Raw genomic sequence first — 57,671 nt, forward strand, 5'->3', positions numbered from 1 at the left:
CTCAGGGTCCTGGGAAAGTAAGTCGTTGCCAGGTAAGTAGAGTGAAGAGACCGTCTGTAGTAGATGGTCTTTTTGCTTTGGTTCAAATGGTGCACCGGTGCACCATTTGGATTCTCATGGGTGGGGGAGTTAGCTTTTTTCCTTGCGGAAAAACAAGGTGTGTGTAAGAGGCTTTGGGGTCGAGATTTCTACATGAGATGTATTGGAGATGAAAGGCATGACAGCTGGAGCCGGTTCGAATTCCTTAGTGAAAAGAGTTTTATGGATTGATATTCTGAAAGGGTTAGGTATTATTGCCGTAGTGCTTGGTCACTCAGGTTATCAAAATGGCTATTTTATGTTTTTCTTTCACATGCCTTTGTTTGTTTTTGCAAGTGGCTATTTGTACAAAAAGAATTCCAATATGTCATGGTGGGAAGCTTCAAAAAGAAAATTTAAGCATCTGATGGTTCCCTATATTGCTTATATGTTGCTTATAACGCTGATTATGTGCAGCTATAATCTAGTCGCTGGTGCGCCTCTTCTTAAGGCATTAAGTCTGGATTGGAAGAGCCTGATCCTGGGTGGCAGCTTGCTCAATGGTGCTTATGGTGTGTTTTGGTTTGTGACATTTTTATTTACCGTCCAAATTCTATATGACTTTTTACAGCGCAAAGTGAAATCTTCCTGGTTCTTAGGGTTAATTATTATAGCCTTCTATGGAATAGCTCATTGGGAATCGACAAATTACCAACACATCTTTGTACCAGGGAATGTGGACGTTGCTCTATTTGGAATCATCTTCTACGCTTTGGGGCATTTATTTCATGAAAAGGATTGGCTCAATAAAGAAGGGGTAGGCCGATTATTGTTGCTCGGAGCGATAGCCTATCTGGCAGTCTTTTTCTATTTGTATGCTGAAGGTATGATTCGCTTTGGCTTAGATTTAAAGCATCGCCAGTATTACTTTTTGGGCACGGTTATCCTAACCCCTTTAACCTGTACAATAATCGTTGCATTTTTAAGCAAGCTGCTTAGCCGCATTAAGGTGATCCGCACAATGTTGGAGTTTTTAGGGAAGGCCACCATGGAGATAATGTATCTCCATATTATGACCGGAATCATCATCAGTAAGTTTATCCCCTTGCCATGGTATTTATTTTTATTGGCGGGGCTGATCTTTCCCAGTGTCTGGTATTATAGTTTACTGAAGCTCAAGGAGTTGAAAAATATCCGCAGCCACACTCGTTACCTTGCAAAAGAAAAAATCTAAAATATAATTAGAGGTGCTATAATAAACTAGAAGTGGTGTAATAATGAACGAGCGGATCATTCGAAAAATTCATGGTTTGGTTTTTCCTGCCTTACTGATTATACTATGGCAAGGCGTTAGTTATTTTGGCTGGGTTAACCCCTACCTTTTGCCTTCACCGGGTGATATTATAGGGGCATTTACGGAACTTTTATTCACAGGGGAGATTTTTACCCATATCAAATCTAGCCTTTTCAGACTGGGAGTGGGGATGGCAATTACCATAGGGCTTGCCGTTCCCCTCGGTTTGTTCATTGGACTTTTTAGCCGGGCGCAGAAGTTTATCACTCCCACCTTAGCATTCTTGCAGCAAATCCCCACGATTGCCTGGATTCCTGTCTTTATTCTTTGGCTGGGCATTGGCGAGGCAATGAAGATTGCGCTGATGGTCTACGCAGCGTTTTTTCCTGTCTTTATTAACACATTATTTGGCATTCAATCCGTAGATCAGAAATTAAAAGAGGTGGCCCAGGCTTTCAGTTTAGGTTACCAGGCAAGGATTACTCATGTTTATCTCCCTTCGGCAGCGCCCCATTTTTTTGTGGGCATACGCTTAGGCTTCAGCAACTGTTGGCGGGCCCTGGTAGCTGCCGAAATTATTGCTTCTTCAAAGGGATTAGGCTATCTGTTGATGGAGGGTAGAAATCTAGCCCAGGCGGAGTTAATTTTTGTTTCGATTTTTATCATCGGCAGCCTTGGTGCATTGATTGACTACGGGATTAAGTACCTTGAACAAAGAGCATTACCTTGGCATAAGGCATGACAAAGGAGAAAGAATGAGGCCGCTTTTAGAGATTGACGGGGTAAGGAAAGAGTTTATCACCCCCAGAACGAATACAACTGCCTTAGCAAAAGTATATATGACTGTAGCAGGGGGGGAGTTTATATGTCTGGTTGGGCCCAGCGGTTGTGGAAAAACAACCTTGCTGCGCCTTATAGCAGGCTTAGAGCTGCCCACAGCCGGCACAGTGTCCATCCTGGGAAAGAAAGTGCTGGGGCCTAGCCGCCAATGTGGAATGGTTTTTCAAGAACCGCGACTTTTCCCTTGGCTCACAGTGGCAGATAATATTGGGGTGGGGGTAAAGGGAAGACTTTCAGTTTCCGATTTGCAACAGGCAGTGGATTATCAGCTTGAGCTCATCGGCTTAACTGACTTTGCCCAGGTTTATCCCCATGAATTATCCGGTGGTATGGCCCAAAGGGTAGCTATCGCACGGGCCTTGGCCATTGATCCGGAGCTCCTCCTTTTGGATGAACCCTTTTCAGCATTGGATGCTCTTACCCGTAGACGCATGCAGGATGAGATTTTGCAGCTTTGGCGAGCTACCGGCAAAACCATGATCATGGTGACTCATGACATCGATGAAGCCATTAATCTCGGACAGCGGGTCTTAGTGTTTTCCCCTTCCCCCGGTCGAATCACTCACGTCTTTGATGTGGAAAAAGAGAAGCGGGTGGAGATTAAACGAGAGATCATGAGTTGCTTAACACTATAATAAAAGGCAAAGAAAGAAGGACTACCATTGCTAAAAAGAAAAACCCCATTCATTTATCTACTATGCCTGTTTCTGCTTTTGCTGGGAACACAGGGCTGCAGCACAGTAAAGCAGGGTCAACCGGAAGAAAAGAAGCCTCAGGCATTGACTCAGCTTAACGCATCCTACTCCACACGGCCCATTAACGTTCCTGCTATCGTTGCCCTCGACCAACATAATTTTGAAAAAGATTTTCAAGGGGAGGGTATCGATTTTAAATGGACTGAGATTGCAGCGGGGCCGGCACAGCTTGAAGCCCTGGCTTCCAAGAGTATCGATATAAGCACCTCTATGAATTATGTGTCCGCTTTGCTGGCCAAAGCCAATGGTAACGATATCAAGGTCGTTGCCGGGTATTCACAATTTCCTAAAGGGATCGCTATCGTTGCTCAAACTGAGCTTAATGTCAAAACATTAGCTGATCTGAAGGGTAAGAAAATCGCCCTGCAAAAGGGAACCATGCTCCATGAGTTCTTAATTAAGGCCCTGAAAAAAGAGAACTTAAGTCCCGGGGATGTGGAAATGGTAGCGATGGAATCTGTAGATGCAGCTCCTGCCTTGATGGGCGGACAAATTGATGCGGCTATTTTACCTGACCCCCTTCTGACGAAAGTGGTCAGTTCCGGAAAAGGGACTTTAGTTCTGAATGCGGAAGGGCTGATAACCGGTCAAACCTTTATCGTAGCGAGAGCAGACTTTGCCCTGGAGCATCCCGAAGCCGTCAAACGCTTTATTCAACTCCATGAGGAAAGTATTCACTGGGCCGAGCAGAACAAAGAGCAGTTTTACAGTGTTGCCGGTGAACAACTGAAGCTGGAGCCTAAAGCAGTGGCGGCACTTTACCCGAAATTTATGTTTTCCACGGAAATTAATTCGGAAATGATTCATGAGCTTAAACTATCGGCACAGTTTCTGCAAGAGAATGGGTTTATCAAGTCTACAATAAACACGGATCAATTGGTGGATGATCTGGTGGGGACGAGCCATTGAGAGATATTAATCAACCGCTGACCCCCGATTTTGAACAGGATACGGTCTATATTGTGCCATTTGCAGAAATATTCTTATTATTTAAAAAGATTTGGTGTACAATATAACCAAGAAGAGAGAGAAAAAGGGGAGTGACACACTGATGAAGGTTTATGTTGTGAAATGTATGGATACCAACTTTGTCAGCTCAATAGATAAGATTTTTCTTAATAAGCAGGAAGCAGAAAGATATGCTGCCCTCCAAACGAAGAAATACGACTTTGTGACCTTCATGGTCACTGAATACCAGGTATTCAGTGATGGGAGTCAATGCAGCTTGGCAGTTTAACTCCATAGGGGTGTAAAGCATCATTTAGGATGAAAATGGTACAGGATAAGCAGGTTGCCTGGTATTTAACAGGTCGCCTGCTTTATTTGCGTTTAATATAAATAGATAGTTATTAGAGACTAAGAGAGCGGTTTAAAGCTCTCTTTACTTTTTATGAAAACGTGTTTATTCGTTAGGAAAAATGAACAAACTAAGCAATGTCAAGCACAATCTGTGAATGCAAAAGGGAAAAGGTTAAAAAAAAGGAGGAAGGTATCTTGAAATCCAGGAAAAAAATATTACTCGGATTACTGGTGCTCGCACTGGCTGTTACAGTGCTTATAGGCTGTAATAACCAAAAACCTGGCCCAGGGACAGCTGTTACACCGCCGCCAACGGATCAACAGCCTGTCGCCCAATATGTGGGCAGCGATAGCTGCAAAACCTGCCACGCTGAATATCATACTAATTTTGAGAAATCCCACCATGCCGTGGCCTTTAAGCCCCTATCGGATTATCCCTTAAGCCAGCCAGCAGGTGAAATCAAGCTTTTTGATGCTAAGGCTACGGATAAGACAGGGAACCTTGACTTGGCCAATAAGGACCAAGTTTATGGAGTAATGATGGATCACTACGTTGTTGCTAAGGCGCCTGAGGGTTTCACAGATAAGGTATATCGTGTCGCAGCCCTTGAAAAGTCGGGAGATAAATATGTGGTCAAACCTGCGAAAGAAGCAGATATTGATAAAGACGGCAAACCCGACTATACAGCAGAGAGCTATACATGCGGCAGTTGTCATTCACCAGGCATCGAACACAATTCAAAAGACTATGGCGTATCTTGTGAATCCTGTCATGGCCCGGGAGGAAACCATGTTACTGCTGCCAATAAAGCAGGGACAATGGATCCTAAAACGGCGGTTAACGCCTGTAATTCCTGTCACGAAAGCAACCCGAGCAAGAACGACAAAGGAGTATGGACAGCCAATACTCACTACGGAACACGGAACTATTTTGCCAGCAAGCATGGACAAAGCGCTTCCATGAACTGTCTGACATGTCATGATTCTCATAAACCCAATGCCAGCGGTTTACTTTTAAAAGCAGACAAAGCGCAGGATATCTGTGCCAAGTGTCATGAGGGGAAATCCTTTGATCTTGAGAAGATGATGTGGAAGAACCCAACCGATGCACGAGGGCACTTTACTAAAGATCATAGCTTTGGCGCTCTTCCCTACGATAAATTAGGGGATGATAAAAAGACACCTGAGATTGAGATTACCAATCAGGAAGCCATCGATTTGATCACCAAACTACTTCCAGAGGCCGCTAAAAAATAAATAAACGTTAAACTATTTGGCAATCCAGACTCCCTTGAAGTAGCAAGAGGATTTCTTACTACGATCAGGGGAGTTTTTCTTTAACCGTTCGCAAGTTGAATATGACATTTTAACAGAGATTCAAAGCAGCTGAGGGATAATTCATTGTTTAGTTTGAAAATTCATAATATTATGATAAGACATAGGTTGACATACTTGGGAGTTCTGGCGGAGTGAGAATAATCGAAGGAGTGGGGATTATGAACGATCCGGTCTGGTATAATTGTTATGAAGAAGGGGTGCCTAAACGTATCGAGATCGAGAACATATCGCTATACGAAATGTTCGAGCGCAGCGCCAAAAACTTTGGCCAGCGGCCGGCTATAGTTTTTGGCGGCAAGACCTGGACTTATACGGACATGGAGCGGGATATCGATCGTTTGGCTAAGGCGTTAATCAGACTTGGTGTCAAGCCTAAGGACCGAATTTCTATCAATATGCCCAACTCTGCGACGTGGATGATTAGTTTCTTTGCCATCATGAAAGTTGGTGCTATTGTAGTTCAGACCAACCCACTCTATGTCGAAGGCGAGCTAAAAGCACTTATGAATGACTCCGGTGCGATAGGTATGATTACTGTTGCACCTCTCTACCCGAGAGTTCAGGGAATCCGTCAAGAAACATCGCTTAAGTGGGTTCTTGTAGAAGGCCTAAAGGCCATGGGCCTGGATGAAGGAGAAGGAACTTGTGACTTCCACGGTTGCCTCAATGATGACTCCGAGGTTGAGTGGTCCAAGCCGGTTATCGATCCCCAGACAGATATTGCCGTGTTGCAATATACCGGAGGAACCACTGGCACCTCAAAGGGCGCCATGCTTTCCCACGGCAATCTTTATGCTAACGCTTACCAGATTTGGGAGTGGATTAAAGGCTCACCAGGACAAGAGAAATCCTTATGCGTCATTCCCCTGTTTCATATCTACGCCTTATCCGTCTGTATGAATACCTCAATTTTTGGGGGAAGTGCCGTGATTCCCGTTCCCAAATTCGATGCGGATCTTATCCTAAAACTTATTAATGATGAGAAGCCCACCCTTTATCCAGGAACTCCAACCATGTATGTGGCGTTGATTAACCATCCCAAGCTTAAAGAGCATGATGTTTCCTCCATCAGGGCATGTGTCAGTGGCTCGGCTCCTTTGCCTGTGGAAGTCGCACTGCGCTTTGGAGAGTTGACCGGTGGGAAGCTTGTGGAGGGCTATGGGTTATCTGAGGCCTCGCCTGTGACTCATATTAATCCTTTCCCCAGTGCCCGCGTAGGTTCCATCGGCACACCTGTCTCCAATACCCAAGCCAAGATTGTGGATATAGAGCTGGGAGATAAAGAGCTTCCTGTAGGGGAAGTCGGAGAACTGGCTGTTAAAGGTCCCCAGGTCATGCTGGGGTACTGGCAAAGAGAAAATGAGACCAGAGCGGTGCTGCGGGGCGGATGGTTGTATACCGGTGATCTGGCCCGCATGGATGAAGATGGGTACTTTTATGTTGTCGATAGAAAAAAAGATATGATTATTACCGGTGGCTATAATGTTTATCCCCGTGAAATTGAAGAAGCATTATATGCTCATCCTGCCGTCAGAGAAGCGATATGTGCAGGAGTTCCGGATTCATACTGGGGAGAGAAAGTAAAGGCTTATGTAGTGCTGAGAGAAGAGCAGCAAGTCACAGAGGAGGAGCTTCTTAGTTTCTTGAAGAAAGAATTAGCCTCCTATAAAGTGCCGAAGCAAATTGAAATCAGGGATAATCTGCCTAAGACAGCCGTTGGTAAGGTACTGAGGAGATTTTTAGTTGAGGAAGAAAAACAAAAACTGGAAGAACATGCACAGGAAGCTTAAAGCGCCCTGTGGAATTTTGACAGGTTAAGGAAAAGAAGCGAGTGACAACTCGCTTCTTTTCCTTGTAAGTGCTCTCCTAAAGAGTCACTTCATTTGCAAGGGGAACATGATGGCCGTCATGCTCTCCTTCCAATATTTAATTCGTCATTAATCCTTAATGTCGGCCCCTTTACCCATTTGCTCTTCGGCAAATGCCACCATTTTTTTGACCATATTGCCGCCGATTTGTCCGACTTCCCGGGTGGTCATGTTTTCAAAACCTCTTTCCTGGATGTCGTCGTCTAAATGGAGTTCCTCAGCAACTTCCCATTTAAGTTGATCCAACTTGTTTTCGGATTCAGGAACCATTGGCGTTTTATTGCTCATGTGACCTGCCTCCTTTTTTATAGAACATTGGGAAATTCTCAAGGGTCATTATTAAAGTAACCAAATTGAAGAATTCTATACATAACAAAAAAAGAGCCCAACGCGTTGCTGGGCATAGAGCAGAGGGGTTAGATTGAGGAGGAGTGAAATGAGAAGGTAACTAATGTACCACACAAAATTAGATTGATGTGCATTTCACAATTAGATTGTAACCCATTTCGCAAGCCTTGGCTAGCCCTTTTTAAAATTTCCGAATATTAAAATTATTTACTTAATACCTCATTCGAGTGTAGAATGTATTTACATGATTAGGCCGGGCAGAAAGCGGGTAAATTTATGACGACAGCTTATTTTATACATCTCAATGGCATCGTTCAAGGTGTAGGCTTTAGACCCTATGTCTACCGTTTAGCTCATGAAATGGGAATTAAAGGGTGGGTGAACAATTCCAGCCATGGAGTTTATATTCATGCTGAAGGTTTACAGGTTCCGGTTTTCTATAGGCGTTTGCTTCAAGAGGTGCCCCCGTTAGCCAAGATTACTCATGAAGAATACCGAGAAGTAGCATTTGGCAATTATGCAGATTTTGCAATTCTGCAAAGTCGGGAGGAAGGGCAAGCCGATGTGCTCATTTCTCCGGATATAGCTACCTGTGGAGATTGTCTGGCTGAGCTCAGGGATGTGCAGGATTTGCGTTATCGATATCCTTTTATCAACTGCACCAATTGCGGGCCCCGTTACACGATTATTCAAGATGTACCCTATGACCGGGCCCAGACGACGATGCAGTCCTTCCCCATGTGCCCTGTCTGCGCTCAGGAGTATGCAGATCCCCTGAACCGGCGCTTTCATGCTCAGCCTGTAGCTTGCTCTCAATGTGGTCCTGCGGTTCAGCTTTTGAATGCTCAAGGTGATTTCTGCGCAGGTCTGGGCATTGAACAGATAGCCCGGGGAGAAATTATAGCTATCAAAGGGTTAGGCGGATTTCATTTAGTTTGTGATGGAGGAAATCCGACAGCTGTTCAACGCTTACGCCGGCGCAAAGAAAGAGGAGCTAAGCCTTTTGCTTTAATGGCCCGCAATCTTGAGGTCATTCGCAGATATCTTAAAGTCTCTTTAAAAGAGGAAGAGCTATTAAAGAGTTCAGCAGCTCCTATCGTCATCTTAGAAAGAAAAAAGGAAAGCGGGAATGTTCTTCCTGACGAACTGGCCCCAGGGCTTCACACCCTGGGAGTGATGCTCCCTTATACTCCCCTCCATGCCCTGCTTTTCGATGGAGCCTTTGATTTTTTGGTGATGACCAGTGGGAATCTCAGTGGCCGTCCTTTGATTTATACTAATGAAGAGGCTGTCCGGGAGCTTAAAGGGATCGCCGACTATTTTCTCCTTCATAACCGGGATATTTTTCATCCCTGTGATGATTCTGTGGTTCAAGTCATTGGAGATGAGGCCGTCTTGCACCGGCGGGCCCGTGGTTATGTTCCACTCCCTCAGAAATGTCCCCAGGATTTGAAGGCTTCAATCTTAGGGGTAGGGGGAGAATTAAAAAATGCCTTTTGTCTGGGGGCCAAAGACAGAGCCTTTACCAGCCAATATATCGGAGATATGGAAGGGTACGAGAATTTTCAGCGTTTTCGTCAGGAGCTCGCTTCCTTCCAAAAAGTAGTGCAAATTGTACCTGAAGTGGTAGCTTATGATGCCCACCCCGATTTCCAGACCACACAGTTTGCCTTGGCAGGCCCCTGGCCGCAGAAAATAAAAGTACAGCATCACCACGCCCATTTAGTGAGTGTCTTGGGAGAGCATGGCATCACAGCCCCTGCCTTAGGTGTGATTTGCGATGGGACAGGCTGGGGTGAGGATCGGAGAATCTGGGGATTTGAGTTTTTGAAGGGAAATGCTGAAGGATACCGGCGTTTGGCTCATTTAGAATATCTGCCCTTACCTGGAGGAGATACCGGGGCTAAACATCCCTTGCGGATTGCCTATGCTTATGGCAAAACCCTGCTCTCTGAGCAGGAGTGGCTGGTGACGGAAAGATTATGGGAAAGGCTTGCTGCGGCTGAACGGAAGATTCTCGATCAACAGCTGGAGAAAAGGCTTCAGATCTTTGAGACATCCAGTGGAGGCAGGCTATTCGATGCGGTGAGCGCTTTGCTGGGTATCTGTACAAGCGTTACCTATGAAGGGCAGGCCGCTATCGAATTAGAGAGTAAGGCTGCACTGTGGTCCGGCAAAAACAGTGAAGATGCGCTTGAGCCACGCTACCTTATCGAGTGGGCTGAGAATGGGGAATGCTTAATCTTAAAGGTGAAGGAATTCTATTGGGGTATTATTCAGGATGTACTTGACGGGAAAGAGCCCGCTTTTATAGCTTATCATTTTCACGATTCTCTGGCTCACGGGATTGTCCGGACGGTGCTTGAGCTTCAGGTTGGTGAAGGCCCCCTTGTTCTGACGGGTGGGGTCTTCCAGAATAAGCTTTTAACGGAAAAGGTATTGGTACTATGTAAAGCTTTCGGGATCCAAGTCATCCGTGCCAAGGAGTTGCCGCCGGGTGATGGGGGATTAGCCTTAGGTCAAATATTGATAGGGAATGAGAGGTGCTCATAATGTGTATAGCTATTCCTGCCCTGGTGGTATCCGTGGATGAAATGATGGCCAAAGTTGATATGATGGGCAATGAACGTATCGTCGGGATCCATCTGGTACCAGATGTGCAGGTGGGGGATTATGTTTTGGTTCACGCCGGGTTTGCTATTGAAATCGTTGACCCTCAGTATGCTAAAGAGACAGAAGAATTACTGATAGAGGAAGCGAATGCACGTGAATAATTATAATTCAAAGCAATCGGTTAAAGAAGTGGCGGCGGGCTATCTAAATGAAATTCGAGAATTAGCGGCAGCCCCCTATACGGTTATGGAGGTATGTGGAACTCATACTGTGGCTATTGCCAAGAATGCCTTGCGGGATTTGCTGCCGGCTCAGATTCGCTTGGTCTCCGGTCCGGGGTGCCCTGTATGTGTTACAGACAGCAGCGATATTGATCAGTTTCTCTATCTGGCTGCTCAGCCTCATGTCATTACCGCAACCTTTGGCGATATGATTCGGGTGCCCGGCTCGCAAAAGAGTCTGCAGATGCTGCGTGGGGAAGGGGCGGATATCCGCATTGTTTACTCCACACTGGACGCCTTGGACCTGGCCCGGAAGAACCCTGACAAAGAAGTGGTCTTTCTCGGCGTGGGCTTTGAGACCACGGTTCCCACGGTGTGTGTAAGCATTGAACAGGCCCAAAAGGAAGATATCAGGAATTACAGTATTTTATCCATGCATAAGCTTGTGCCTCCTGTGCTGCGCGCCTTAGCAGAGGATCCGGAGACGGAAGTGGATGGGTTTCTGGATCCCGGTCATGCCTGCGCTATTATTGGCAGCGAAGCCTTGGCCTTTATGGCTGAGGATTACGCCATGCCCGGAGTGGTTACTGGTTTTGAAGCTCTGGATATCCTGGAGGGGTTGGTCATGCTGCTCCGGCAAAGAGACCAAGGCCGTGCGGAGATAGAAATACAATATGATAAGATCGTGAAACCGGAAGGCAATCGGGTAGCTCAGGCTCTCATCCATAAGATCTTTGAACCGGTTGATGCAGCATTTCGGGGACTCGGTATCATTCCTCTGGGAGGGTTGGGGGTCCGTAAAGAATATGAGGATTGGGATGCTGCGAAAAAATTCGCGCTCCCGGAGTTTGAGACCGTAGAAATTCCCGGCTGCCGCTGTGGGAACGTTCTAAAGGGGCAGATTACTCCACCTGAGTGTCCATTATTTGCCCGTAAGTGTACCCCCTTGTCTCCTGTGGGACCTTGCATGGTTTCCTCAGAAGGGTCTTGTGCAGCTTATTACCGATATGCGCAAAGGAGTGGGATATAAATGGAGCGAATTATTATGGCACATGGCAGCGGGGGACGCTTAAGCCATCAATTGGTCCAGGAGATTTTCCAGAAACATCTGAGCAACGATTTCCTTAATCAGATGAATGATGCCACCTGCCTGCCCGGAAGTGAAAAACTGGCCGTAACCACGGATTCCTTTGTGGTTTCCCCGATTTTTTTCCGAGGGGGCGATATCGGCAAGTTAGCAGTTTGCGGCACTATCAATGACTTGGCCGTAGCGGGGGCTCAGCCCCGCTACCTTTCCCTGGCAGTGATCCTGGAAGAAGGATTTCCCATCGGCGATCTCGAAAGAATTGTCATGAGCATTGCCGAGACATCCCGTCAGGCCGGTGCAGCCATCGTCTGCGGGGATACTAAGGTCGTAGAGCGGGGCAGTGCGGATAAAATTTTCATCAATACTACGGGGATAGGGATGATTCAAGAGCGGTTGGTAGGACCTCACTGTATCAAACCGGGGGATTATGTCCTGATCAGCGGTACCCTTGGTGATCATGGGATTTCCATTCTTGCCGATCGGGAGGGGTTGGAATTTGAGACCCCTGTCATCAGTGATTGTGCGCCTTTAAATCATCTTATCGACAGCTTCTATATGCCGGGAGTGCATTGCATGCGTGACCCTACCCGGGGGGGTGTCGGTACAACTTTGAATGAGCTGGCCCGTCAGGCCCAGGTCAGCATCCTTCTTGAAGAAGAAAAACTACCCCTCAACCCTGGAGTTGCGGGAGCTTGTGGAATGCTGGGATTGGATCCTCTCTACCTTGCCAATGAAGGGAAAGTTCTGGTGATCGTTTCACCGGAAGCTGTGGAAAGAGTCTTAACTCAGATGAGAGCTCATCCTCTTGGCAAAGAGGCCGCAGTTATCGGCAGGGTTGAAGAAGCCGATCCGGGACTTGTCCTGCTGGAGACTCCCCTGGGAGGAAAACGCATCGTAGGAATGCTGGAAGGTGAGCATCTGCCAAGGATTTGCTGAATCAAGGGTGAATCAAGGGGACAGGTACCATTTTTCAGGAAGAAATCGCGCCTTGGGGAAAGAGAATATTGATATAATAAGAAGTGTGGAGGTTGGGGATGAGAGTTGCAGTCATTGATGGACAAGGCGGAGGAATGGGGAAGCATATCGTGGAACAATTGCGCAAACGCATGCCGGATCTGGAGATATTAGCCCTCGGAACCAATGCATTGGCCACAGGTGCTATGCTCAAAGCAGGTGCTACAGAAGGCGCCTCCGGTGAAGCGGCCATCTGTTATAATGCCCATAGGGTGGATATTATAGCGGGCTCTTTAGCTATTGCCACAGTTCATGGTCTGCTGGGTGAGATTACACCAGGGATAGCCGGAGCAATATCCTCAAGTCCGGCTCTGAAGCTTCTCATACCTATCCAAAGAAGCAATACAGTGATCACAGGAATTACCCGTATGCCCTTGCCCCATCATGTCGAGCAATTGGTGGATGAGGTGGCCGCAAGGGCGAAGGAATAAAGAGGAAGTAGTAAGGAAGTAATAAGGGAGGCCGCTGACTAAGCAGTTGCGGCCTCCCTTTGTTGCAATGATTATGATTGTTTCTTTTCCTCTGTTTGTTTTGTTTCATCATTAGGAGCAGAGCCATCCCCATCCGTGGGCTTCTTATCATTGTTCTTATTGTCTGGGAGTGGGGTAGCGCCCCCTGCTGCTTCATTGGCGGTTCCTGCGCCCGGAGTCTGACCGGCATCGGGATTAGCCGCACCACCGGCAGCGGTACCAACGGCCAGATTAGCCTGCAGCTGAGCCTGACGGGCAAAGTCGATTCCTTCACCCAGCACACGCAGGGCTTCATTAGGACTGTGGAAACCCATGCTGTTTTCGGCGGCAATGTAATCCCAGCGCCACTGAGCTTTGCGGTGCAGATCCCGGGCTTTACTCATGGCATCGGCTTTGGCATTGGCATTTTTATCGGCAGTCTTGATAGCATCCATGGCGTCAGCCAGGGCGTTTTCCAGAACCGTCCGTGTCGCAAAGACTTTATCCTGAGTGGCTATGACTTGATTTTTCAGGTATTCCTCGCTTTGGCGATGACAGGTTTGGCATGACTCACTAATGCTGTTGAGGGGGCTTTGCAGATGATGGGAGGAGATCTTGGATGTTCCTTCTTTAACGTAGGGCATATGGCAGTCGGCACAAGCCACCCCGTTAGCGGCGTGGACTCCTGTTGAAAACAGCTCATAATCAGGGTGCTGGGCTTTCAGCATAGGCGCTCCGGTTTCGGCATGGTTCCAATCTTTGAAGTTGATCTCTTCGTAGTATTTTTCTGCGTCATTGGCGGTGAGGCCATATTTCCAGGGATAGGTCACTCTTTTGGTCTCAGGTTCAAAATAATATTCCACATGGCATTGAGCGCAGACCATGGTACGCATTTCCTGGCGGCTGAGCTGGTTGGGATCGATGCCGCGTTCCTTGAGGGCATTGAGCAAGGTAACCCGGGTAATGCGCAGATTCATGGTCTCAGGATCATGGCAATCTGCACAGGCAATGGGCATGGTGATTTGATCTTTGAGCTGCAGGAAAGGCGTGGACCAGAAGTCATCCCCCATTTGCTCGATTAAACCGGGAACCTGAGGGCTTTTGCAGTTCCAACAGGAGCTGATGGTTTTTTCATTAACCCGCAATGTGGTCGTTACATCCTCAAGGGCGTAGACATGACCCCTCTCGTCATTGTAGTCTTCCGAGAATCCATAACCGGCAAAAAGCCTTTTTTCGATGGGATATTTTTCAAGATGGGATTCTGGCAATGAACCTCCGTATTTGGAGTTGCCCTTGGTCATTTCCTTCTGTTTGTTTTGGCTGGCGTATTGATCCGGATAGACCTTTCCCCAGGTCTCGGAATCAAGGGCTCCTTCCGGGATAGTGGCGGCGGTTCGCGGCGAAGGAGTAATTTGCGAAGCACAGCCGAAGGCCAGCACAGATGAAACGGCTAAGAACAATGAGATAAGTAAAAAGCTTTTCCAAGATTTACGCATTTATGAGCCTCCAATCGAGTGAAGTGGTGTGGAAATGGTTTGTATGCCAAAGGATTGAGTCCCTTGTCCGTGAGGAGTATTTCTATGACAATCAAAGCACTGAGGACCATCTGAGATCCGGATGTTGGCTACCACATCTTGATGACAGCGCAGACAATTCTTCTGAATGACATCCTGGCTCCATTCTGAAGTATGCAAGACGACCGGTTGAGCAAAGGCGTTTTTATAAACATCCTTCATTCCGGAATATCCCTTATAGATCAGGGAATAGGCTATATTAGGACCATGATAAAGATGACAGTCGCCGCACCCCACAAGTTCTTCCCGATGAACGCTGTGCAGTTGCGTTTCATAAGCTTCTTCCATGATGTGACAGGTCGTCCCGCAATAATGAGTGGTTGAAGTGTATTCATAGATGTAGGCGATAAAACCGACGAATACTGCCAGGACGGGTATACTGATGACAAGAAGTTTTTTGTATTTGCGTGGTATGGGTGACAAAACAAAACCTCCTCTCTGTTTTTGTCTTTAGTATGAGGTGCCGGAAGATTTTTCATTCCCTCCAAATAGCTTTACAGGCAAAAATTCTCTATGGTACAATAAGCCTTGGACTAAACAAAGGAGGAGTCACTGTGTCTGGACATTCTAAATGGGCGAATATTAAACATAAAAAAGCAAAAGCTGATGCACAAAAAGGAAAAATCTTTACCAAGCTTGGCAGGGAGCTCATTGTGGCTGCAAGGGCCGGCGGTGGAGACCCTAATAATAATTTTCGCTTGAAAATTGCGATTGATAATGCTAAATCGGCTAATATGCCGAACGATAATATTCAAAGAGCCATCCAAAAAGGTGTGGGCGGCGGCGAAGGGGAAAGCTATGAGGAACTCCGGTATGAAGGCTATGGTCCGGGCGGCGTAGCCATCATGGTGGATATCATGACCGATAACCGCAATCGTACGGCCGGTGAAGTGCGTCATATTTTCTCCAAGCATGGTGGAAACCTGGGAGAGACAGGCTGCGTAAACTGGATGTTCACTGAAAAGGGTCAACTGATGATCCTTAAAGAAGATCTAAAATGTGATGAAGACGAACTGATGCTGCTTGTCCTCGAAGCCGGCGCAGAGGATTTGCAGCAGGATGAAGAGAGCTTTGTGGTGTATACGGCTCCCGGTGATATGGAAGCAGTGCGGCAGGCTTTGCTCGATCAAGGCATTGCCATCGAGGAAGCGAAGATTAACCAAGTTCCCCAAAATACCATTGAGATCGCTGATCTGGAGCAGGCGAAAAAGCTGGTCCGTATGATGGAACTCCTGGAAGACCACGATGATTCCCAGGGAGTCTATGCTAACTTTGAGTTTGCAGACTCGATTGATGAAGAGGAACTGGACTGATTGGCCTAACTGACTGATTGGAAGGATTGAACGAGACTTCTTTCAGTGATCAAGAGTTCTGCACTGTGTCATCGGTGCAGAACTCTTTGTTTTCTTATAGCTTAAAATCCTCTCTTACGACTTTCCTTCCCTGAATAGGACATACTAAAAAACACGATCAGATGATATGTTGTTTTTGCTGATGCCACAAAGTGAGGGAAAGGGAGATGAGCTTTATGCACCCTGAAAGGATCTATTTTGAGCCGGCGGTTCTGAACTATGAGCTAGGGAGGCAACTTCAGGCTAAATACGCCACTGTTCCTTGGGAGCCAATCGAGAGCCATAACAATATTGAGAAATTGCGCAAGAATCCCAATCAAGAGTTTCCGCGCATGAAGCGTCTGCTTATTCTCGGGGTTAGAAAATCGTTAAAGTACACTCCAAATCAAAAGGTTTCCGACTTTCTCGTTCCCTATACTTCCTCCGGTTGCAGTGCCATGTGTCTTTATTGCTACTTGGTATGCAATTACAATAAATGCTCCTATCTGCGGCTGTTTGTAAACCGTGAACAGATGATGGATAAATTGATCAAGACTGCTGATCAAGGGGAAGGTGAACTGGTCTTTGAGATTGGCAGCAACAGTGATCTTGTTTTGGAAAATACCATCACAGGAAACCTGGAGTGGACTATAGAAGAGTTTGCCAAAAAGGAAAGAGGTTACCTGACCTTTCCCACCAAGTTTGATCGGGTTGAACCGTTGTTGGCTTTAAATCATCGGGAAAGAATTATCTTTCGTATGAGCGTAAACCCTGAAGAGATCATTCAAAAAGTGGAGTTGGGAACCTCGCCATTAAAGGCGAGGGTCCAAGCGCTGAACCAAATGGCTGAAGCAGGGTACAAAGTGGGCATACTCATTGCCCCCGTGGTGCTGGTGGAGCATTGGCAAGAACTTTATGCTCAATTGATCGAGCAGCTGGCTGAGCTGATCACCCCGCAAGCTAAGAAGAAACTGTTTATTGAAATCATTTTCATGACCTACAGCTTTATTCACCGGGCTATAAATCAAGAGGCTTTTCCTAAAGCAGTTGAGTTATACGATCAATCCCGCATGACGGGGAGAGGCCGGGGAAAGTACTGGTACAAAGAAACAGTCCGGGTGAGTGGTGAAGAGTTCCTGCGGAAGGAACTGGCGGAAAAATTAAAGGGAATTCCGATCCTTTATGTGGTTTGACCAGTGCCAAAAGGAAACCCAATGCCTCTTTTAAATAAAATCCCCCCACAAGGAATAAATCGTCTTCCTGTCGAATCTTAATCAAGAGAGAAAGGAAGGCGTTTATGCTTATATTAGGTATTGATCCAGGCACCGCGATTATGGGTTATGGATTAATTGAAAAAAAGGGGAATCGTTTATTTCCCGTGGATTATGCTTGTTGGCGTACACCGGCTCATACCCCCATGCCTGAACGGTTGCTTATGCTCTATCATGAGATAGAGGCCTATATAAAGGAAAAACAACCCCACCATGTAGCTGTTGAAGAGCTCTTTTTTAATCGCAATACGACAACCGCTATTTCCGTGGGGCAGGCCAGAGGAGTTGTGTTGCTGGCCGCAGCTCAATGTGGCCTCCCTGTCTATGAGTATACCCCCTTGCAGGTTAAACAGGCTGTGGCGGGTTATGGCAGAGCGGATAAGCAGCAGATTCAACAGATGGTCAGAGCCTTGCTGGGCCTGCAGGAGATACCGAAACCGGATGATACGGCAGATGCCTTAGCCATCGCTATCTGCCATGCCCATAGTGTGAATTTGCTCAATAGAATGGGGGGAGCCCTTTGATAGGAATGCTCAGAGGAAAGGTATGGGAGATTCAAGCCGATAAATTGATTCTGGATGTTCAGGGAGTAGGCTATCAATTATCCATCCCGTATGGATTATTAGGCAAAGCACATCCTGGTCACGAGCTGATTCTGTATACCCATGTGATTTTGCGGGAGGATGAGCTGGCTCTGTACGGTTTTTCTTCAGCAGCGGAGAAAGAGCTCTTCTTGCTGATGCTTTCCGTATCGGGCATTGGACCCAAAGCAGCCTTATCGATCCTATCGACTTTAGGCATTGGCCAGACAGAAAGTGCCATTGCCAGTGAAAATATTACCCTTTTGACCAAGGTGCCCGGTATCGGCAAAAAAACGGCACAGCGCTTGATTTTAGAGTTAAAAGAGAAATTCAAAGGCCGGGCCATAGCGTTGGAGGGGATAGAGGGAGCAGGAAGCTTGCCCCAGGCTGCTTTTCACTCGGAAGCTATGGAAACCCTGCTGGCTTTGGGATTCAGCCAAGAGGAAGCTAAGAAAGCGCTCCAAGCTCTTCCCGATTCAGCCCAAGCATTGAGTACGGAGGAGCAGGTACGATTGGCGCTGCGCTCTCTTGCCGCGACAAAGTAAACTATAGCGCCCTTTGAGGGATGAGGCATGCCCTTTGAAGGATGATGAAGATAGAGGAGAAAGATTATGGAAGAACGGATGATCACACCGCAGCAGCTTCCAGGGGATCAGGAAGGGGAAGTCCTTAGACCCCACCGGCTGGCGGACTACATAGGTCAGACTAAGGTTAAGGATAACCTGCAGATTTTTATTCAGGCTGCCCTGGCCAGGGGAGAAGCTCTGGACCACGTCCTTCTCTATGGCCCGCCGGGTCTGGGCAAAACCACACTGGCTAATATTATCGCTACGGAGATGGAGGTAAACATTCGGACCACTTCAGGACCGGCTATTGAGCGACCGGGAGATTTAGCGGCTATTCTTACCTCTTTAGAACCAAGAGATGTCTTATTTATCGACGAAATTCATCGGTTAAGCCGTACCACTGAGGAAATACTCTACTCCGCTATGGAGGATGGGTGCCTGGATATTGTCATCGGCAAAGGGCCCAGTGCCCGGTCCATCCGTCTCACCTTACCGCCCTTTACCTTAGTGGGGGCAACCACCCGGGCCGGGCAGCTGGCTTCTCCCTTAAGGGATCGGTTCGGGGTCATCAGCCGCCTTGAGTTTTATGAAGTGGAGGATCTCATCAGGATCATAACCCGGGCCGCAGGGATCTTAAATCTTCAGATAACCTTGGAAGGAGCGTCGGAGATTGCCAGAAGATCGCGGGGAACCCCACGGGTAGCCAACCGTCTCCTCAAACGAGTGCGGGATTATGCCCAGGTCTGGGAAGATGGCAGAGTTACTCAGGAATTGGCCGGCAAATCTCTCGATCGGCTGGAAGTCGATCCCGCCGGACTGGATCGAATTGACCAAAAATGCCTCCTTACTATCATTCAGATGTTCGCGGGGGGGCCGGTTGGTTTGGAGACCCTCTCAGCAACTATTGGCGAAGAGGCGGAAACCATCGAAGATGTGGTGGAACCTTATCTCCTGCAGCAAGGGTTTATTCAAAGGACACCCCGGGGACGGGTGGCTACGGTTCGCGCTTATCAGCATCTCAATATTCCTGTAAATTCTTCTCACCAAGAAGGCGGGCAGGGTGACAGTTTGTTTGACGCAGCGGAGGATTGAACGAGACTTCTTTCAGTGATAAGTCTGAAGTACAGGAATAGATAAAACCTGAAACGGGCAATCTGTTTGAAAAGAGTAGTGAGGTGGTTGAATTTGCTGCCTTTGTCAGACAGATTGTCTTTTTCCGTAAAGAAAGTATTCTTTTTTCTCATGGTTTCCTTGGCTCTTCAAGCTGCGCCTTGTCAAGCCAAGGAAATTGATGTGGAGTTAGTATGGAAGTTTAAAGATGCCGGGTGGATTAAAGTTGAGGTGGAACAAGGGAATTATACCCTTAAAGAAGCTGGTAAAGATAAGCAGACAGCAATGCCTTTTCCGGCGGGTTCTAACCTCGAGCTCACCTGGGGAGGCTGGTCCCCCGCTCTGAAGAAAAACTATGATCCTTTTCAAAGCTGGAGCGGGAAAGAGCTGGAGTTGAATCGCCAAGGGGCATACGGATCCTTTCTCGTGCAAACTCCGGATGGTCAAAAGGTAAGCTATCGGGGGAGCCTGAAGATCCGTTGGGAAAATGGCGGTTGTAAGCTTATCAACCGGGTGGATCAGGAAGAGTATCTCAAAGGAGTTGTCTCCATTGAAATGAGCAACTCCTGGGCCGGGGACGGTTTGGAGGCCCTCAAAGCCCAAGCGGTAGCTGCCAGAACCTATATGGTGAGAAAAACCCGTACTGCGGCTCAGATTACGGACTCTCCTGATTATGATCAAGCTTATTCGGGAAGGAATGTAGAGGGTGCGGCCAACCAAGCCGTAGAAGCTACCCGGGGAGAAATCCTGGTGGACTCTATAACCTATCAGCCCATTGATGCCCTTTATTCTTCTCATAACGGCGGGTATACGGAACTTGCGGAAAATGTGTGGTCCAACCCGGATCCTCATTTTATCTCGCAGCCGGATCCCTTTTCCCAAGGAATCGGCGGCCCGGCCGATCGCTGGCGGTTTATTATAGGCGCAGATATTCTGGGGCAAGCCTTCGAAATGGGTCCCATTGCCAAAATTGAACTTGACAAACTCCCTTCAGGTAGGGTAAAAAAGGTAAGGATGCAGGACATTCATGGTAAACTTCATGAGGTGAGCGGCAGGGCTTTTGTGCAGAAATTTTACCCCTATGGCCGGCCGATTACCGTCCAAGCCTTTCTGGGCAATCTATTTACCGTCCGGCAAATACCTGGGGATGAACCTTTATTTTCTTTTGATCTGGGGGAATTAGGTGTTCCCTCCCGTCTGAGCGAACTTATAGAACGGCAAAAAGCGATGGAAGCCGGCTCCGGACCCCGTTTGAGCCGTATTCTAAGTACGAACCAAGGGATTCGGGATATTCCCGCTGCCCATGATGTCTTTGTTTTTAATGGCCGGGGCTGGGGTCATGGTGTGGGTATGTCGCAATGGGGAGCCTATCACATGGCTCAACGGGGATATACTTACGGAGAAATCCTGGCTTTTTATTACCAGCAGACGGATTTAATCAAACATTATTTATAAGATTCGCTGTGACTTTGTTCCAGAGAAAAAGGAGAATCATTTTGAAATTAGAAGATTTCGATTTTGAGCTGCCCGAGGATCGGATTGCTCAGCATCCAGTGGAACCCCGGGATTCTTCCCGTCTTATGGTGATGAATCGTTGGACTGGAGAGATTGAGCATCGTGTGTTTCGGGAACTCCCCGAGCTGCTCCAAGCAGGAGATGTCCTGGTGGTCAACAATACCAGGGTCATCCCTGCCCGGTTAATTGGTGAAAAAGAGGGTACCCAGGCCAAAATCGAGTGCTTGCTCCTCACCCGCCGGGACAAAGATGTGTGGGAGACCCTTATTAAGCCTGGTAAACGCTTAAAGGCAGGGCAGACTGTAGTATTTGGGGATGGCCTCCTGCGGGGAGAGCTCCTGGAGATTTTACCTGATGGCAATCGGCTGGTGAGGTTTAATTATCAGGGAATCTTTGAAGAGGTCCTTGATCAATTAGGGAACATGCCCTTGCCCCCCTATATTACGGAGCAGCTGCAGGATAAGGAGCGGTATCAAACCATCTATGCCAAGGAGAGTGGCTCCGCCGCTGCTCCTACTGCCGGTCTCCATTTTACGCCGGAGCTGTTGGAGCGTTTGCAGGATAAAGGCGTGGAAATCGTTGAGATCCTGCTCCATGTAGGGTTGGGAACTTTCCGGCCGGTCAAAGTGGAAAATGTGGAAGAACATACGATGCATTCGGAATATTACCGGGTTACCCCAGACGCTGCGGAGCGGATCAATCGTGCTAAAAGCCAGGGGCGCCGGGTCATCGCCGTAGGAACCACGGCTTCCCGGACGTTGGAGTCCGTGGCTGGGGAAAATGGCCGGATTGAAGGGAAGGAAGGGTGGACAGATATCTATATCTACCCGGGTTATACCTTCAAAATTCTCGATGGCTTGATCACGAACTTTCATTTTCCCAAGTCCACCCTGGTTATGCTGGTCAGTGCTTTAGCCGGCAGAGATCAGATCCTCAAAGCCTATCAGATCGCCATTGCAGAGGGCTACCGTTTCTATAGCTTTGGCGATGCTATGATGATATTGTAATAAAGGAAGTGACCCCATTGGCAGTTCGTATAGAAGTTCTCAAAGAAGATAACCGTACCCGTGCCCGCCTCGGCAAGCTCCACACTCCTCACGGAGTGATCGAAACTCCCGTCTTTATGCCCGTGGGAACCCAGGCTACGGTAAAAACTATGACCCCTGAGGAATTAAAGGACCTGGGAGCGGGCATAATATTAAGCAATACCTATCACCTTTTTTTGCGCCCGGGTCATGAGCTCATCCGTGAAGCAGGCGGCCTTCATGCTTTTATGCATTGGGATGGAGCAATTCTCACCGATAGCGGCGGCTTTCAAGTATTCAGTCTCGGTGACTTGCGCAAAATTACTGAGGAGGGAGTGGAATTCCGTTCCCATCTGGATGGTTCAAAGAAATTTTTAAGTCCGGAGATTGCTACACAAGTTCAGATGGCTTTAGGCTCCGATATCGTCATGGCTTTTGATGAATGCACACCTTATCCCGCCACCCGGGACTATGCCAAAGCTTCTTTGGAGCGTACGACCCGTTGGCTTAAGCGTTGCCAGGAGACCTTGACCACCACAGACCGGCAGGCTCTTTTTGGGATTGTTCAAGGAAGCATGTATGAGGATCTGCGCAAGCAAAGTGCGGCGGAAATCACTGAATTGGATTTGCCGGGCTATGCCGTAGGCGGCCTGAGTGTGGGAGAGCCTAAGGAACTGATGTATGAAGTTCTGGATTATACAGTTCCTCTATTACCTAAGGATAAGCCCCGATATTTGATGGGAGTAGGTTCACCGGATGCCCTGATTGAAGGAGTGATGAGGGGGATTGATATGTTTGACTGCGTTCTGCCGACGCGAATTGCCCGTAACGGAACCGCACTTACCCGTTATGGCAAGCTTGTGGTCAGAAACGCTGAATCAGCTCATGATTTCTCACCTATCGATCCCACCTGTGATTGCTACACCTGTAAAAATTACTCCCGGGCTTACCTAAGGCATCTAATCAAAGCGGATGAAATCCTGGGTTTGCGCCTGATGACCATTCATAACCTGCGTTTCTTAACCAATCTTATGAGCGAGATTCGGGCGGCCATTAAAGAAAACCGCCTGCCCGAATACCGAGAGAAGTTTTTCTATGAGTATGGATATTTGAAATAATTCGTTCAATAAGCAGGATTTATGGAGGGCTATGAGGAATAAGGTACACTAGAATGATGGACAATATTAAAAGGGGGACAATAAATTTATGGATCAAGGTACAATGACACTTCTTATTTACGTCGTAGTTTTTGGTGGTATAATGTATTTTTTCATGATCCGCCCACAGCAAAAACAAGCGAAACAAAGACGAGCTATGCTGGATAGCTTACGTGTTAATGATAAGATCATAACCGCCGGTGGAATCTATGGGAAAATCCGCAAGGTCAAAGAAGATTCTGTGATCATCCAGATTGCCGATAAAGTGGAGATCGAAGTGACTAAGACCGGTGTAGGTTCCGTCGAAAATCGTGACATTGTCGTAGAAAAAGAGAAGAAGGCAGATAAAAAGGATAAAGCAGAGAAAAAAGAAGAGGTCGTCGAACAGGAGCAGACCGCAGAATAGGACCCACAAGAATGTCCGACCTGATTACGGGTACAATATAGAGGAACGAATAAGCAAGTGGAAGTATCTGCTTGCTTATTTCATTGGTTGCTAGAAATTTGGTTTTGTTCAAAATAAATCTTTATGTCAGGTGGGGATAAATGTGACCTACGAAGAGCATATCCAAAGCGAATTACTGCGGTGGCAAAAGAAAATGCTGCGCCCACCGGGTTTGTTGGAAAAGGGATCGAAAGCAATTCAAAGTAAAGTCAACGGGCTCTACCCTAAGAAGTTTTTTGATACCCTGACGGTCACCATCAAAGGACTGGTTCGCGGGGTGCTCTTTGGTCTTGAATTTATACCCAAAGGCAAGCCCATTAAGCAGGCTGCCCTTATGGAAAGGGATCAGAAGGCCTTGGAACTGCTCAAGAATTACAAACGAGTGGCGGCGGCAGAAGGCGCCGGAACAGGAGCCGGGGGAATCATACTGGGTATAGCGGATTTTCCCGCCCTGATCGCTATTAAGATGAAATTTCTTTTCGAACTTGCTCATATCTATGGTTATTCCACTGAAAGCTATAAGGAGCGGTTATACCTGTTGTTTGTTTTCCAATTGGCCTTTTCCAGCCAGGAGAAACGCCCGGGGGTGTTCTACAACCTGGTGCATTGGGAGGAAACAGTCAAAGAATATCCGGAACTAAAAGCCATGGAACTTTTTGATTGGGAGCAGTTCCAGGTGGAATATCGGGATGCCATCGACCTGAGAAAAATGCTCCAAATGCTGCCGGGAATCGGAGCAGTGGTTGGTGCTGTAGCCAATTATGGTTTACTGGAGGATTTGGGCCATGTGGGCATGAATTGCTACCGGTTAAGGATTCTTCAGGAAAAAGGACTTATCCAAGTGGATTTATAAGCAAGTGGATTCAATAAGATGCGGCAAACAGTCTGGGGGAATTTTCATGAAATCGGTTACGGTAGCTGATTTGAAAGCGGACCCAATCGTTCAAGGCTATATCGAAGTGGGCAACAGAAATCTGGCAGCCATTGGATTTACGGAACACGGCTTGAGACATGTGGGATTGGTGTCCAATATTGCTTATAATATCCTGGAGAAATTGGGTTACTCGGAACGTGAGTGCGAGCTTGCGGCAGTAGCCGCTTATCTTCATGATATCGGCAATGTCATCAATCGAAGCGGACACGCTCAGACAGGGGCGCTGCTGTCTGCTCATATTCTGGAACGTCACGCCATGGCCCCTGAAGAAATTGCCATCGTCATTGGCGCCATTGGCAATCATGACGAAAGCGACGGCAACCCTGTCAGCAATATTTCCGCAGCATTAATCTTAGCGGACAAATCCGATGTGCACCGCTCGCGGGTAAGAAACCAGGACCCGGCCACCTTTGATATTCATGACCGTGTCAATTATGCTGTGGAACATTCATTTTTACGGGTTTACCCCAAAGATAGAGTTGCGTTGGAGATTACCATCAACACGGAAATTTGCCCCGTTATGGATTATTTCGAAATATTCTTGGCCCGCATGCTCCTTTGCCGTAGGGCAGCCAGTTTTTTAGACACTGTATTTGAACTTAAAATCAATGAAGTTAAGCTTCTTTAAAACTACGATAAAAACTACCTTTCATTGACACCGTGAATAAGCGAGGATTATAATTAGGTTTGGCATGGGCAAGTCCCAGGTAACAATTAAGGGAGGAAGTATGATGAAAAGGGGAAGTATCCTGAAATTAACAGCAGCCTTATTGCTGATCGTCATCGCCGTAGTATTCTCAATTCAGCCCCTTACGGATTCAGAAAGGGGAATTTCGTTAGGACTTGACCTGCGCGGAGGAGTTCACCTCGTCCTGCAAGCTGAACCTGGACCTGACGGTGCAGCTATTACAGCGGATGATGTGGAAAAGGCTAAAAGCATCATTGAGAAACGGGTCAATGAGATGGGGCTGTCTGAGCCGGTCATTCAGGCTGATTTAGATAAGAAGCGGATTATTGTGGATTTAGCCGGAGTTCAGGACCCGGATAAAGCGGTAGAAGCTTTAAAGACGACAGCAAAACTCACTTTTAAAGATCCGCAAGGCAATGTGGTCATTGAAGGAGGGGATTTGAAAGATGCCCGTGCGGGACAGGGAGAACGCAGTTATGTGGTTCATCTCACCTTCTCTCCGGAAGGAGCAAAGAAATTTGCAGATGTGACCAGCCGTAATATTGGTCAAAACATTGGCATTTACTTAGATGATCAGCTACTGCAAAATCCTCAAGTACAGGCTGCCATTACCAATGGCCAGGCTGAAATCACCGGGTATGCATCTCTGGAAGAAGCTGCTCAATATGCAGTCTTGCTTCGTTCCGGCGCATTGCCTGTAAGCTTAAGCATTGAAGAGAAACGTACTGTGGGAGCTTCGCTGGGTGTAGACTCCCTGAATAAGAGTATCAATGCCGGTATTGTAGCTTTAGTATTTATTCTTTTATTCATGCTGGTGCTCTATCGTCTCCCCGGACTTGTCGCGAATATCTCTTTGATTGTCTTTACCTTAATTGTGTTGTGGGCCTTGAAGGGATTTGGCGCCGTTCTGACCTTGCCGGGCATAGCGGGGATACTTCTCTCCATCGGCATGGCGGTGGATTTAAACATTATTATTTATGAGCGGATTAAAGAAGAGCTGCGCCTGGGCAAATCCCTGCGCGCCTCTGTGGAAGCCGGCTTCAGCCGCGCCTTTCTGACCGTCTTTGACTCTAATATTACCACCTTATTTGCAGCGGCAACCCTCTTTTTCCTGGGCACAAGTTCCATTAAAGGATTTGCCATAACCTTGGGTATCGGTATTTTTGCCAGCCTCTTTACGGCCATTACCTTTACCCGGATGCTTTTACGCTGGATAGTAGGTATTAATCCGCGCATGAATACAGCTTGGTTTGGCGTGAAAAGGGAAAACGATGCTTCCGGAAAGAAAACCGGGGAAGCAACGCCTGCGACTCAGGCAGCTACCTATGAAGATGTTAAGGCATCCATGCCTTTCTATTTCAATGTAGTGAAACGCCGGTATATCTGGTTTGCTCTATCCTTAATTATGATTGCCGTCAGTTTGGGCTCCCTCTTCACTCAGAAGCTGAATCTGGGAGTGGACTTTACCGGCGGCACCATGCTTGATATGAAATTCAGTCAGCAGGTTACCCAGGAAAAGATCACCCAGGCTATGGAATCCGTAGGTCTGGAAGGACCGGTGGTGCAGCTTTCCGATAATGATACGTCGGCTTTGATCCGGACCTCTGCCTTGGAAGAAGACAAGCGCAACGAATTGCTCACCGCCCTGCAGACTCAGGTAGGAGATTTTGATAAGGAATCCCTGAAAGAAGACAAGGTCGGACCGGCTATCGGCCAGGAGCTGACCGAGAACGCTTTCTTATCTCTGGCTATTGCAGCAGTCTTAATGCTGGTGTATATTGGCTTCCGCTTCCAATTTGCTTATGCTGTATCGGGAATTTTGGCTCTGGTGCATGACGTGATCATCACCGTAGGGATATTCTCCCTGTTCCAATGGGAAATCGATGCGACCTTTGTAGCCGCTATCCTGACCATCTTCGGATATTCCATCAATGATACAGTGGTTATTTTTGACCGAATCAGAGAAAATGAACCTCGCCTAAAACGAGGGGACAGCTATGAGGACATGGTGGATAAATCCGTCTGGCAGATGATGGGGCGTTCGATCAAAACCGTCCTGACGGTTCTCATTTCCCTGCTGGCAATTTATATCCTCGGCGGCGAATCAACCCAAGGATTTGCCTTAGCCATGCTGATTGGTGTCATAGCCGGAGCTTATTCTTCCGTCTTTAATGCCAGCCAGATTTTGGTCGAGATTAAAAAAAGAATGAAGCCGAAAAGGGGCGGTAAGGCTGCCCGCACGAAAGCATAATCTTCGGCTTTTGCATAATCTAATATAAACCTAAAAATTCCGGGCTGGCTCCCGGAATTTTTATTACACCGGCAGAAGGCGGCTGATAAATTTGTTCCTGGATTTATAATATTATATAGTGCATTTTTTTCTATTCTGTACTATAATACATTCTAAATAGAAAATAAAGGAGGAGTGGGCATGAGGATGTCGGGAGCTCAAGCTGTCATTGAATGCTTGAAGCAAGAAAATGTGGAAATCGTTTTCGGATATCCTGGGGGTGCGGTCTTGACGCTTTATGATGCGCTTTATGAGACCCAGTTTCCTCATATATTGACTCGTCATGAACAGGGTGCGGTCCACGCTGCAGATGGCTATGCCCGATCGACTGGAAAAGTGGGGGTATGTATTGCCACCTCTGGACCGGGAGCTACGAACTTAATTACCGGGATCGCCACAGCTTATATGGATTCCATTCCCATGGTGGCCATCACAGGCCAGGTGGCAGTTTCTCTGATCGGGCGGGATTCCTTTCAGGAAGCTGATGTAACAGGAATTACCACGCCGATTACCAAGCATAACTATCTTGTCAAAGATGTCAGTGAATTGCCCAGAGTGTTTAAAGAGGCTTTCCATATCGCCCGGACAGGCCGACCCGGCCCGGTCTTGATCGACGTTGCCAAAGATGTGTTTGCTAAGGAGCTGGACTTTCACTACCCTGATAACGTCCACTTGCGGGGATATCGCCCGATTTTTGAAGGGGACGCTCAGATCATTGCCCAAGTCGCTGAAGAACTGAGCAAGGCCCAAAGACCGCTGCTCTTTGTGGGTGGCGGGGTAAATCTGGCCGATGTTTCTCCAGCCTTAAGGGAGTTTGTAGAATACACCCGCATCCCTGTCATAAGCAGTCTTATGGGCTTAGGCTGTATTCCTGATCAACACCCGCAGAATTACGGTATGGTGGGCATGCACGGAACCTATGCTGCCAACATGGCGACCACCCATGCGGATTTGCTGATTGGCCTGGGCGTGCGTTTTGACGATCGGGTCACGGGCCTTGTGGCGGATTTTGCCTCAAAGGCGAAAGTGATTCATTTCGATATCGATCCTGCTGAGGTTAATAAGAATATTATCGCCAATATTCGTGTTGTAGGGGATTTAAAGTGGTCCATACCGGCTCTGTTGAATCAAGTGAAAGAGAGAGCTGCGGAAACATGGATGGGGTCCAATAGGGAATGGAAAAAGCAACTGGATGAATGGCGGGAGGATAATCCCCTGACTTATCTTCCCCGGGAAGGAATGATTATGCCTCAGCATTTAATCCAGCGAGTCAGCCATTTTGCGGCAGAGGATGCTGTCGTCGTTACGGATGTCGGGCAGCACCAGATGTGGGCCAGCCAATTTTATGAGTATAAACGCCCCCGGACGTTGCTCACCTCCGGTGGTTTGGGAACCATGGGATACGGGCTGCCCGCGGCTTTGGGAGCCCAAGTGGGATGCCCCGGCCGCCAGATTGTCTGTTTTTCGGGTGATGGCGGTTTTATGATGAACTGTCAGGAGTTGTCGACGTTAGCAGATTTGGACTTGCCGGTCAAGGTATTTATTCTTAATAATCAGGTCCTCGGTATGGTAGCCCAATGGCAGCGGATGTTCTATAATGGACATTACTCCCACACTACCCTGAAAGGGCGTACGGATTTTGTGAAACTGGCGGAAGCGATGGGTGTCACCGGCTTGAGAGTCACGGAACCGCAGGATGTTGACATGGCTATTCAAAAGGCTTTCGCAATCAAAGGGCCTGTAGTCGTGGAGATTCGGATTCCTGCTGACGAAAATGTACTGCCCATGGTTCCGGCGGGAGGGCGTCTTGACCAAATGATTATGGGAGGGTAAGGCATTATGAGACATACATTAGCCGTGTTGGTTGAGAATCGCCCCGGAGTATTGACTCATATCTCAGGATTAATCAGCCGGAGGGCCTTTAATATTGAAAGCATTGCCGCAGGGTATACGGAGGAACCCGATACCACACGCATCACGGTTGTTGTTCAGGCTGATGAAATGGAACTGGAACAGGTGGTCAACCAGCTTTCCAAACTGGTCGATGTGATTAAGATAACGAATTTAACCGCAGCGGATTCCATTCAAAGAGAGCTGGCTATGATTAAAGTGAAGGCCAGCAGCGAGACCCGTTCCGATATTGTGGATATTGTCGATATTTTCCGTGCCAAAATCGTCGATGTGAACCGTGAGACGATGGTTATTGAATTGACAGGAGAAGAAACCAAGATTGACGCTCTTTGTGAAGTCCTTAAGGATTACGGTATTATTGAAATTGTCAGGACTGGAAAAATAGCTTTGTCACGGGGACCTATCCCAGCAAAACATGGATAACCCGGAATGATAGTTAAGCCAAATTACCAATCGGTTGGTAATTTGGCTTTTTAAATGTCGGAAAAAGAGGTGGATCGAGTGGCTGTAGAGAATATTCAATCAAGTGGAAAGGGAGAGCGGCATCTAGTTTATAATGCTCAGAGGAGTTGGGGATATGAATCATGTGAAGAGCAAATATATCTATTTATTCTTTGTTATTACTGTTCTAACCACTCTGGTCATCCTTGGCTGTTCGTCAAGGCCCAATGAAGCGCCAGTACCGCAAAAACCTACTATCAATGAGGAAATTCAAAACCAAGAACCAAGGGAAGAACAAGAACCCATCGAAAAGGAGAGCGATAAGGATGTGAGCCCTCCTGAAGCCGATAATCCATTAGAGTCAGGAAATGACCCTTTAGAATCTTTGGAGCCTACACAGCCTTTACCGCCTGCATCGCTTTCACCAGCCTTAAAATCGCCTATCCCTATACTCTATTATCATTCCATCGACTATGAAGAGGGCAATGAGCTGAGAGTACCTCCTGAGGAATTTGAAGCTCATATGGAGCACCTTTCCCAAAACGGCTATGAGAGCGTTACCCTGGATGATCTCTATCAGTATTTTTATGCAGGGAAGGACCTTCCGGAAAAGGCTTTTGTCTTGACCTTTGATGATGGTTACGAAGATAATTATATTCACGCTTTTCCTATTGCGGAGAAGTATGGATACAGCGGAACGGTTTTTGTAGTGACAGAATGGATTGGGGGAAAAGGATATTTAAACCGGCAACAATTGCTGGAAATGAACCAGGCCGGTTGGCAGATTGAAAGTCATACTGTGACCCATCCTTATTTGGATAGTATTTCTACAGAACAAATCAAAGAGGAGCTCCTCACTTCCAAAGAGGTTCTGGAAGAGTTGCTTGGTAAGCCGAAAGTCGCTTTTGCTTATCCCTATGGAGTCTATGACTCTTCCATTATTGAATTATGCCGGGAAACAGGATATAAAATGGGGCTGACCATAGACAGAGGGTGGGCCGGACCAGAGGATCCCTTTCGAATGAAGCGCGTCTATTGCTATGCTCAGATGGGCCTTGATGAGTTTAGGAGAAGGGTTGAAAATGCCAACTATTAAGTTTAAATAATAACTCAAAGAACGATGGGAAATTTTACAAAATAATATGACGGACATCTCACATATTTGGAGAGCGGACATATCTTGTAATGTAACCAGATATTACCAACTCGAAAGGGGGATAAGAATATGGCATTCGGAGCAGGTGGAGCTTGCGGACCTAACTATTTACAAGGAATCGCGGTGGTTGTAGTAATCATTCTCTTATTGATCGCAATGGGTATCGTATTCTAAAGATTTTATGAATTTAAAGGAGGGTACTTTATGTACGGTTTAGGATATGGAGCAGGTTTTGGCGGCGGCGCTGGCTTTTGCGGCGGCGGCGGAAACTGGGGTGTTGGCGCAGGCATCATTGCTATTGCCATCTTGATTCTTATCGCTTTGGGCGTAATCTTCAACTAATAAAACCAGATCTGCACAGTGAGCCTCCTCATTCGAGGGGGCTTTTTCGCACTTTGCGGCCGATGAGCGGCGCGGGCGTGGGATATGCTGAGCATGCAAGAAAAGCCGTGGAGATATCCAGCGGCCTTTCTTGATAGTACTTATAATGAAGCTTATAAGAAGAACAAGAAATAAGAAGCACTAAGAAGGCTGAGCCCTGGAGCGGTTTACCACCACCAGCGACGCCGCCAACCAAACCAACCAAACCAGGGGAACCCGAAACCAAAGCCCCACCAGGGGAAACCCCACCAACCCCACATAGTCCAATTCCTCCCTTAAAAAGATTTGTTAGTGTCAATACAAGATATGCATAAATGGTGTAATATGCCAATTGTCCAGGAATATATTTCCTGTCAGGTTTATTTACCATAATACGGGAGATACTAATTCAAAATGCTGATTAGAAAGGGGGGCGGGCCTTGGCCTTTGTGGTTCTGATCTTATTGGAATGGTTGCTCTTGCTGGCGGCCGCATCGGTGTTCATAGGTGGAATCCGGGGGGCCTTGGTTGCAGCACTCATCTTAAGCGGAATAGTTTGGTATACACATCCGGATAATTTTTGGTCGCTGGAAGTCCCCTTTTTAATCGGGGCATTAATAGGCATAGGTGTGCTTTGGTATTTTGTAAAAAAAGCGGGGCAAAGCAGTATCGTGGCAGGTTTAGCCGGAGGGATAGCCAGTCTGGTTATCTTTGGCGCTTTTTTCACCCCTCTTTTGGCAGTAATCGTTTGGGCTTTAGTTGTAGGTACAGGGTTAATTCCTAAGATTAAGCTGAAAGAAGTGGCGTGGGGAGTTTCGCCGATGCTCTGGCGTGCGTTGCTGGGGATATTGTGTATTGTCATAGGCAATTTGATGATTTGAAAATGCGATATTTTTTTCTTGTCATTATTAATCAATTTTGTTATTCTGAAATAAGTTAATGTCAAAATTCTTTGGACTGACAGCGGCTCGGATGGAGGACTTCACTGAGAAGTCCTTTTTATATTAATAATAAATATCCACAAAAGTGGCAGGGATAAGCTATAATATTGCCTATGGAGGTGGAGCATGACCAAAAGAATATGGACAAAACCACAACCCCTTCCTGGGTTTAAAGATAGTAGAAGCCCGCTCCCCCAACGGTTAGGGATTACTCCGGTAGTGGCAGACATTCTCAGGCAGCGGGGCATCGAGGCAGAGGAGGAAATCATGGAATTTCTCAGACCTTCTTTGCTTAATTTAAATTCTCCGTTTGCCTTTCGAGAAATGGCTAGGGCTATTGAGCGTTTAGAGCTGGCACGGGCTCAAGAAGAAAAAATCCTTATCTACGGCGATTATGACGTTGATGGGGTAACCAGCACGGCTTTGCTCTATAAAGTATTGACAGATTTGGGGTTTAAGGCGGTCGCCTATATTCCCAGCAGGATGGACGAAGGCTATGGCTTACATAAGGATGCTATAACAAAAGCTTTGCAAGCCAATGTGAAGGTGATGATCACTGTGGATTGTGGCATTACCGCCGTGGAGGAAGTGGAGTATGCTCGGTCTCAGGGGATAGATATTATCCTTACCGACCATCATGAGCCGCCGGATAGTCTGCCTCAAGCTTATGCCATTCTGAATCCCAAGGTTAAGGATTCAGGATATCCTTTTCGGGACTTAGCCGGAGTAGGAGTAGCGTTTAAGCTGGCTCAGGCCTTGTTGGAGAGGTTAGAAGAGGGAAAATCAGGTGCTTATGCGGTCCTGGAAATCTTAGATTTAGCAGCTTTAGGTACCATTGCTGATCTTGTCCCCTTAACCCATGAGAACCGTACCATTGTGGCCTATGGCTTACGCCAGATGGAGAATACCATTCATTTGGGACTGCGTACTCTTCTTGAGGAGTGCGGTCTGTGGGGAAAACCGCTTAAAGCCGGGCAAATCGCCTTTATGGTGGCGCCGCGCATTAATGCTGCAGGCCGCATGGATAGTGCCCGGGCCGGATTGGAGCTGTTGCTCACAGGTCACGAAGAACGGGCTGTTGAGTTAGCACGGTTTTTGAGCCGGGAGAATACCTTGCGCCAGGACACCGAAAAGGAAATCTTTGCTGAAGCGGTGGAGATTTTGGAGAAAAACCCTATGCCACGGGTGATTGTTTTATCAGGAAAGAACTGGCATCATGGGGTCATCGGCATCGTGGCCTCCCGCTTGGTGGAGCGCTACTATCGCCCGGTTTTCCTTATTGCTGAGGAAGAGGAGATTGGGAAAGGGTCCGCCAGAGGGATTGGGGGCTATCATGTATTGGATGAGCTCAAGGCTCAAGCAGAGTTGTTGGAGAAATTCGGCGGACATAGCCAGGCCGCCGGCTTCTCGTTAAAACTGGAAACTATCCCCCTGCTTCGGGAGGCTTTGAATCAGGCGGCCTTACACCTTCCTGAGGAGATGTTCTATGAACGGATTCGTGTGGACCAATGCGTCCCTTTGGAAGTTCTTGATGCCTCTTTGCTGCATGATTTGGAACATCTGGCCCCTTTTGGATTTGGCAACCCCAGCCCGGTGCTGGCCGGAAGGGATTATCCCCTCTATATGGCCGACACGGTGGGCAAAGACCATGCTCATTTAAAGTGTATGTTCGGACCCCAAGGGGAATGGGAAGGAATAGCCTTTCGCAAAGGGGAAGAGTTAGCCAATATTTTGGGTTCGGCAACGGTGGATGTTGCTTTTGGTTTGGATTGGAATACCTTTCGTGGCGCCCAGAGTATTCAGCTGATGATCAAAGATATTCAGCCCCAAGCCTCATGGCAGGAGGAGCATGACCGATTCCTGGCCGGGCAGGAGATTGCCTTGGGTCAGGAGGAAACGGCTGCAAGTGGCCTATATCCTCAAGAACTGGAAATTATGGATTGGCGAAGCAAAAATCGGGAAGAATGGAGCAAAACCCTGGAAAGCCGGGGGGACTCCGTTGCTCTTTGGGATTTTACCGGGATAAGCCCTCAAGGGCCAGACGCAGATCACCGGGCACCATGGGCTGTAGTCATAGGGGTTCCTCCATCGTGGCAAAGGGTTGCGGATATGATCAGGCAGGTCCGGAACAGCGGTGGACAAAGAGTGATTCTGGCTGAGAGTCAGATTGATCCACTGGTTTTGAAGGAGCGAACGGGTTATTTATCCCGGGAAGATCTTGTCCAAATGTACAGAGTATTATATGATTTGGCTATTAAGAATAATCCGTTTATTTGGGTGGCAGAGGAAATTCCCCTGTGGCAAGCACGAGCGGGATTAAAGATCTTTGAAGAACTGAATTTGTTCCGCTGTCTGCGCCATAAATCCGATACCATCCATATCGAGTGGATCCCAGCCCGGAAGAAGCTGGATCTGGAGGGGGCGCTGCGTTTCCGAGGAGCTAAAAGCCGCTGGGAGGAAGCCATGGTTTTTAAAGAAGAATATTGTACGATGCCTTGGCCGGAGTTCCAGAAAAAGCTGGGCCAGTACTAAAAAAGAAGGAAGCAATGAAAGGTGTGAAGGCATTGGATTTTGATAAGTACATACGCGTTATTGACGATTTCCCCAAACCCGGTATTTCCTTCAAGGATATTACTACCCTGTTAAAGGATGGAGAAGCTTATCGGGCAGCGGTTGATGCCATCGTTGAGCGGGTCAGGGAATCTCAACCGGATCTGATTGTGGGACCGGAAGCCCGCGGCTTTTTGCTGGGAGCTCCGGTAGCTTATGCCTTGGGCATTGGCTTTGTTCCGGTGCGTAAACCGGGCAAACTTCCGGGTAAAACAGTGAGCGAAACCTATGAACTTGAATATGGTAGTGATACGTTAGAAGTTCACGCTGATGCCATTCAACCGGGACAACGGATCGCGATTGTCGATGATTTGCTGGCGACCGGCGGCACGACTTCCGCCACAGCCCGTTTAATTGAAAAGACCGGCGCCCAGGTGGCAGGAATGAGTTTTTTGATTGAATTGGGCTTTCTGGAAGGCCGTAAGAGACTGGAAGGGTATGAGGTATTTTCTTTAATTAAGTATTAAAAGCGGTCACAAGAGAGGAGCAGGGTAATGACGATAAGCGAGCTCATGGAAAAATTGCATAAAGCGTCTCCAGAAGGGATCAAGCTTGTGGAGAAAGCTTATTCCTTTGCTGAAGAAGCTCACCGTGGGCAGCTTCGCAATTCAGGAGAAGAATATATTCAGCATCCTCTGGAAGTGGCCAAGATCCTCTTGGAACTGGAAATGGATGAGGCTACCATTGCGGCGGCTTTCCTCCATGATGTGGTGGAAGATACCCATTACACCAACGAAGATATAGAAAGAGAGTTTGGCTCTCAAGTAGCTATCCTGGTCGATGGTGTCACGAAGCTGGGGCGAATCGAGTACAAGAGCAAGGAAGAGCTTCAGGTTGAAAACCTGCGCAAGATGTTCCTGGCTATGGCTAAGGATATTCGGGTGATTTTAATCAAGCTGGCGGATCGTCTCCACAATATGCGGACGCTGAAATTTCATTCTGAAAAAAAACAAAAGGAAATCGCTCTGGAAACCCTGGAGATTTTCGCTCCTTTGGCCAACCGGCTGGGTATTTTCCGGATTAAATGGGAGCTGGAGGATTTATCTTTCCGCTACTTAAAACCTCAAGAGTATTATGACTTATCGGAAGGAATCGCTTTAAAACGGGCAGAACGGGAAGTACAGATCAATGAAGTCATCAGCCAGTTATCCAAGCGCCTGGCCGAAGTAGGCATCAAAGCGGATATATCAGGCCGCCCCAAGCATTTTTACAGTATCTACCGGAAAATGATCAATCAGCACAGAGAACTCAGCGAAATCTACGATTTAACAGCGGTCCGGGTGATCGTGGATTCTGTGAATGATTGTTATGGTGCCCTGGGAATCATTCATACGATGTGGAAGCCTTTGCCCGGCCGGTTTAAGGACTATATCGCCATGCCCAAGCCTAATATGTATCAGTCTTTGCATACCACGTTGGTGGGAGCCCATGGGGAACCTTTTGAGATCCAGATTCGTACCTGGGAAATGCATCGTACTGCGGAATACGGTATTGCCGCCCATTGGAAGTATAAAGAAGGTGCCGGCAAACCCGTCGGCGGTAATTTTGAGCAGAAGCTGTCCTGGCTGCGGCAGATGTTGGAGTGGCAGCATGATTCCCCGGATGCCGGGGAATTCATGGAATCACTCAAAATAGACCTGTTTGCCGATACGGTTTTTGTCTTTACGCCCAAGGGAGATGTGGTGGAGCTGCCGGCGGGCTCCTGTCCGGTTGACTTTGCCTACCGGGTTCATACGGATGTAGGGCACCGCTGTGTAGGGGCTAAGATTAACAGCCGCATTGTCCCGCTGGAAACCAAATTGGCCAATGGGGATATTGTGGAGATTCTGACTTCCAAGCAGAGCAATGGACCCAGCCGGGATTGGCTGTCTTTCGTAAAAACATCTCAGGCGAAAAACAGAATTCGTGGGTGGTTTAAGAAGGAAAAGCGGGAAGAAAATATTGTCCGCGGCCGGGAGGGAATCGAGCGGGAGGTGCGGAAGCTTGGCCTGGATCCAGCTCAAGTGCTTAAATCCGATCTTCTCTTAAAAATCGGTAAATCTTATAATATAACTAATGTGGAAGATCTCTATGCCGCCATGGGAGACGGCGCCGTTACCGTGAATAAGGTTCTGGTGCGCTTAAAGGAAGATTTGACCAAGGATGAACGGGAACGGCTTCAGTTGGAGGCCCTGCAGCAGGGAGAAGGTAAGCCTTCCAGTGGCTATGGGAAGGCGAGCCAAGGGGTAAGGGTCAAGGGTGTGGACAATATTCTTGTGCGCTTTTCCCGTTGTTGTAATCCTTTGCCCGGAGATGATATTGTTGGTTATATTACCCGGGGCAGGGGGGTCTCCATCCATCGCCGGGAGTGTGATAATGTCAAAGCTCATTCTCAGGAGGAGCAAGCCCGGATGGTGGAAGTGATTTGGGATACGGAAGTAGAATCCATTTATCCGGTGGATTTGGAGATTTTCGCTTTAGACCGGCCGCGGCTGGTTACCGATGTGATGAATGTGGTGATGGAGACCCGCACGAATATCTTGGGGATCAATGCCCGGGTGGCCAAAGATAAGAATACCCATATTCAACTGAGTATTGAGATTCGCAATTTGGGACATTTGTATAATGTGATGCAGAAAATCCGGCGGGTTAAAGATGTCACATCTGTGGAACGGGTACATTTAGGAGGGCGTTAAGTTTGCGCAGTGTTGTTCAGAGAGTGACCCAGGCCTCCGTTACTGTGGAGGGAGAGGTCGTTGGCCGGATTGGAGCCGGATTGTTGGTGCTTTTCGGAGTGGGCCGGGGAGATACAGAAGCGGATCTGAACTGGATGGTGGATAAAATTGCCGGACTTCGGCTTTTTGAAGATGGAGAAGGGAAGATGAATCGCTCGGTTCAGGATGTCGGGGGCGAAATCCTCATGGTCTCTCAATTCACCCTTTATGGAGATTGCCGCAAAGGCAAACGCCCCAGCTTTTCCACGGCAGCACCTCCCGAGACGGCTGGAGAGCTTTTCCAGCAGGCCGTGGCAAAAATGCGGGGCTATGGGCTTCATGTGGAAACAGGGGTTTTTCAGGCTGAGATGCAGGTAGCCCTGGTCAATGATGGACCGGTGACCTTGCTTATCGATAGTGAGAAGAATTTCTAAGTTCAATGAGAAAGCATAGATTAGGATGGAGGGATGGACATGATTGAGTGTCGCGCGGTAGGAGCTATGGGGGCTAACTGTTATCTGGTGAGCTGCCCTGAGACCAAGAAGGCAGCCCTTATCGATCCGGGAGCCAATGGGTCCGGAATTCAGGAATGGGTGGATGAGAAAGGGGTTCAGGTGGAATATATTCTGCTTACTCATGGGCACTTTGATCATATCGGTGCGGTGGATAAATTGCGTGAACTTTATCAGGCCAAGGTAGGGATTCATAAAGAAGATGCCGTGATGCTGACCAGCGGTGCCCATAACCTTTCCCGAATGCTGGGAAGATCCTATGAGTTTAAGCCGGCGGATTTTCTGCTGGAAGATGGTCAGGTACTGCAGGTGGGGAATCTGAATCTTACCGTGATCGCTACACCTGGGCACACCCTGGGTGGGGTCTGCTTCCTGACTTCTGAAGGGTTGCTCAGCGGCGATACTCTGTTCGACGGTTCCATTGGACGAACGGATTTTCCCGGCGGGTCTTATGATGAATTGATTAAATCCGTGGTGAAGAAACTGCTTGTGCTGCCGGAGGACACTAAGGTGTACCCTGGTCATGGACCGGAGACCACGATCGGGAGGGAAAAGCGGGAAAACCCGTTTTTGCAATGAAAATAGTTTTAAGAAGCCATACTTTATCCCGCTCCGAACTGGAAGCGGGTCTTTCCTTAAGCCGGGCCTTTTTCCCTGAGGCACAGATCGAAGTTGAGGACTTAAGCGGAGAAAATAATGCCGCCGGCTGCGGGGTGGGGATTATTCACATTGATATTCATTATCCCGATACTCCCTGGCAGATTGAAGGGAATTTTAGGGGTTTTAGCTGCGGGACCAAGTTAGGGTCTGGCAAAAGCTCGGTTATTCTCAATGAGGAGCAAATAAAATTTATTTTGTCCCATCCTTATGCAGGAAAAGAAGATAAGCGGAAGTTGTTGCTGAAGAGGGGGCTTTTCGCTCTCCTTGTCCAGGTGGCAGGGCACACTCCCCCCTGGGGAATCTTAACGGGAATTCGCCCCAGTAAAATTCTTCATCGCTTAAAAGAGGCAGGATACTCTTCTGGAGAGAGAGCGGCATCACTGGGGGAAGTGTATGCTATTCGTGAGGATAAGTCACAATTGCTTCAGGAAGTGGTGGACATTCAACAGCCCTTTCTGGAAGATATGAAAAGCCATCCCCAGGATGTAGCTGTATACATAGGGATACCCTTTTGCCCTACCCGCTGCTCCTATTGCTCCTTCCCTGCCTATTCGTTAAAGCAGGGCAGAGAGCCTCTGGAGCATTATCTGCAGGGGTTAGGGGAAGAAATCAGGACGGCAGGAGCATGGATGAAGGCTGGAGGACTCACAGCCGACTCCCTTTATCTGGGCGGAGGAACTCCCACTATACTCACGATTCGGGAGATGGAGCGCCTGATCGCTTTAATGATGACTCATATTCCCCATAGAGAGGCTGGGGAATTTACAGTAGAGGCCGGGCGGCCCGATACCTTGTCTGAAGGGAAACTTTTGGCTCTCCGTGCCAGCGGTGTCAATCGGTTGAGCGTCAATCCTCAAACCATGCATAATCGAACTCTGCAACGGATCGGTCGTGCCCATACTGTGGAAGATATAATTAAAGCCTATGAACTTGCCCGTGAGATTCCGGGCTGGGTGATCAATATGGACTTGATTATGGGGCTGCCTGGAGAAGGGGCTAAGGATATCCAGGAGACTTTAGAGAGGATCAGGGCCCTGGAACCTGATAACCTTACCGTCCATGCCTTAGCTATTAAACGAGGCTCTAAAGAGCATGAGCAGGGCTCAACACAAAATCTGGGCAAGGAGTTGGAGGGGATGCAGGAAGCCGTCATGGCCGCTGTCCGCTCTATGGGGATGGAGCCCTATTATCTCTACCGTCAAAAGCATATCGCCGGCAATCTGGAGAACATCGGCTTTGCCAGGCCCGGCTTGGCATGCCGTTATAATATTGGGATCATGGAAGAGCGCCAAACGGTTATCGGCCTGGGAGCAGGGGCTTCCAGCAAAATCGTTGATCCCAGGGATTTTTCCCTGGTCAGTTTTCATCATCCTGCTAACTGGCAGGTTTACCTGAAGCGATGGCGGGAGACTCAAAGGAAGAGAGAGGAAGCAGAAAAATCTTTGGCTAAACATTTACCTCCGCTTTACTAAGTCATTCATGGGCTATAATCAAGCATTTACATTCCGACGCTATAATCAAAACAAGACTATGACTAATGGCTTGTTCTGAGTCATCGGCCAGGATGAAGTGAAGGAGGCTTGATTATGAAGATTTGTGTCGTCGGCGCAGGATATGTGGGCTTGGTCTCAGCCGCGATTCTGGCTGACTGGCAGCATGATGTGGTATGCGTTGATCACAATGAACAAAAAATTGAGGACCTTTTGGCTGGTAAGCTGCCGATCTTTGAGCCGGGGCTTCAGGAATTGGTGGAACTTAATAGGCGCAGGCAATATCTGCGCTTTACTGCAGAAATGGCGGAGGCACTGAGGGGATGTGAGATGATCATCGTCGCCGTGGGAACTCCCCCTGCCGAAAACGGACATCCTAATCTGGAAGACTTTTGGGCGGTAGTCAAAAGTTTCAGGGAGAATGTGGGCAATAATGTGATCGTCATGATCAAAAGCACTGTGCCGGTGGGAACCAGTGAGGCGGTTTCCCTGTATTTAAATGAAAAGGTCAGTTATAAATTTTCCGTAGTCTCTGCACCGGAATTCTTGCGTCAGGGAACAGCCGTCCATGACTTTCTTCATCCCGACCGTCTGGTTGTGGGCTGTATGTCACCGGAAATCAGGGAGCAAATGAAGGAACTGTTTCAGCCCTTGGACTGTCCTAAAGTTTTCACCGACTGGCATAGTGCGGAGATGATTAAATATGCCTCCAACAGTTTTTTGGCCTTAAAAATTTCTTATATCAATACTATTGCTAATTTATGTGAAGCTTTGGGAGGCAATATTCAGGATGTGGCCGCAGCGGTCGGTCTGGACCACCGCATTGGTCAGGCTTACCTGAAGCCGGGAGTGGGCTTCGGGGGTTCCTGTCTGGCTAAAGATACCCAGGGGCTGATCGCTCAGGGTGAGGTTCACGGTGTTAATGTCTGGATGTTCAAGGATGTGCTGGAGGTCAACTATGAGCAGCGGGTACACATTGTTCAGCGGCTGACTGAGGTGCTGGGCAACCTGAAGGGCAGAAAAATCGCCATCCTGGGTCTGGCCTTCAAAGCCAATACGGATGATCTCAGGGACGCTCCTTCGGTAACGATTATTGCCCAGATTATCAAACTGGGAGGACTGGTCAAAGTCTATGATCCCGTTGTGGATAGTTCGAGCTTGCCTAATATCATTTCTGTAAGTACTGCGGACAATCCCTATGCAGCATGTCAGGGTGCCGATGCCGTAGTTGTGCTGACGGAATGGGAGGAATTCCTGGATCTTGATCTGAAGCGTCTGCAAAAGAGCATGAATGCCCCTGTATTTATTGACGGGCGTTATCTCTTTGAACGGAAAAGATTGCTGGAGGCAGGCTTTTTCCTTCCCGAGCGGCCCTCTTTCAATGAGTGGCCTGTCGTGCAAAGCATGATTTCAGCCCGTTAAACTCGAAAAATCTGACCACTCGGGGTGGGAGCTGCTCATATATTTAATCTGCCGTATGGTAAAAGCGTGTTGCGGATACTCACTATGTAATCCCAACACGCTTTTATGCGCAATTAAACAACTCCCTAGGCTGTCTGAACCGTATCACTGTATTTATCCAGTACAAATCTGTAATCCCCGAGCAGCCGGTCAAAAATAGTGTTCCAGGACTGAGACGATGCATGGGCGAGAGCATTAGCGGCAAGTGCTTCTCTGAGTTCGTCCTGATCAGCCAGCCTGATCATCGCCTCCGCCAGACTTGCTTCATCCCGGGGGGCACACAGCAAGCCGTTCTGCCCGTCAACAACATTATCGGTAACGCCGCCGCTTCTGACCGTAATTACCGGCAGACGGGAGGCCATGGCTTCCAGAACCACATTGCCGAAGGTCTCCGTACTTGAAGGAAAGACAAAGGCATCACAGGAAGCGTAAAGGGAGGACAGTTCCGCTCCCTGGAGGTAGCCGGTAAAAAGGACATTCCCGTCGGACTGCTCACGCATATCCTGGGCATAGGGTCCGTCCCCGGCGATGATGAAGCGGATTTTCTCCTGGTGGGTTTGGTTCACCTGCTTAATGCTTTGGGTCAGGATATCGAGGTCTTTCTCCGGGGCAAGGCGGCCTACGTAGAGGAAGAGCAGTTGTTGGGGCCGGCTGATGAAGCGGCGGCGAATCTCTTCACGGCGATGATGCGGGCTGAATCTGACAGAGTCCACTCCTCTGGCCCACAGGGCCAGATTTTCGATTCCTTTGGCGGCAAGAACCTGCATGGTTGTTTGGGAAGGACAGAAATTCATCGCACAGGAATTATGGAACCACTGGAACAAAGCCCAGACCATTCCCTCCAGGTATTCCATTTTATAATAGCTGAGATAGGCATCGAAGTTGGTATGGAAAGAGGAGACCACGGGAATCCGGCGTTCCTTAGCATAGCGCAGGCCGGCAAGCCCGATGCCCAAGGGGTCGGTCAGGTGAATGAGGTCAGGGCGAAAACGGTCGGCAATTCCCGCAAGCTTGGTATAATTAGGCAAGGAAAGGCGGCACTCCGGGTAGAAAGGCAGGGTCACGCTTTTAAAACGGGCCACGGGGGAGGGGCAAAGACAGGTGAGACCGGAAGGCTCCTTTTCATATTGGGGAGCAAAAAAGAGGTGTTCTATTTGCCGGTTTTTCAGATAATCCCCTAACCTGCCCAGAGTATTGGTAACGCCATTGATTTGCGGCAGGTAGGTATCTGTAAAATAAGCGATTCGCAAAACCTTCCCTCCTCATAGTCCTTTTATGAAAAGTATAAAATATAAGTGCAAAAGGAGTTTTATGTATTTGTAAACTGGAGTTGAAATTTGCCCGCAAGACTATGAGTTTTAGCAGATTTTACTTAGGCTTAACCGAATCGGGCTTTTAGTTTATGATTAGTGAGCTATTTTAAGATTGACTAAGTCTCCGGGTGGCACCGGACTTTGATGGGCCGGCTCTCCGGCCGTTTTTTTATGGGCTTCAATCTGTTTAAGGAAGCAAAAAACACCTGTTGGACAGTGGAGCCCGGAGAAAAATTTTTTCTTTTTATTTACTTATGTTTAATAATGAATTAACATTAATAGTGTAATATTCTTTTATCGCCAAGGAATCACAGAAACCGGACATAGACGGTGAATTGGCAGGGGAGGGGTATTTATGTTTCATGACAGGAAAGAGAGCAGGTACAGAGATTTAAGGCGGGCGTCTGGAGAAAGATGTTCAGAGGGCCGGGCCCCCATGTCCTGGTATCGGTATCATTATTATAAGAGTGAAAGCGGGTCTCCTGACGGCAGTTAGGACTCGCTTTCATTTTTTATACTTTCAGAAAGTATAGCTTCGCTGCCTGCTTTCTTCCAGCATAAGTGCAACCAACGACTTCGCCGTTTTGAAGGCGTGACTAAAAGGAACGGCGAAGCCGGGTTTTCTATATAGGGCAACACGCAGATCAAGTCGGTGAGGAGGGCGATTATGTACAGCATCACTTACGGAGAGGTGACCTTCGAGGAAATGTATCAGCTGATCAGAAATTACACGGCTCACGGCAGCAAAATCCAATACAAGCTTGCCGTTGGGACAGACAGTCAAAATTTCTCCTATACCAAAGTCCCGATCACCATCGGGGTGCACAAGTTCATCAACGATGTGGGCCGGGGCGGGATTTTCTTCTCGGAGATCAGAAAGGTCAGGAAAATCACCAACACCAAACAGAAGATCCTCTTTGAGACCGGTCTGAGTTTGGAGTATGCTCAAAAGCTCCAGGAACGCTTTGAGAAGGATAACATCTACTGCCCTATTGCCGTCCATGTGGATGTAGGCTACAACGGCCCTACCGCCCAGTTCATGGATGAAGTGGTGGGCTGGGTCAAGTCCTGCGGCTTTCTCTGCGAGGTTAAGCCCAACTCCTATATGGCTTCCAGTGTGGCCAACAGGCTCTCTAAATAAAACAGAGTCTAACAACTCCATATTAAATCCTGACATCAAAATTGGTAAGGCGGGAGGAAGGATAATATGAAGAAAGTATTTGTACTGGATACCAGCGTTTTGCTCCATGACCCCAAGGCAATGTTCTGCTTTGAAGACAACGAGGTGGTTATCCCCTATGCCGTTCTGGAAGAGTTGGAGCATAAAAAAAGATTGCTGGACGATGTTGGGCGCCTGGCCCGTCAGGTCATCCGTTATTTGGATCAATTGCGCGAAGGGGGACAGCTTGCCCAGGGAGTTGCTCTGCCGGGGAGAGGAAGACTGAGAATTGAGCTGAACCATTCTTCAGGAACGATTCTGCCCCTTCTTTCCGATCTTTCTCTGCCGGATAACCGGATTCTCGCCGTGACCCTTAATCTGGCCAATGAAGATGAACGCCCGGTTATTCTGGTTACGAAGGACATCACGATGCGTGTCAAGGCGGATGCCCTGTCCGTCCAGACCGAGGATTTTTATAATGATAAAATGAACCTTACCCCCTTGGATGAAGAGGTTATGGTCATAAATCTTAAGGATGACGAAGCGGCCGAGCTTTATGAAAAAGGCTCACTGCCCCTGGCGGACAAGAAAGTGCCCAATAGCTGCGTTAAAGGAGTTCTCACCGATCAGATGGAGATTCCGCTCTTGGTCGCCAAGGACGGAACCAAACTGGTCAATATCTATAAGCGCAACGGTAGTTCCTGGGGCATTTTTCCCAAAAACATCGAACAGATCTGGGCGCTGCATATGCTCAACGATCCGGAAATCAAGCTGGTCAATCTGATGGGACCGGCCGGTACAGGCAAGACCTTGCTTGCTTTAGCCAGCGCTCTGGAACAGACCCTTCATCAGGAACTCTATACACGGATTCTCTGCGCCCGGCCCATCGTTCCCTTGGGCAAGGATATCGGCTATCTTCCCGGTCTGAAAGAAGATAAAGTGCGTCCCTATATGCAGCCCATCTATGACAACCTTGAATTTTTACTGCGTCCCAAAATGAGCAGGCAGCGGGATAAAAACGATGATTTCATAGTAGACAGTGCCATTGACATGCTCAGGAAAAAAGACCAGTTGGAGATCGAGGTTCTCACTTATATTCGGGGACGCAGCATCGCCAACCAGCTGATCATTATCGATGAGGCACAGAATCTGAATGCTCATGAACTGAAAACCATCATTACCCGGGCTGGAGAAGGAACTAAAATCGTGCTCTGCGGCGATCCGGATCAAATCGATCACCCCTATCTGGATAAGGAAAGCAATGGTTTGGCTTATGTGGCTTCCCGCCTGAAAGGCCAGGCTTTCTATGGTCAGGTTGTTTTAGTTAAAGGGGAACGCAGTGAACTGGCCACCCGGACGGCTGAACTGTTGTAACGGCTTGAATTTTAATAAAACTTTTATCTGAACTTTACAAAGTACTCCCCTTATCTTAATAATCCTCAGGTAAGCTAGGATTAGAAAATAGAGATAGTGCTGGGGGTAATATGTGGATACGAACCCATTATTTCATGGCTAAGTCAATTCATAGTTATATCAAGGAAAAGTATAAGGTATCGTTGCAGCTTGACCAGCTACAGTATGGCAGCATCAAACCTGACCTGCTGCCCAAATATTGGGAAGGATCTCATTATTATGAGAGCTGTTCGGGAACCTGGCTTGCGGAGGTAGCCCAGCTGCTGGGGGAGCAAAAGAAACGCTCTATCCGCAATTTCAGCGATAAACTGGGAGTAATCCTCCATTTCACGGCCGATTTTTTCTGCAGCGCCCACAACCTGCCCAACCTGAGGGAAAACATGTGGGAACATCTGCTCTACGAACTAAAGCTGGATGTGGCCTTCCGTCACTTTGAATCCTTCCGCGGAATTCAGTGCTTAAATTATGACGACCCCTACGACCTGCTCACCTGCTGCCGCCAAGATTATCTCTCCGGTCAACCGAGCCTGGAAAGAGACATTCATTATATCTATGCCGCATCCCTGAGCATTACCGACCTGCTTGTTACTCAGGCGCTGCTTCCTGTAGCCAAGCCCCTGATGCTGATCAAAAACCTGCCGGAGAGCTCCTGATTTTTCGGGAGCTTTTTTTTGCAACCACTCATTGGCAACCATAAAAAAATAACCGCTTCAGGCAAGCGGCCGCAAGGACGAGAGCGGATTCGCTCCCATCTATAGTAAAAGTAGGAAGAAGAATGTAGAAGAATGCTGTCATTAAAAGATTAACATGGAAGTATTAACTGCCAATGAATGTTATGTAAGATTAAGGTTAAATAATGCTTTGTTCATCGGACTCAGAAAGATTTTACGGAAGCTTTAGAATGGGTCCGTGCTCAATTTACAAAAGAACGATAAAATAAATGACGAGCATGGGAGGGATAATAGTGTATAAAGTCACTGAACGATTGCGCGGGGGAGAGCTTTTCACTTTCTATTGGATTAATCATGTGCTGCGTTCCTCTTTTGGTGATTGGCTGATGCCCAGGATCACTCACGCGGGAGGAGTCACCGCCAGTGTTTTGTGTTCATTGTTCCTGCTTTTGAGCAAAACGCCCTTTTGGCATCAGACCGGTGTTCATTTGGCGTCCAGCCTGCTTATAAGTCATCTGCTGGTGAATATTCTCAAGCGCTTTGTTCGCCGGCGCCGTCCCTATCAGGTCCTGGAGGGAGTATTGACTGGAATCAAGCCCCTCAAAGATGCCTCCTTTCCCTCCGGACATTCCACCGCCATCTTCTGTATGGCCACTGTGCTGGCCTTGGCAGTTCCGTCCTTATTGATTTTTTTCTATGGCTTCGCCTCAGTTGTTGCCTTCTCCAGAGTTTATCTGGGCATGCATTATCCGTCGGACATTATGATCGGTGCAAGTTTGGGGACGATAACGGCGCTGTTGATGGGGTAGAAGTTGTTTGGTTTCAGATGGATGTATCAGAATTATGATTGGACAGGCAGCTTTAGGGCTGCCTGTTTTTGGACGCAGCAACAAATGATAGTTAAGCTGCTTTCTCTGCAGACTTTGCATATCTGGTTATATATGGCATAATAAACTTAGTCAATGTAATGCTTGATGATGAGGAGTGGAAACCGATGGCTGCTGACCAAAATACCCGCGAAGTGCTGACAGATCTCAAGAAGTTATTGCTCCCGGCTATTAGCGATCGGCGCGTCAAAGTTTATCTATTGGGTTCTTGGGCACGAGGAACTGAAAAAAGAGTTCAGATATAGATATCGGGATTTTTCATCCTGCTTCACCTGGACCGGAGTTTTTTGCACAGCTTCGCGATCTTGTGGAGGAGTCAACGGTTCCTTACCGAGTGGATATTATTGATCTGGTTCATGCGGATCCGGCTTTCCTTGAGAAAGTCCATAAGGAGGGGATAGTGTGGAGCGATTAAGCCTCATGCTGTACTGATGCGTCTGTGGCTTAGTGAATTGCAAAGACGAACGGCAAATACGATGAGTGAGGAGAGATAAACAGCCTTATATAAACGGCCAGACAACCCTGCCCTGAATCATTCAGGGCAGCGGTTGTTTTTCATATACACTATCAGGAGGTATAAGCTTGCGCTATATACTTTCTAAGCATAAGGTCAACCGGCGATTTCGCCTTTTGTGGAGTGTGAAAATTAAGCTCGGCGAAGCCGGGTTTTCTTTAGCGTCTGCGAACTTTTTGCCTGGGTAAATACTCTTATCTATAGAAAGAGAGGTGGCAGAGTGGAACAAAAGATTATGAACAGGGTGAAACAGGCCCAAAACGGCGATAAAGAAGCCTTGATTCAATTGATCATGAGTCAGAAGGAGGACTATTATCGTCTGGCTTATGTTTATATGAAAAATCAGGAAGATTCCCTGGATGCGCTGGAAGATATGATTCTGAAAGTGTTTGAAAATATCAGGACGCTTAAAGATGCCGAAGCTTTTTTTAGCTGGAGCAAAACGATTTTGGTCAATTGCTGTAAACAGAATTTGCGGAAGAAGAACAAGGTCATCTTGTTCCAGGAGCTGCCTGAAGAAGCCTATGAAGAAGCGTATAGTGTACACGAAGAGCGGATGGCCTTTGAATCCTATTTAACCCCATTGAATCCACACTATCAGGAGGTTCTAAGGCTGCGGTTTTTACTGGATATGGATTATCAAACCATCGCTGATCTATTGAAAATCCCTCTGGGCACGGTGAAATCAAGAATACACACCGGATTACAAAAGCTAAAACAAAGGATGGAGGTGGAGCAGGTATGAAGAATGTTGAAGAATTGTTTGAGGAGGGCAAGGCTCAAATGGACCGCATCCAAGTGCCCGATGAACTGGAGATGAGACTGCGCAGTGCACTGGAAAAGGCGGAGGCGGAGCCGAAGCCCCTGTTCTTTTATCAACGTCAGGCCAGGCAGTTCAAGATCGCGCTGGTTCTCGTTCTCGCTCTGCTCATCGGCTTTAATTATAATGCTATAGCCTCCTACGGCAAACAGCTTTTCGGCTATGATCAGGTCATGGACGGAACTCTAAGGGAACTGAATGAGCTGGGCAAAGGGCAGCTGATCGGCAAAAGCCATACCTTTCCTAATGGGGTGTCCTTAACGGTAGACTATGTGATGCTGGACGAAAACCAACTTCTCCTTTTCTATACGGTTAAGGCCCCGGAAGGGGACGTAAGCAATGCCTTATCTCCCTTTATGTCTTTGCAGAACTTATTCGGAGAGAGCCGGTGTATAAGTTCCCAAGGGAGAATCAACGAAGAGGAGTCGGAGGCAAAATATATCGCCAGCTTTGAGCCGCCATCGATCTTGGCAAGAAAACTGACCCTTAATTTTGCTCTCAATGGGCAGGGAGTAAGTACTCCTGCTGAAATCACCTTTTCCTTGGACCGCAATACGGCTATGGGACACACTTTAAAGAAAGAGCTTAATCAAACCATTGTTGTGGATCAAACGGAACTAATACTTCAGTCCATTGTGGCTTCCCCTACCCGGACGGTGATTAAGGGATCTGCCCAGAACATTTTGGGTTTAGCCATGGATACCCTTAGTGGTGAACGCTTTAGGCCAACGGATATCAATCTCCGCTTAATTGCCAATGGAGAAGCGATAGAAGTCAAAGGGAGAGGGCTGAGTACAGATATGAAAGGCATCACCTTCCATACTAATTTTGATGCTCTGCCTGCCTCTTTACATGAGCTGAAACTGGAATTGGTGAGCTTTAGTGCGGATCATGATGTGAACCAGCAGTATAGTTTAAACAGGGAGGAGAAGCCTCAAGTCCTGGATATGCTCGGACAGCAGGTAGAGATTAATAAGCTTGAGGAAACCCATGGAGAGACTTTGCTCACTTTAACCAGTGAAGAGAGTGTGGTTCTGACTAAAGTCTATCTCCTGGCCGATGGGCAGCAGATTGCTTTAGAAGAAACCATCAATGATGATTATGTAAAAAGCTCAGACGGTACGATTAAGCATCAAAGGACTCTGCGCTTCCTGGGAACGGGGAAGGATCTCCAACTGGATGTCAGGCGGATGACCTATAGCAAAAACTATAATAAAGTGATCAATATTCCCTTAGACTAACTGAATTCGCAGCCAGGATAAAAAACGTATGAGTCGATTGCCCAGCAATGGCTGGGCAGGTTAACTGATTATTGTAAATTGGTAATTATAGAGGCATACTATGGGTGGAACTCCTCATGGATGTCTCTTTTTGTATCACTAAAAAGTTTTTATGGAAGAAGGTCTTGCTATGAGCGATTGGTTAATTCCCTATATCAACTTTAACGGCAATTGTGAAGAAGCGGTGAAGTTCTATCAATCGGCAATAGGTGGAGAAGCGCAAATTCTCCACTACAAAGATGCCCCGGCTAATCCGGGTTTTCCCATCAGTGAGGGTAGCCAAAACCTGGTCCTGCATGCCGAGCTCAGAAAGGACGGACATGTGATTCGATTCGCGGACAATTTTCCCGGCACCCCCTTTAGCCAAGGAAACGCTATTTCCTTTGCCCTGGAATTGCCTGCTGCAGAAGAGACTCGCAGGATCTTCACCGCTCTATCCCAAGAAGGAGAAGTCGAGATGGATCTCCAGGAAACTTTCTTCAGCCCTCTCTATGCGAAATTTACGGATAAATTCGGAGTTCATTGGCAGCTTCATTGTAAAAAGTAGTCTGCTGAGCAATGATCAAGGATCGTCTGAGACTTTGGGTCAAGGAGGATCCTTTTTCCACCTGATAATGGTATAATGGCAGTATGAAGAATTCTTTTCATAAAAAGACGGGGAGGCATAGTGTGAAGGAGCCGCAAATCATTTACGAAAAAAGAAAACAGGCCTATGAAGACTTAAGTAAAAAACAGAAGCGAACAGCGAATCAGTTAAGCAACTATCGGTTGTTTTCTTTCTTATTGGGCTTTTCTGTCGCTGTTTTACTATATCTAAAAGTCAGTGGCGTCTTGGGAATAGTGGTGGGGATTCTCACCCTGGGAGTTTTCCTGTACCTTGCTTCACGTCATCGCTCTGTCCGCACCCAATTGCGCTACGCGGAGATTCTCACTGGCCTTAATCAGAAAGGAATCCAACGGTTGCAAGGAGAATGGGTAAAGTTTAAGGAGCAGGGGGTAGAATTCATTGAAGAAAAACACCCCTATGCTATTGATTTGGATCTTTTTGGACAGGCTTCAATTTTTCAATGGATTAATTCTGCCCAAACTCCCTTGGGGAGAATTGCTTTAAGCGAAGTCCTCAAAACTCCTGCTAAGAATCATGAGGAAATACTAAAGCGTCAAGAAGCCATCGCGGAGCTGGCCCAAAATTTAGGATGGCGTCAGCGTTTTGAGACAGAAGGGATCGTTGCCTCCCAGCAATTTCAGGCCGTGGAACCCTTTATCCATTGGGCAAAGGAAAGAGAAGAAGCTTATTTAAAGCCTGTTCTCAAGCTGGCCGTAACGGTTCTTCCCGCCATAACCTGCATCATGGGAGCCCTCTATGTGTTTTGGAGTGCCGTTCCCTGGCAGGTTCCCGGACTATTGGTTGCTGTCCAAATCCTGCTGCTCCAGTTATATAATAAAGAGCGTTCCAAGGTTCTAGCCATGGTGTATAAGCATGAAGCCAGTTTAAAGACCTATGCCGATATGCTGAAGCAGCTTGAGAAAAAGAAGTTCCGCTCCGAGGAGCTTCAGAAGCTTCAGAACATTTTGCGTGACCAAGAAGGGCGATCTGCCTATAAGCAGATTCAGAAGCTCTCCAAGATAGTGGAGCGGATCTCCAATCGTGACAATGCGATGTTTATCTTTATCAATATTCTTTTGCTTTGGGACTATCATTGCCTGATAGCTCTTGAGGAATGGAAGAGCAAATCCGGAGGCCTTTTGCGCAGCTGGCTGGAGGTTATAGCGAAATTTGAAGAATTATCCAGCCTGGCTACCATCCCTTTCGAGAATCCGGATTGGGTAGTCCCTGAGATCGTAGAAAAAGGCAATGAACAACAACGGGGAATAGCCGCCCGCCAAATGGGCCATCCTCTGCTTACCCGTAAACGGGTGACCAATGATTTTACCCTAAGGGAGCCCTCGGGAATCGCTCTTATTACCGGCTCCAACATGTCAGGGAAGAGTACTTTTTTACGCACTGTGGGGACGAATCTTCTGCTTGCCTATACAGGTGCTCCGGTGTGTGCCCAAAAGTTCCGCTGCTCTATTGTAGAGATATGGACCTGTATGCGTGTCAGCGATAATCTTGAGCAAAGCATTTCCTCCTTCTATGCCGAGATATTGCGGATTAAGCAGATTGTGGAAGCAGCAGAAGGGAATGAACCGGTGTTCTGCTTACTAGATGAGATTTTCAAGGGAACGAACTCCCATGATCGTCATCAAGGAGCCATCGCATTAATTCAGCAATTGCAGAAGAAAGGGGCATTGGGGCTGGTATCGACCCATGACCTGGAGCTGGGTGAGCTGGAGAGGGAAAGCAAGGGCAGGATCAAAAACTACCACTTCCGGGAGTACTACCAAAATAAGGAGATCCACTTTGATTATACCCTCAGAGAGGGAATATCCACCACACGCAATGCTTTATACCTGATACGTCTGGCAGGAATTGAGATTAAAGAGGATTAAAAATCTGGGCTTTGATAATAAATGAGTTAATTTCGTAATGTTAGTCTAAAAATAAAGGATTTAAGGATTTAGAGTTAGAATAAGTGAATATTTGGTATAATTGCAGGAATATTACTGCTAAAATGGAGGAGCTCATGGATGTTTTTGTAGCTCGTCAGCCAATCCTGGATTCCCAGGGTCATATTCACGCTTATGAACTTCTTTTCAGGGAAAGCATGGACAATTATTTTAAGAGCGGCGATGGGGACTCAGCCACCAGTTCCCTGATCTCCAGCAGCTTTTTTCTCATGGACTTCAATAAGCTGACCATGGGCAAACCTGCCTTCATCAACTTCACAGCAAATTTGCTTAGGGAAGGGATGGCCACTTTACTCCCCAAGAACCAAGTGGTCATTGAGATCTTCGAAGATGTGGAGCCCGATCCGGAAGTTGTAGCAGCCTGTAAGAGCCTTAAGGAAAAGGGCTATCAAATCGCTTTGGATGATTTTGTGTTCCGACCGGATTATCGCTCTTTGATCCAACTGGCCGAGATTCTTCAGGAACTTCCCATCGAAGTGCCGGTAAAAAATGCGCTTTTAGGGCAACCCAATGGGTATCGTTATCTGCTGGAGTTGATCATTGCTTATGAACAAGGAAATTGGTCTGTGGTAAACCGATTGCTCAATAAGTTCAGTATCAAGGAAGAATGTGTTCCTCAGTATTATTTGCAAGCTTTGCAGGAAGCACATGAATTGAACCAATAAGAATAAGAATCAAAATAAGAATCAAGAGTAGAGAACCTTCACCTCTTGCCTTAGGGCAAGGGCGGGGGTTCTTTTGATTAGCGGAGCGCTTTGGTTTTTAATATTAATGGTCCGTTATCAAGTAAGGACACAGAAAAGATAGATGGGTTTGCTACACTTATACCTGAGGAGGGAAGCTGGATGATCAAGATCCTTTTGGTGGAGGACGATCTGCAGTTACAAGAGATCATCGGGGATTATTTCACCGCCAAAAGTGCCGGTGAAATCGAAATGGTCTGTGCGGCCAACGGAGCCGATGGGTTGGAGAGCGCTCAGGAAAAGGACTATGACCTGGTGCTGCTGGATGTGATGCTGCCGGAAGTGGATGGTTTCACTATCTGCCGGGAACTCAGGCGTCACAGTGATGTCCCCATAATGTTCCTGACGGCCCGCCAGGCGGAAGGGGACAGACTTCACGGTTACGGCCTTGGGTGTGACGACTACATGGTAAAACCCTTTTCTCTGGCGGAACTCTATGCCAAAGCCAACTCTTTGGTTCGGCGGGCCAAGGGTATGGTACGGGATGACCTGATGAGCGTGGGGGGAATCAGCCTCGATCCTTACAGGGGCACCGTTTCCGTGGACGGAAGAGTGGTGGAGCTGGCCCCGAAAGAATACGCCCTCTTAAAATTGCTGATGGAGAATGCCGGAAAAATCGTCACCCGGGAGACCCTGCTGGCGAGGATCTGGGGCTATGATTTTTCCGGGAATGACCGGGTGGTGGATAACCATATCAAAAAGCTCCGGCAGACGCTGGGAAAAGGGGCGGAACAGATTAAAACCGTGGTGAAAAGCGGCTACCGTCTGGAGGAGAGAAAATGAAAAAGAAGATCTATCTGCGTACCTTTAGCTGGCTGATGGGGATTTGGCTGGTCTTTATGAGCGGTTTTTCAGTGTTTGTCTTATCCGTGGAGAAAAACGAAATCAAGAGAGAGTTTATGGAGCGTGCCAGGACCATCGGTGTGGATGTGGAGCGTATTATTAACGATTGTCAGAGCAGTGAGGATAAAAAGGTCGCCATCCAGAAAGAACTCAACTGGAAAATCAACTCCTTGACTTCTTATCAAGGCTATGAAGCCGCCGTTTACACTGAGGAAGGAGAGCTGATCTCCAGCACCAATGAGTATTGGACCTGCCAATATACATCTCACCGGAAAGGGAATACTCACTATATGGGCTATGCTGTGCTTGATCCTAAGAAGTGGTTCAGTGCCGAAGAAGTTGCAGAAATGGAAGAATATTTGTATGGGGAGCATCATCCGGTAAAGGTGGGGGATCTCTGGCGTTATTCTCTGGATATGGAGGGATTCTGGCTGGATGGGGCCGAGGTCATTCCGGATACGATCAGGGTAACGAAAACCGTGGCGGACACCTTTAATGAGCAGGGGGAGGTTGCCTCCGGCGGAGGGGAAAGATTAGAAGTTCCGGTCTACCGCTCCAATTATGTGGATGCCGGTGAATTGCCCTATTATGAACATGGAGCCCTGCAAGGGAATCGTGTCGTTACTCCTGACGGGAAAATAAGGTTACGCAGCGATGAGCGGCAGACCGCCTTGCGGGAAGCTTTGCTCAATGAACCTATCTTTGAAGAAGGCATCGAGGCAGCTATCGCCAATTTTATGCAAGCTCCGGCCATGGAGGTCAGGGAGGGCTTCACTTACCGCTTTATCACCCCTTATCCTTATCAAAGCATGCTTAACTCTCAGGATGATGGCAGCTATACCAGTGAATATTGGATTGTAACGGCCAATGAATTTAATATTTTGACCGGGGTCTTGCCGATCCTGAGCGGGGTCTGGATCGGTTGCTTCGCAATCTTTGCCTTTACTGCCGGAATTCTTTCGGCACAGACCTGGAAAACCTTCCGCAGCCGCGAGGAGCTGGAACAACAGCGTCGGGACATGACCCAGGCTATCGCTCATGATTTAAAGACGCCGCTGGCTGTTATATCTGGTTATGCGGAGAACCTGGCTGAGAATGTCCACACGGAAAAGCGGGAGCACTATGCAGCGGGGATTCAGGAGAATGTCCGGCGCTGCGACCGTATGGTCAGAGATATGCTGGAACTCTCCCGCATGGAGAGCGGCGGGGTAAAGCTGGCTTTGGAAGAGGTTTCCTTACGGGAAATTACCGAGGAGATGATGTCGAGGTATGAGGATGTTTTTTTTACTAAAGGAATTATTTGGGCGATAGATGGCAGAGCCGGAATCAAGGCGGACAGGGAGCTTATGGAGCGGGTTCTGGATAACCTTGTCAGCAATGCGGCCGCTCATACGGCGATAGGTGGCAGGGTTCAGGTAAAGATCACCGAAAAACGGTGGAGTATTACGAATACCGGTTCCCCTGTTCCGAACGAAGAGCTTCCCCGCATTTGGCAGGCCTATTATAAGCTGGATCAGTCGCGAACGGGCAGCGGCTCCGGTCTTGGGCTTTCCATCGTTCGTTCAATCATGGAGCTGCATGGTTTCCAATATGGGGCGGAAAATACGGAGGCAGGGGTGTGTTTCTGGTTCGAATGGTAAAGAAAGCGAAACAAGGAACTTGAGCAAACAGAGGAACCTTGGTAAACTATCCCTATATAGTATTAAAGCCATCAAAGAGGTGGAAGATCCTATCGACTTTGCCTTAATAGATTATTAGCTTAAGAGAAAGGGGCCATAAGCTATGAAACTGGCAGAAGCACTGATTTTACGAGCCGATTATCAAAAAAGAATTCAACAGCTGAGAAACCGGCTGGAGCATTGTGTTAAGGTTCAGGAGGGAGAAGAGCCGGCGGAGAATCCTCAGGTGTTGTTAAGTGAGATTGACGCCATCTTCAAGGAATTAACGGGGCTTATTCAAAGGATTAACAGAACCAATTGCCAGGTGAGCTTTGATGGGAAGCGGACCCTGGCCGATGCTTTGGTGGAAAGGGATCTATTGCTCAATAAGAGGGGGATTCTTGCTCACATTGCCGAGAATGCCTCTATCAAACACGACCGGTTCAGCCGTTCCGAAGTGAAGTTTATCAGTACCATCGATGTTGCGGAGACCCAAAAGCAGGCGGATCAATTGTCAAAAGAATTCAGAGAACTGGATACCCGCATCCAGGGCATGAACTGGACTATTGATCTCATGGAATGATTATTGATAATGAATAATCTCAGTGGTAGCTGATTTGGCAAAGGTGAGTACAAACCCGCCAACTGGGTGAGTTGGGTTGATGGTAGTATTGGGGCAATACTGGTGGTTCGACTCCACTCTTAACAAGTCAGGCCCAGTAATGTGACACCGGTACAACTTATTGTTATTGTAACCACCGCGTACTAATTTGCGAATTCAGTGAGGGCGGGTATGGGGAATAAAGGCATACAAAAATAAGATCGGAGGGTACCGAGGGTACTCCGATCTTTTTTTGTATAGTGAAGATACTCTAAATGGCAAAACTCCTTAAGGTGTACCATAAAGTTACAATTCGTAAATTTTAATTTAGTCACAGAAGGTGTATAATAAATTAAGAGTTATTATTGAGAAGGGGGAAATATCGTGGAGACTGAGAAAAAGGTTATAACAAATCCCGGTGGAGAATACAGCGTGGTATTGATACCCAATGATATGATAGAGAGCCTCAAAGAAAAGTTTGGAAACGATGTGCTCTGGATATATGATGAAGAATCCCAAGAATTAACTTTGATAAAGAAGCCGCAGTCCTACACAGACGCATTATCAGGTTTAGGTGCTGAAATGTGGAAACAAGGAGGCACAGAATTTATCCGTCGGGAGAGGGAACAGTGGGACGATTAGAGGATAAGATTAAGCAATATGATTGTATCGCAATTGATACAAATTCTTTTATCTACCTCATGGAGAGAAATCCCATATTTTTTAATGTTGTACGAGAACTCTTTAGTTCGATTGAGTCCGGTACTGTCTATGCTGTTTCTTCAATATTACTGATGACAGAAGTGTTGACTAAACCACTTCGTGAAAGAGATAAAGTGCTCGTCAATCGTTATATGGCTTTTATAGGTACATTTCCTAATTTGGAACTAAAAGAAGTTAACAATAAGATCGCATTTAAAGCTGCGAAGCTTAGAGCAGCTTATGGATTGAAGACTCCGGATGCAATCTTTATAGCCACAGCTATCCAAGAAAAGGCAAAGCTTTTTGTTACCAATGATGTAAGACTTCAAAAGGTAGAGGGAGTCGAGACTCTTCTTCTAAACGATTACCTCGATTGAAACTATATGACTTAATATGAAAAAATAAGATCGGAGGTGCTCCGATCTTATTTTTGCTTCGTTGCTTTGTCGATATAGCGGTCTGATTTGTTGGGACTTTGGGTATTATCGTCGGCATTGGGTGCATGAGTGCGGGTTTTATCGGTTTGCTTGTCTGACATGATCAATAACCTCCTTGCTTTGTCTTTTAAGCTTTCCCTAAATCATCCTAAACATGTAAGTATCATTGATTATAATGGGGTTATTATGGTAT

55 protein-coding genes are annotated in these 57,671 nt (G+C 47.5%); 51 read left to right on the forward strand and 4 right to left on the reverse strand.

The genetic code is table 11. The features are described from left to right. The first annotated feature begins 217 nt into the window (after positions 1-217). From DESLBE_RS24740 to DESLBE_RS24770, 7 genes are all read left to right on the forward strand, one after another. The gene (locus DESLBE_RS24740; RefSeq protein ID WP_015944698.1) at positions 218-1,252 is read left to right on the forward strand and encodes an acyltransferase family protein; all 1,035 of its coding nucleotides are present in this window, start codon (positions 218-220) and stop codon (positions 1,250-1,252) included. 43 nt (positions 1,253-1,295) lie between these two features. After that, positions 1,296-2,054, forward strand: a complete 759-nt coding sequence (locus DESLBE_RS24745; RefSeq protein ID WP_005810699.1) for an ABC transporter permease — start codon at positions 1,296-1,298, stop codon at positions 2,052-2,054. Between the two features lie 13 nt (positions 2,055-2,067). Next, complete coding sequence (locus DESLBE_RS24750; RefSeq protein WP_015944697.1) at positions 2,068-2,787, forward strand: ABC transporter ATP-binding protein; 720 nt, start codon at positions 2,068-2,070, stop codon at positions 2,785-2,787. Between the two features lie 27 nt (positions 2,788-2,814). Continuing rightward, positions 2,815-3,816 carry an NrtA/SsuA/CpmA family ABC transporter substrate-binding protein gene (locus DESLBE_RS24755; protein ID WP_005810703.1) on the forward strand — a complete coding sequence of 334 codons (1,002 nt, stop codon included), beginning with the start codon at positions 2,815-2,817 and terminating at the stop codon, positions 3,814-3,816. A gap of 142 nt (positions 3,817-3,958) precedes the next feature. Then, positions 3,959-4,144: a hypothetical protein gene (locus tag DESLBE_RS24760; RefSeq protein WP_015944696.1), complete on the forward strand. Its 186-nt coding sequence runs from the start codon at positions 3,959-3,961 to the stop codon at positions 4,142-4,144. Positions 4,145-4,401: 257 nt separating this feature from the next. Continuing rightward, complete coding sequence (locus tag DESLBE_RS24765; RefSeq protein WP_005810707.1) at positions 4,402-5,463, forward strand: cytochrome c3 family protein; 1,062 nt, start codon at positions 4,402-4,404, stop codon at positions 5,461-5,463. A 239-nt stretch (positions 5,464-5,702) separates the two neighbouring features. After that, the gene (locus tag DESLBE_RS24770) at positions 5,703-7,334 is read left to right on the forward strand and encodes a long-chain fatty acid--CoA ligase (protein ID WP_144678718.1); all 1,632 of its coding nucleotides are present in this window, start codon (positions 5,703-5,705) and stop codon (positions 7,332-7,334) included. Positions 7,335-7,481: 147 nt separating this feature from the next. Here the strand turns inward: DESLBE_RS24770 and DESLBE_RS24775 are convergent, their stop codons facing one another. After that, complete coding sequence (locus DESLBE_RS24775; protein WP_005810711.1) at positions 7,482-7,700, reverse strand: alpha/beta-type small acid-soluble spore protein; 219 nt, start codon at positions 7,698-7,700, stop codon at positions 7,482-7,484. A gap of 336 nt (positions 7,701-8,036) precedes the next feature. On the opposite strand from DESLBE_RS24775, the gene hypF reads away from it, so the two are divergent. From hypF to DESLBE_RS24800, 5 genes are all read left to right on the forward strand, one after another. After that, complete coding sequence (hypF, locus tag DESLBE_RS24780) at positions 8,037-10,313, forward strand: carbamoyltransferase HypF (RefSeq protein WP_144678460.1); 2,277 nt, start codon at positions 8,037-8,039, stop codon at positions 10,311-10,313. Continuing rightward, the gene (locus DESLBE_RS24785) at positions 10,313-10,534 is read left to right on the forward strand and encodes a HypC/HybG/HupF family hydrogenase formation chaperone (protein ID WP_144678461.1); all 222 of its coding nucleotides are present in this window, start codon (positions 10,313-10,315) and stop codon (positions 10,532-10,534) included. Before hypF ends, DESLBE_RS24785 begins: the two co-directional genes overlap by 1 nt. Continuing rightward, entirely contained in the window at positions 10,521-11,624 is a 1,104-nt protein-coding gene (hypD, locus tag DESLBE_RS24790; protein WP_144678462.1) for a hydrogenase formation protein HypD, read from the forward strand. Before DESLBE_RS24785 ends, hypD begins: the two co-directional genes overlap by 14 nt. Further along, on the forward strand, positions 11,625-12,617 hold the full coding sequence (gene hypE, locus DESLBE_RS24795; RefSeq protein WP_144678463.1) for a hydrogenase expression/formation protein HypE: 993 nt from the start codon (positions 11,625-11,627) through the stop codon (positions 12,615-12,617). It abuts the gene before it with no gap. Positions 12,618-12,715: 98 nt separating this feature from the next. Next, the gene (locus DESLBE_RS24800) at positions 12,716-13,126 is read left to right on the forward strand and encodes a DUF3842 family protein (RefSeq protein ID WP_005810723.1); all 411 of its coding nucleotides are present in this window, start codon (positions 12,716-12,718) and stop codon (positions 13,124-13,126) included. 71 nt (positions 13,127-13,197) lie between these two features. Here the strand turns inward: DESLBE_RS24800 and DESLBE_RS24805 are convergent, their stop codons facing one another. Together DESLBE_RS24805 and DESLBE_RS24810 are read right to left on the reverse strand one after the other, a co-directional pair. After that, positions 13,198-14,640 (reverse strand): ammonia-forming cytochrome c nitrite reductase subunit c552, encoded by a 1,443-nt coding sequence (locus tag DESLBE_RS24805; protein WP_005810724.1) that lies wholly within the window; start codon positions 14,638-14,640, stop codon positions 13,198-13,200. After that, complete coding sequence (locus tag DESLBE_RS24810) at positions 14,641-15,141, reverse strand: NapC/NirT family cytochrome c (protein WP_005810727.1); 501 nt, start codon at positions 15,139-15,141, stop codon at positions 14,641-14,643. Between the two features lie 131 nt (positions 15,142-15,272). Here DESLBE_RS24810 and DESLBE_RS24815 point away from each other — a divergent pair, with 131 nt between their 5' ends. The 24 genes from DESLBE_RS24815 to DESLBE_RS24930 all read left to right on the forward strand — a co-directional run bounded on the left by DESLBE_RS24815 (position 15,273) and on the right by DESLBE_RS24930 (position 41,827). Then, entirely contained in the window at positions 15,273-16,031 is a 759-nt protein-coding gene (locus DESLBE_RS24815) for a YebC/PmpR family DNA-binding transcriptional regulator (RefSeq protein WP_011460362.1), read from the forward strand. A 215-nt stretch (positions 16,032-16,246) separates the two neighbouring features. Continuing rightward, positions 16,247-17,242, forward strand: a complete 996-nt coding sequence (locus tag DESLBE_RS24820) for a spore photoproduct lyase family protein (protein WP_338009687.1) — start codon at positions 16,247-16,249, stop codon at positions 17,240-17,242. A gap of 104 nt (positions 17,243-17,346) precedes the next feature. Further along, positions 17,347-17,844 carry a crossover junction endodeoxyribonuclease RuvC gene (gene ruvC / locus DESLBE_RS24825; protein WP_005810732.1) on the forward strand — a complete coding sequence of 166 codons (498 nt, stop codon included), beginning with the start codon at positions 17,347-17,349 and terminating at the stop codon, positions 17,842-17,844. Continuing rightward, complete coding sequence (ruvA, locus tag DESLBE_RS24830; RefSeq protein ID WP_011460360.1) at positions 17,841-18,446, forward strand: Holliday junction branch migration protein RuvA; 606 nt, start codon at positions 17,841-17,843, stop codon at positions 18,444-18,446. Before ruvC ends, ruvA begins: the two co-directional genes overlap by 4 nt. 66 nt (positions 18,447-18,512) lie before the next feature. Continuing rightward, entirely contained in the window at positions 18,513-19,559 is a 1,047-nt protein-coding gene (ruvB, locus tag DESLBE_RS24835; RefSeq protein ID WP_005810736.1) for a Holliday junction branch migration DNA helicase RuvB, read from the forward strand. Positions 19,560-19,652: 93 nt separating this feature from the next. Beyond that, positions 19,653-21,032, forward strand: coding sequence for a SpoIID/LytB domain-containing protein (locus tag DESLBE_RS24840; protein WP_015944695.1), 1,380 nt, complete (start codon positions 19,653-19,655; stop codon positions 21,030-21,032). A gap of 41 nt (positions 21,033-21,073) precedes the next feature. After that, positions 21,074-22,099, forward strand: a complete 1,026-nt coding sequence (gene queA, locus DESLBE_RS24845; RefSeq protein WP_011460358.1) for a tRNA preQ1(34) S-adenosylmethionine ribosyltransferase-isomerase QueA — start codon at positions 21,074-21,076, stop codon at positions 22,097-22,099. Positions 22,100-22,116: 17 nt separating this feature from the next. Continuing rightward, complete coding sequence (gene tgt, locus DESLBE_RS24850) at positions 22,117-23,235, forward strand: tRNA guanosine(34) transglycosylase Tgt (protein ID WP_015944694.1); 1,119 nt, start codon at positions 22,117-22,119, stop codon at positions 23,233-23,235. Between the two features lie 88 nt (positions 23,236-23,323). Beyond that, on the forward strand, positions 23,324-23,680 hold the full coding sequence (yajC, locus tag DESLBE_RS24855; protein WP_005810745.1) for a preprotein translocase subunit YajC: 357 nt from the start codon (positions 23,324-23,326) through the stop codon (positions 23,678-23,680). Positions 23,681-23,822: 142 nt separating this feature from the next. Then, positions 23,823-24,572: an EcsC family protein gene (locus DESLBE_RS24860; protein ID WP_011460357.1), complete on the forward strand. Its 750-nt coding sequence runs from the start codon at positions 23,823-23,825 to the stop codon at positions 24,570-24,572. Between the two features lie 46 nt (positions 24,573-24,618). After that, complete coding sequence (locus DESLBE_RS24865) at positions 24,619-25,281, forward strand: HD domain-containing protein (RefSeq protein ID WP_005810750.1); 663 nt, start codon at positions 24,619-24,621, stop codon at positions 25,279-25,281. 103 nt (positions 25,282-25,384) lie between these two features. Then, positions 25,385-27,592, forward strand: coding sequence for a protein translocase subunit SecDF (locus tag DESLBE_RS24870; RefSeq protein WP_015944693.1), 2,208 nt, complete (start codon positions 25,385-25,387; stop codon positions 27,590-27,592). Positions 27,593-27,772: 180 nt separating this feature from the next. Next, complete coding sequence (gene ilvB, locus DESLBE_RS24875; protein ID WP_015944692.1) at positions 27,773-29,464, forward strand: biosynthetic-type acetolactate synthase large subunit; 1,692 nt, start codon at positions 27,773-27,775, stop codon at positions 29,462-29,464. 6 nt (positions 29,465-29,470) lie between these two features. Then, positions 29,471-29,965, forward strand: a complete 495-nt coding sequence (ilvN, locus tag DESLBE_RS24880; RefSeq protein WP_005810756.1) for an acetolactate synthase small subunit — start codon at positions 29,471-29,473, stop codon at positions 29,963-29,965. A 154-nt stretch (positions 29,966-30,119) separates the two neighbouring features. Continuing rightward, complete coding sequence (locus tag DESLBE_RS24885; RefSeq protein ID WP_015944691.1) at positions 30,120-31,079, forward strand: polysaccharide deacetylase family protein; 960 nt, start codon at positions 30,120-30,122, stop codon at positions 31,077-31,079. Positions 31,080-31,343: 264 nt separating this feature from the next. Further along, complete coding sequence (locus DESLBE_RS26745) at positions 31,344-31,481, forward strand: hypothetical protein (protein ID WP_005810761.1); 138 nt, start codon at positions 31,344-31,346, stop codon at positions 31,479-31,481. A gap of 467 nt (positions 31,482-31,948) precedes the next feature. Further along, on the forward strand, positions 31,949-32,380 hold the full coding sequence (locus DESLBE_RS24895; protein WP_242660008.1) for a hypothetical protein: 432 nt from the start codon (positions 31,949-31,951) through the stop codon (positions 32,378-32,380). Positions 32,381-32,566: 186 nt separating this feature from the next. Next, complete coding sequence (recJ, locus tag DESLBE_RS24900; RefSeq protein ID WP_144678464.1) at positions 32,567-34,972, forward strand: single-stranded-DNA-specific exonuclease RecJ; 2,406 nt, start codon at positions 32,567-32,569, stop codon at positions 34,970-34,972. A gap of 14 nt (positions 34,973-34,986) precedes the next feature. Further along, positions 34,987-35,517, forward strand: a complete 531-nt coding sequence (locus tag DESLBE_RS24905; RefSeq protein ID WP_005810770.1) for an adenine phosphoribosyltransferase — start codon at positions 34,987-34,989, stop codon at positions 35,515-35,517. Between the two features lie 27 nt (positions 35,518-35,544). Next, positions 35,545-37,725 (forward strand): bifunctional (p)ppGpp synthetase/guanosine-3',5'-bis(diphosphate) 3'-pyrophosphohydrolase, encoded by a 2,181-nt coding sequence (locus DESLBE_RS24910; RefSeq protein WP_005810772.1) that lies wholly within the window; start codon positions 35,545-35,547, stop codon positions 37,723-37,725. Positions 37,726-37,727: 2 nt separating this feature from the next. Then, a complete protein-coding gene (dtd, locus tag DESLBE_RS24915) occupies positions 37,728-38,177 on the forward strand; it encodes a D-aminoacyl-tRNA deacylase (protein WP_018211096.1) in 450 nt (149 codons plus the stop codon). A gap of 39 nt (positions 38,178-38,216) precedes the next feature. Further along, positions 38,217-38,834 (forward strand): MBL fold metallo-hydrolase, encoded by a 618-nt coding sequence (locus DESLBE_RS24920; RefSeq protein ID WP_035213796.1) that lies wholly within the window; start codon positions 38,217-38,219, stop codon positions 38,832-38,834. Next, on the forward strand, positions 38,831-40,387 hold the full coding sequence (locus tag DESLBE_RS24925; protein ID WP_144678465.1) for a coproporphyrinogen III oxidase: 1,557 nt from the start codon (positions 38,831-38,833) through the stop codon (positions 40,385-40,387). The genes DESLBE_RS24920 and DESLBE_RS24925 overlap by 4 nt, the downstream gene beginning before the upstream one ends. A 114-nt stretch (positions 40,388-40,501) precedes the next feature. Further along, the gene (locus DESLBE_RS24930) at positions 40,502-41,827 is read left to right on the forward strand and encodes a UDP-glucose/GDP-mannose dehydrogenase family protein (RefSeq protein WP_144678466.1); all 1,326 of its coding nucleotides are present in this window, start codon (positions 40,502-40,504) and stop codon (positions 41,825-41,827) included. 125 nt (positions 41,828-41,952) lie between these two features. Here DESLBE_RS24930 and DESLBE_RS24935 read toward each other — a convergent pair whose 3' ends face one another. Next, on the reverse strand, positions 41,953-43,116 hold the full coding sequence (locus tag DESLBE_RS24935; RefSeq protein WP_144678467.1) for a glycosyltransferase family 1 protein: 1,164 nt from the start codon (positions 43,114-43,116) through the stop codon (positions 41,953-41,955). 730 nt (positions 43,117-43,846) lie between these two features. On the opposite strand from DESLBE_RS24935, the gene DESLBE_RS24940 reads away from it, so the two are divergent. The 15 genes from DESLBE_RS24940 (at position 43,847) to DESLBE_RS25015 (ending at position 57,418) form a co-directional block, all read left to right on the forward strand. Beyond that, the gene (locus tag DESLBE_RS24940) at positions 43,847-44,320 is read left to right on the forward strand and encodes a ribonuclease H-like YkuK family protein (RefSeq protein WP_015944685.1); all 474 of its coding nucleotides are present in this window, start codon (positions 43,847-43,849) and stop codon (positions 44,318-44,320) included. Between the two features lie 66 nt (positions 44,321-44,386). Then, entirely contained in the window at positions 44,387-45,712 is a 1,326-nt protein-coding gene (locus DESLBE_RS24945) for a PhoH family protein (RefSeq protein ID WP_144678468.1), read from the forward strand. A 110-nt stretch (positions 45,713-45,822) separates the two neighbouring features. Beyond that, positions 45,823-46,404 (forward strand): zinc dependent phospholipase C family protein, encoded by a 582-nt coding sequence (locus DESLBE_RS24950; RefSeq protein WP_005810789.1) that lies wholly within the window; start codon positions 45,823-45,825, stop codon positions 46,402-46,404. A 311-nt stretch (positions 46,405-46,715) separates the two neighbouring features. Further along, a complete protein-coding gene (locus DESLBE_RS24955) occupies positions 46,716-47,231 on the forward strand; it encodes a phosphatase PAP2 family protein (protein ID WP_018211102.1) in 516 nt (171 codons plus the stop codon). Between the two features lie 185 nt (positions 47,232-47,416). Continuing rightward, a complete protein-coding gene (locus DESLBE_RS27205; protein ID WP_243131377.1) occupies positions 47,417-47,554 on the forward strand; it encodes a hypothetical protein in 138 nt (45 codons plus the stop codon). Positions 47,555-48,043: 489 nt separating this feature from the next. Continuing rightward, complete coding sequence (locus DESLBE_RS24970) at positions 48,044-48,568, forward strand: sigma-70 family RNA polymerase sigma factor (RefSeq protein WP_018211104.1); 525 nt, start codon at positions 48,044-48,046, stop codon at positions 48,566-48,568. Continuing rightward, on the forward strand, positions 48,565-49,884 hold the full coding sequence (locus DESLBE_RS24975; protein WP_144678469.1) for a DUF4179 domain-containing protein: 1,320 nt from the start codon (positions 48,565-48,567) through the stop codon (positions 49,882-49,884). The genes DESLBE_RS24970 and DESLBE_RS24975 overlap by 4 nt, the downstream gene beginning before the upstream one ends. A 169-nt stretch (positions 49,885-50,053) precedes the next feature. Next, entirely contained in the window at positions 50,054-50,470 is a 417-nt protein-coding gene (locus DESLBE_RS24980) for a VOC family protein (protein WP_144678470.1), read from the forward strand. A gap of 83 nt (positions 50,471-50,553) precedes the next feature. Next, on the forward strand, positions 50,554-52,416 hold the full coding sequence (locus DESLBE_RS24985) for a MutS family DNA mismatch repair protein (protein ID WP_144678471.1): 1,863 nt from the start codon (positions 50,554-50,556) through the stop codon (positions 52,414-52,416). A gap of 134 nt (positions 52,417-52,550) precedes the next feature. Next, positions 52,551-53,159 carry an EAL domain-containing protein gene (locus DESLBE_RS24990; RefSeq protein ID WP_144678472.1) on the forward strand — a complete coding sequence of 203 codons (609 nt, stop codon included), beginning with the start codon at positions 52,551-52,553 and terminating at the stop codon, positions 53,157-53,159. 180 nt (positions 53,160-53,339) lie between these two features. Beyond that, positions 53,340-54,020, forward strand: coding sequence for a response regulator transcription factor (locus tag DESLBE_RS24995; protein WP_144678473.1), 681 nt, complete (start codon positions 53,340-53,342; stop codon positions 54,018-54,020). Continuing rightward, positions 54,017-55,720 (forward strand): HAMP domain-containing sensor histidine kinase, encoded by a 1,704-nt coding sequence (locus DESLBE_RS25000; RefSeq protein WP_144678474.1) that lies wholly within the window; start codon positions 54,017-54,019, stop codon positions 55,718-55,720. The genes DESLBE_RS24995 and DESLBE_RS25000 overlap by 4 nt, the downstream gene beginning before the upstream one ends. Before the next feature lie 142 nt (positions 55,721-55,862). Continuing rightward, entirely contained in the window at positions 55,863-56,321 is a 459-nt protein-coding gene (locus DESLBE_RS25005; RefSeq protein WP_018211112.1) for a DIP1984 family protein, read from the forward strand. A 402-nt stretch (positions 56,322-56,723) separates the two neighbouring features. Beyond that, entirely contained in the window at positions 56,724-56,981 is a 258-nt protein-coding gene (locus DESLBE_RS25010; RefSeq protein WP_144678475.1) for a hypothetical protein, read from the forward strand. Next, positions 56,969-57,418, forward strand: coding sequence for a PIN domain-containing protein (locus DESLBE_RS25015; RefSeq protein WP_018211114.1), 450 nt, complete (start codon positions 56,969-56,971; stop codon positions 57,416-57,418). Before DESLBE_RS25010 ends, DESLBE_RS25015 begins: the two co-directional genes overlap by 13 nt. Positions 57,419-57,671: the final 253 nt, after the last annotated feature.

It is taken from the genome of Desulfitobacterium sp. LBE (assembly GCF_007830365.1).
Lineage (GTDB): Bacteria > Bacillota > Desulfitobacteriia > Desulfitobacteriales > Desulfitobacteriaceae > Desulfitobacterium > Desulfitobacterium hafniense.

Excerpts from the sequence above, each read along its gene's own strand:
- DESLBE_RS24740 (WP_015944698.1), top strand. The coding sequence starts at position 218 with ATGACAGCTGGAGCCGGTTCGAATTCCTTAGTGAAAAGAGTTTTATGG.
- DESLBE_RS24745 (WP_005810699.1), top strand. The coding sequence starts at position 1,296 with ATGAACGAGCGGATCATTCGAAAAATTCATGGTTTGGTTTTTCCTGCC.
- DESLBE_RS24750 (WP_015944697.1), top strand. The coding sequence starts at position 2,068 with ATGAGGCCGCTTTTAGAGATTGACGGGGTAAGGAAAGAGTTTATCACC.
- DESLBE_RS24760 (WP_015944696.1), top strand. The coding sequence starts at position 3,959 with ATGAAGGTTTATGTTGTGAAATGTATGGATACCAACTTTGTCAGCTCA.
- DESLBE_RS24770 (WP_144678718.1), top strand. The coding sequence starts at position 5,703 with ATGAACGATCCGGTCTGGTATAATTGTTATGAAGAAGGGGTGCCTAAA.
- DESLBE_RS24775 (WP_005810711.1), bottom strand. The coding sequence starts at position 7,700 with ATGAGCAATAAAACGCCAATGGTTCCTGAATCCGAAAACAAGTTGGAT.
- hypF (WP_144678460.1), top strand. The coding sequence starts at position 8,037 with ATGACGACAGCTTATTTTATACATCTCAATGGCATCGTTCAAGGTGTA.
- DESLBE_RS24785 (WP_144678461.1), top strand. The coding sequence starts at position 10,313 with ATGTGTATAGCTATTCCTGCCCTGGTGGTATCCGTGGATGAAATGATG.
- hypD (WP_144678462.1), top strand. The coding sequence starts at position 10,521 with ATGCACGTGAATAATTATAATTCAAAGCAATCGGTTAAAGAAGTGGCG.
- hypE (WP_144678463.1), top strand. The coding sequence starts at position 11,625 with ATGGAGCGAATTATTATGGCACATGGCAGCGGGGGACGCTTAAGCCAT.
- DESLBE_RS24800 (WP_005810723.1), top strand. The coding sequence starts at position 12,716 with ATGAGAGTTGCAGTCATTGATGGACAAGGCGGAGGAATGGGGAAGCAT.
- DESLBE_RS24805 (WP_005810724.1), bottom strand. The coding sequence starts at position 14,640 with ATGCGTAAATCTTGGAAAAGCTTTTTACTTATCTCATTGTTCTTAGCC.
- DESLBE_RS24820 (WP_338009687.1), top strand. The coding sequence starts at position 16,247 with ATGCACCCTGAAAGGATCTATTTTGAGCCGGCGGTTCTGAACTATGAG.
- ruvC (WP_005810732.1), top strand. The coding sequence starts at position 17,347 with ATGCTTATATTAGGTATTGATCCAGGCACCGCGATTATGGGTTATGGA.
- ruvB (WP_005810736.1), top strand. The coding sequence starts at position 18,513 with ATGGAAGAACGGATGATCACACCGCAGCAGCTTCCAGGGGATCAGGAA.
- yajC (WP_005810745.1), top strand. The coding sequence starts at position 23,324 with ATGGATCAAGGTACAATGACACTTCTTATTTACGTCGTAGTTTTTGGT.
- DESLBE_RS24865 (WP_005810750.1), top strand. The coding sequence starts at position 24,619 with ATGAAATCGGTTACGGTAGCTGATTTGAAAGCGGACCCAATCGTTCAA.
- DESLBE_RS24870 (WP_015944693.1), top strand. The coding sequence starts at position 25,385 with ATGAAAAGGGGAAGTATCCTGAAATTAACAGCAGCCTTATTGCTGATC.
- ilvB (WP_015944692.1), top strand. The coding sequence starts at position 27,773 with ATGAGGATGTCGGGAGCTCAAGCTGTCATTGAATGCTTGAAGCAAGAA.
- ilvN (WP_005810756.1), top strand. The coding sequence starts at position 29,471 with ATGAGACATACATTAGCCGTGTTGGTTGAGAATCGCCCCGGAGTATTG.
- DESLBE_RS24885 (WP_015944691.1), top strand. The coding sequence starts at position 30,120 with ATGAATCATGTGAAGAGCAAATATATCTATTTATTCTTTGTTATTACT.
- DESLBE_RS26745 (WP_005810761.1), top strand. The coding sequence starts at position 31,344 with ATGTACGGTTTAGGATATGGAGCAGGTTTTGGCGGCGGCGCTGGCTTT.
- recJ (WP_144678464.1), top strand. The coding sequence starts at position 32,567 with ATGACCAAAAGAATATGGACAAAACCACAACCCCTTCCTGGGTTTAAA.
- DESLBE_RS24905 (WP_005810770.1), top strand. The coding sequence starts at position 34,987 with ATGAAAGGTGTGAAGGCATTGGATTTTGATAAGTACATACGCGTTATT.
- DESLBE_RS24910 (WP_005810772.1), top strand. The coding sequence starts at position 35,545 with ATGACGATAAGCGAGCTCATGGAAAAATTGCATAAAGCGTCTCCAGAA.
- DESLBE_RS24920 (WP_035213796.1), top strand. The coding sequence starts at position 38,217 with ATGATTGAGTGTCGCGCGGTAGGAGCTATGGGGGCTAACTGTTATCTG.
- DESLBE_RS24925 (WP_144678465.1), top strand. The coding sequence starts at position 38,831 with ATGAAAATAGTTTTAAGAAGCCATACTTTATCCCGCTCCGAACTGGAA.
- DESLBE_RS24930 (WP_144678466.1), top strand. The coding sequence starts at position 40,502 with ATGAAGATTTGTGTCGTCGGCGCAGGATATGTGGGCTTGGTCTCAGCC.
- DESLBE_RS24940 (WP_015944685.1), top strand. The coding sequence starts at position 43,847 with ATGTACAGCATCACTTACGGAGAGGTGACCTTCGAGGAAATGTATCAG.
- DESLBE_RS24945 (WP_144678468.1), top strand. The coding sequence starts at position 44,387 with ATGAAGAAAGTATTTGTACTGGATACCAGCGTTTTGCTCCATGACCCC.
- DESLBE_RS24950 (WP_005810789.1), top strand. The coding sequence starts at position 45,823 with ATGTGGATACGAACCCATTATTTCATGGCTAAGTCAATTCATAGTTAT.
- DESLBE_RS27205 (WP_243131377.1), top strand. The coding sequence starts at position 47,417 with ATGGCTGCTGACCAAAATACCCGCGAAGTGCTGACAGATCTCAAGAAG.
- DESLBE_RS24975 (WP_144678469.1), top strand. The coding sequence starts at position 48,565 with ATGAAGAATGTTGAAGAATTGTTTGAGGAGGGCAAGGCTCAAATGGAC.
- DESLBE_RS24980 (WP_144678470.1), top strand. The coding sequence starts at position 50,054 with ATGAGCGATTGGTTAATTCCCTATATCAACTTTAACGGCAATTGTGAA.
- DESLBE_RS24985 (WP_144678471.1), top strand. The coding sequence starts at position 50,554 with ATGAAGAATTCTTTTCATAAAAAGACGGGGAGGCATAGTGTGAAGGAG.
- DESLBE_RS24990 (WP_144678472.1), top strand. The coding sequence starts at position 52,551 with ATGGATGTTTTTGTAGCTCGTCAGCCAATCCTGGATTCCCAGGGTCAT.
- DESLBE_RS24995 (WP_144678473.1), top strand. The coding sequence starts at position 53,340 with ATGATCAAGATCCTTTTGGTGGAGGACGATCTGCAGTTACAAGAGATC.
- DESLBE_RS25000 (WP_144678474.1), top strand. The coding sequence starts at position 54,017 with ATGAAAAAGAAGATCTATCTGCGTACCTTTAGCTGGCTGATGGGGATT.
- DESLBE_RS25005 (WP_018211112.1), top strand. The coding sequence starts at position 55,863 with ATGAAACTGGCAGAAGCACTGATTTTACGAGCCGATTATCAAAAAAGA.